We start from the raw sequence: 56,804 nt of genomic DNA on the forward strand, positions 1-56,804 counted from the left end.
GCGGTCCACGCCGCGTCGATTGAGGCCCTCGACAGAGGCGAATTTCGGCTGCGCTTCGCTGCGGCGCCGGGCATGCCGACGAGCATGGCGGGCCGCTTCATCCACCTCTTCGACAAGCACCAGCAGGCTCAGATGGCTGCCGCCTGCGCCCCGAGTTCGCCGAGCGGCGACGCGGTGGCGGTGCAGCTGTCGTTCCCGCCGCGGCGCCCGCACAACGAGAACGTCACCCGGGTCCCCCAGCTCCTGCCCGACGTCCTCGCGCTCGCCGAACACCCCACCGGCAATCCGATCCGCCTCGATGACCTGGCCGTCACCGCCGACGCCGACCAGATGTACCTGGTGCAGATCTCCACCGGCCGCCGGGTCATCCCCAACATTCCGCACGCACTCGACACCATCGTGCAAAGTCCCCCGCTGGCACGCTTCCTCGCCGAGGTCGCCGACGCGCGCACCGCGGTGTTTGGCCCGCTCGACGTCGGTGCAGCCCGCACCCTGCCGTACCTGCCGCGCGTCCGGTATCGCCGCACGATTCTCGCTGCCGCACGATGGCTGCTCACTACCAATGACCTGCCGTCCCGAGCCGGTCAGGGTTGGGAGCCCGCGCTGCAGGCGTGGCAGCGGCAGTGGCGTGTCCCGGCCCGTGTCGTGCTCTGTCACGGGGAGTTTCGCCAGCCCTTGAATCTCGACCACCGCCTGGACCGGGCACTGCTGCGTAGGCGTCTGGCCCAGGCCGGACGGGTGGAGCTGCAGGAGGACGCCCAGCCCGAGGACCATGGGTGGATCGGCCGTGCCGCCGAGCTGCTGATTCCGATGCTTGCGACCGCGCCACCGCGCCGGCCGCTTCCTCACCTCGCACCGCCCGGTCGGCTTCAGGTGCCCGGCAACACGGCCGTGGTGCAGGCTCGTCTGGCCGGCAGCCCGGCCCGCTTCGACGACATCATCCGGCACCTCCCGCCGCTCACCGCTTCACTGCGCGGCGAGGTACGCCGGTGGTGGATTCGGCGCCAGCGCGACCTGGTTCGGATGGACGCCGACCAGCACCTCATCCTCGTGCTCCGGCTGACCGAGCCCGAGCACCACGCGGCCGTCACCGCAGCCCTGGCCGCGTTCGCCACCGAGCTCACAGCCCGTGGCTTGCCTAACCAGTTGTCACTCGTGCCGTACCAGGACCATCCCGGCCGCTACGGCTACGACGAGGCGCTCACTGCCGCCGAGGACGTGTTCTGCACCGACACCGCCTGCGTCATCGCCCAGATGGCAACCGCCGACGACCTGGGCATTGCGGCGCAGGCGCTGGCCGCCGCGTCCATGGCCCGGATCGCCGCCGCGTTCGCCACCGACGAAAGCTCGGGAAATCAGGCCCTGCTGCGGTGCCTGCCGCAGCAGCCCGGGGCGTTGGACCGCACGCTGTGCGAGCGAACGCTACAACTGGTCGACCTCTCTATCGACGCGCGGCAGCCACAGCCACGCACCGCTGCGGAGGCGCTCGTCGACGCGTGGCTGGCTCGCGACACCGCCCTACGCCGCTACTTCCGCACCGTCGCCGTTCAACGCGACCCGGTTGGTCTCCTGCCGACCTTGCTGCGCGACCACCATATCCGTGCGCTCGGCGTCGATCCCACCTTCGAGCAGAGCACCAACCGCCTGGCCCGCGCCGCCGCGCTGCGCGCTCTCGCCCGGATCGGCCAGCGATGATCGGGCCACCGATCAGCCGTACAACCAGTGTCGGTGCCGAACCACCGAAGATGGGCGGCCCGGATGCCGTCCGCCAGTCGCTGGCCACCGGCACGGCAGGGATCGCTCTGCTACACCTCGAACGCGCCCTCACCGGTACCGCATCCTGGCCAGACGCGCATGCGCAGACCCGGGCAGCGGCCACCGGGGCGCTCGACGGCGGCCAGCACGCCGGCTTGTACTACGGCACCCCAGCGATCGCATTCCTCCTGCACTGCGCCGCCAAGGCCGACCACCGCTACGAAACAGCCGCAGCGACCCTCGACCAACACGTCACCCGGCTTACCCATCGTCGCCTCACCGCCGCCACCGCCCGAATGCAGCACGGCGGCGCGGCCTCGCTCGCCGAGTACGACCTCTTCTACGGCCTCACCGGCATCGGCGCACTACTGATGCAGCGCATGCCCACCAGCGACACTTTCGCTGATCTGCTGCGATACCTGACTGTGCTGATCCGCCCGCGGAAGCAAGACGGCCTCCTGCTGCCCGGCTGGTGGGCCGCCCACGACCCCGACCCGACCCTGCCCACGCCGGGTGGACACGCCAACCTCGGGATGGCTCACGGAGCAGCGGGCATCCTCGCCCTGCTTGCCCTCGCGATGCGCCACGGCCACGGTGTGGACCACCACGCCGAGGCCATCGACCAGCTCACCCGCTGGTTCGACCGATGGCGCCAGCACGACGCCGACGGCAGCACCTGGTGGCCACAGTGGCTCACCCTCGACGACCTAAGAACCGGTCGCCTAAGCCAGCCCGCACCAGGCCGGCCGTCCTGGTGCTACGGCACCCCGGGTATTGCCCGTGCACTCCAGCTCGCCGCGATCGCCACCGACGACCCGGCCCGCCGCGCCGATGCCGAACACGCCCTCGCCGCCTGCCTCACCGACCGCCACCTCAACCGGCTCACCGACCTCGGCCTCTGCCACGGCCTCGCCGGCCTCTACGCAACCGCACACCAGGCCGCTGCCGACGCCCAGAGCCCAGCCCTCAAACAACAGCTACCCGCCTTGGCCACGGCCATACAGAAGGCCGCCCAGACTAACGACCAGCATGGCAACGCCGGGCTGCTGACCGGCCACGCCGGCATCCACCTGGCAGCCGAGACCGCGCGGCACGGAATCACCCGCACTGGATGGGACACATGCCTCCTGATCACGTGACCACCACACCACTGGCCGCCAGCGTGCTCAACGTGCTCGCCGGCACCCCGCTGGAGACAGTTGCGGCAACGGCGGCCATCGATCCAGCCGACCTCGCCGACGCCGTCACGACCTACCACCTGGCCGGCCGCGCCGCGCTTCAGGAACAAGCCGACGGCCACTGGTACGAGATACGTGCCGAATTTCCCGACTGGGACACCGCAGAGACGACTGCGGTCACCTCGCTCGGTCCCCGGCTCGACCAGCTCACGAACGTGGGCGCATTCGGGGGCTGGTGGTTCCTGCGCAAACATCCCTGCTGGCGCATCCGCTTCGCCCACGCGCAGGTCGACGGCGTGAACCAGGTCCTCAACGAGCTCACCGCAGCCGGTGAACTCAACAGGTGGTGGCCCAACCTGTACGAACCGGAGACCGCCGCCTTCGGCGGCACATCCGGAATCCAAATCGTGCACGACCTGTTCTGCGCCGACAGCCGCGGCGTCCTCAACTATCTCCGCCAACCGCAGCCCGCCCTCGGACGCCGCGAGCTGTCCCTCCTGCTGCTTGGCGGCCTCCTGCAGGCCGCCGGGCTGGACTGGTTCGAACGCGGCGACGTGTTCGCTCGCATCGCCCATATGCGCCCCCTCGACAACATCGCCAACAGCCGACTCGACGCGCTCACAGCCAGCGTGCGCGGGCTGCTCGCTGTAGCGCCCGACACGGACAACTCCCTGTTCGGAGCCAGCGGTGTGGTTCCCTTCGCCGCGCCATGGCACACCGCGTACACGTCCGCCGGCCGCGCACTTGCAGCTGCCGCGACGGCCGGCACCCTCAACCGCGGTCTACGAGCTGTCGTCAGCCACATCGTGGTCTTCCACTGGAACCGGCTCGGGCTGCCCGCCCACAGCCAAGGCATCCTCGCCCGCGCCGCGCTCGAAGCGTTCCTGCCCCGGAGCCGACCATGAACACCGCCGTCAACCCCACCACCATCCGCGTCGCCGTCCGTCGCTTCCCACTCCTCGCCCGGCCCCGACCCGCCTGCCCCGCCCTGACCGACCGTGTCACCGAGGTCGCCGAGATCGCCGCCAACGCAGCCGCACAAGACGACAACGGCATGGCCGACGCGGCACACGCCCTGAACAAAGCCGCGCTGATCGCCAGCGACTGCGGCCTGCCGGACCTGGCCCGCCAATGGTGCTGGCAGCACATCGACATCTACCGGCAACGGAACTCCCTCACCGTCTTGCAGGCCAGCTACCTGCTCGAACCCGTCCTCAACCTCGCCCGCCTGCAGATCCGCGCCCACCACGGTCAGCCCGCACTGCAACTACTCAAGGCGATGAGCCAGGCCGTCACCACAGGCACCAACCTGATCATCGACGGGCACACACTGCCACTGACCAACCTGACCGGCGCCCCAGCCGAACTCGGCAAGCTCCGCCAGTGGACCTGGCTACAACACCTCAGCGAGGGCATCCGCATCCTCGCACTCGCCGGCCGCTGGGACGACGCCGTCGAGCACGCCAACACCCTCAACGGCATCGGACTGCACCTGATGGAAGGCCGACAAGCCACGATCATCGCCCACCTTCTGCACGAGGAAACCGAAGCCGCCCGCGCGATCCTCGACGACAGCACCATCACCAAACCGTGGGAACATCAAGTCGGCTCATGCCTGACCGCCATGTGCGCAGCACCAGGAACGGCCAGCCACCAGATATCCGCCATGGTCGATCAATTCCTCGCGCACGAACCCGTCGACGGATACGCCGTCTATCGAGCCCGTTGGGGCCTCACGGCCGCCACCCTGTCCAGCGGGCACCACGAGGTCGCAGCTCAACACCTTCTCCACCGCCTGGCGACCGAGGTCCTCGAAGCAGCCGACGGATACGCAGCCCGGGAAATCCTCGGCCACCGCACCGCCCTACAGATCAAGGAGCCGCAAGAGCAAGCTCTCGCCCGCATCGTGGCAGCAGCCGGCCTAGGGGCCGGTGCGATACCAGAAGCCACCCTCCGAACGCTCAACGGCGCAGTGGAGATCGCGCGCGACGCCTTGGCCCGCTCCGTCGGGTTGCCTATAGGTCTGGCGACGCCACGGAAGAGGTCGCGGCTGCGGAAACTCGGTGAGCCGGCGCCGTAAATCGCGCCGATGATCGAGCTCCCTGTCGCCGGTGCACGCGCCGCCCTCGCCCGTGGCATTGACCAACTGGGCAACCTCGGTCGGCGGGCGCCTGGAGCGCGTTTCACATATGGATCAGTCGGGTGTGTTGAAGGTGCGGCGCTGTTGCCGGGTGGCGGGTGCACCTCGAGTCAGGCGGCCGAGCATGCCGCCAATGGCGGCCCAGCGGATTATGGCTTTTGAGGTGGTGGGTGGCGGTGAGCACGGTGGCGGCGACGATCGGTCCCACGCCGGTCAACTGCAGCAGGTCCGGTCGCCAAGAGCGGACGATCGTCCGGATCGCCTTCTCGTGTTCGGCGGCTTCGGCTTCGAGGAGACGGACGCGGCGGGCGAGGTTGCGCAACACGCTCAGGCAGGTGAAAACCTCGACGTCGGCGCTGGTGGTGGGGCGTAATCGGGTGGCGGTGGTGACATGATCCGGGTGCTCTGGCCGCGGAACCGGGCCCGCGCCACCTCGGGACTGGTGATCACCAAGGCCGTGCAGCTGCCGCTGGGCGGTGGCGCTGGCCTCGACGGCGGCGCGGCGTGCGGTCAGCCGTGCTTGCAGCGCGGCCCGTTCGGAGCCGGTCTTGGGCTGCGCCAGGCGGGTGCGGGCCAGGGCGTCACGGGCAGCGCGTTCGGCGTCGATCGGGTCGGACTTTGCCCCCCCCGGCACGGCGGGCTGGTCGCACGGGCCGATCCAGCTCGACGACCAGCTCACCACTATCGGCCAGGTGCCGGGCCAGCCGGCGCCGTAGCCACCAGAGCCCTCCAACGCCCACGCCCCAGCCCCGAGCGCTGCTCGGCCAAGGTCATCAGTTCGGCGTAGCCGTCCGGATCGGTGCTCACTGTGGCTCTGGCGAGGACCCCGCCGGTGCGGGTGTCGAGCAGCGCGGCGGTGTGGGTGTCTTTGTGTGTGTCGACGCCGATGACGACCTCGACCAGATCTGCCAGCATGGACATGCGTTCTCTCCTCACCGTGGGGACGCACGGGTCCGGTCCGGTGCGGAGATGGCAGGACTGTGATGAGACACGCCAGCCGCTAACTGGCGGTCAAGCTCCTGATCAGGCCAAACATCTCCCGCCGGCCCGGCGCCGGCAGCAGCAGGCGGACAAGTCCTCTCAAAGGCACAAACGCCAGTCAGGGCATGAGTCACGCCCGCCACCACCAGCTGTCAGCTCACCACTGCTGAACCGACCCCGCCACCCTCACAGTCAGGCGAGCCGACGCCTGACGGCCAGCAGGCGGCGTCCGACGTTGTGCTCCCAGAGCTGGTTGGCCACCTCGTCCGGGGCGCTGCCCATGCCGCCGAGGCACAGACGTTGCTGCAACTGCCCGAACGCCACCACCGCCAGCTCGACGTTCTGGGTCAACTGCCGTGGGGTGATGGTCCAGCCTCCGGCGAGACGACGGCTCAGGATCCCGGTCATCTCCCCGTGGGCAACGGCGGAGTACAGCGAGTAGACCACCTCGTGGCCACCGCTGACCTTGCCGGCCAGCAGCGCCGTGACCCTTTCAGTCTTGCTCGGCAGCGTCTCGCCGGAGACCGAGAGCGGCTTGGGAGCGCGAGCCAGGCCCAGGTCGTCGATTCGAGTGATGAGCGTGCTGAGGTCCGCCTGCGCCTGCGCGATGTTCGGGGGTGCGCCGGCCTTGGCGTTCTTGAGCGCGGTCTTGTTCTCATCCCAGAGCACCAGGTAGGTGCGGGCGACCCGCTGCCGGACGGTGAGCTGCGGGTCCATGAGCCAGAAGGCGAACCCGGCACTTTCCAGGGCTGACCGGCACAGGACTGCCGAACCCAGCTTCGGCGCCGGCGGCGGGAAGGGCGGCTCCAGGAGCTTGCGGATGCCGGTCAGGTAGTCCTCGACCGCGAGCATGCTCAATTGCGCCATCTCGAACGCCATAGTGGGTTCCTGCGGGCCCCAGGGAGCCCCGTGCACATCGACCTCGGTGTTCGCCAGCTCGTCACGGAAGGTCGAGCCTGGCCGGGGCTGCCAGAACGCCGGGTCGAGCCGGCGCACGGCGGCCCGGCTGGTGAGGTCGAGCACCTCCCGCAGCTGACCCAGCAGCCAGTCCCCGTCCGGGCTCGTCGTCTGCGCAGCCGGGAAGCCCGGAGCGAGGGGGAAGGACGTCGTCACCCCCATAGGATGACAGTCAACTCCACACACTGGATCTGCGCGTGGCCTCGGTGACCCGCAGGGTGTGCTGATCGTCGACGACACCGGGTCCTGAAGAAGGGCGTGCGGTCGGTCGGGTGTAACGCCAGTACTCCGGCACCGCCGGCCGGACTGATAACTGCCAAGGTCGGAATGTTCCTCGCCTACCGCTCTGGCAAGGGTCACGCGCTGATCGACCGGCAGATGTACCTGCCCCAGTCCTGGATCGACGACCGGGACCGGTGCCGGGCCGCCAGATCACTAACAGCAGTGTGACTGATTCGGCGCCCCTCAATGGGCATCACGGACTGGAGCAGGTCGCCCGCAGGCAGCAGGTCGACCAGCGAAGCTGTGCCTGGGGCATCGCGGTCAGGATAGGCAAAATCTGGTGCGCCGGTACGACGCGGGCTGTAGAGGCCGATGTCAGCGTCGGTGGCGGCACCGAGCACCTGGCGAAGGTCGGTGCGGCGCTCCCGGCTGGGTCAGCGATGTTCCCCACGTTCGAGTTTGCCCACCCAGCGGTGGTCAACGTAGTGGGCGGTGAGGCTACGCCCGGGGTAAAGGCGGTCGAGGGCGACGTTGATGGCGTCGGCTAGCTCGGCCCAGGACATCTGCTGGCCAAGCCGTCGTGGCGAGGTCCGGCGCTGGCGGGCTTGGGCGAGCAGGGTGTTGCGCGTGTTGATGGTGTCGGGATGGCGGGGCATCTACGCCTCCCTCCGTAGGCCGACTCTGGATCCTCAGCCGAAGCTTAGTTGTGGTACGTCGTACAAGTCCGCGTTCGGTAGCCGGCGCATGACCGGCGAATCAATCTCGATGATCAGCATTTCCGTCAGGAATTGGACCGTGGCCTCCAGCAGGTGGCTGGTGTGAGCGGTGGCGCTGTGTTCCTTGAGTCCGGCGGTGATGTGAATGTGAGGGAGGATCCTCTGGGCGGTGTTGTCCCAGGCGATGGTGCCGCCACCGAGTGCTTCCACGTTCGCGAGGTCGACGTGCGTCCATACGGGGGCGTCGGGGTTGTCGAGGCGTTGACATGTGCCGACGACCTTCGCCCTGCTGAGGCCGGCGATGAACATGGGGATATAGCCCTGTGTAATGCCGTGGGCGCGGCAGGCGTCGGCGAGGGCGGTGAAGAAGTCGTCGCCGTGGTCGAAGACCACACCGATCATTCGTCCTGCGGTCAGGTCGTGGCTACGCATGCGGGGTGGCTGTCTCCGTTGGGTCACCGGTCAGGGGTGGTGCCGGCCAAGGCCAGGAGGAAGGGGCATCGAGGTTGCCTGCGACTGCGATCGCTGAAGCGATGTACTGCGGCTCGACTTGGGCGTTGAGAAGCACGCGGAGCAGGATGCGGGCTTTGTAAGGGTGTAGCCAGCCTGCGGGGATGAGCCCGCGGGCGAGGAGGTCCTGCTCGGAACCGGGGAAGCCGTAGGTGCGGGTGAGCGTTGGGCCAGCCGGGGTGCGGGAGGCAAGGACGACGGGGATCCGTGCGGCGAGGGTGGAGAGGGTGTCGACGAGGGGTTCGGGTACGTGGCCGACTCCGAATCCGGCGACGACGAGGCCGTCGCAGTGCCGGCTGATGGCGTCGAGGAGAGTGGGATCCTCGTCGAGGCTGACTGTGTAAAGGCCGACGCGCGCACGTGCGGCCTGAGCGAGGGTAGGGATGGTAAGCCGACATGGCACGCAGGTCAGCAGCCTAAGGGCACCTTCCACGACGGCTCCGATGGGACCGGTGTCCGGCGAGCGGAAGGTATCGCCGTGGGTGGAGTGGGTCTTGGTGACCCAACGAGCGGCGTGAACTTCATCGGCGAGGACGACGAGGCAGCCTTGGGCCCGAGCGGCCGGGGAGGCAGCGGTCTGGATGGCGGCGAGGAGGTTGGCAGGGCCGTCCGCGCCGGCCATGGTGGGATTGCGCATCGCGCCGGTGACGACCACGGGTTCGGCGCGTCGGTGCAACAGGTCGAGCAGGTAGGCGGTCTCCTCGATCGTGTCGGTGCCCTGGGTAACGACCACTCCGGTGGCACCTGCGGCAAGTTCGTCAGTCGCCGCGGTGGCGAGCTCGGTAACATCTTCGAACGTGAGGGACGCCCCGGGGCGGCGGCGGAAGTCCACCACCTCGACGTCGATTCGAGCTGAGGCCAGTCCTGGTACGGCGTCGACCAGGTCGCGTGCGGACAGGATTGGACTGACGCCTTCCCTGGTGCCGCTGGTCATGGCGATCGTGCCGCCAAGGCCGAACACGACCACCTTCGGCGCGGATGTTGTCGGTGTCGAGGGCACGACGGTTCCTCTCGGCGGTCGCCGCTTGTGCGTAGAAGCCTATTACGGCAGGGATCCAATGAAGCGGCATGCCTGGTCGACCCCGTCGAGGGAGAGTAGACGGCTGCGGGGCTCGGCGAGGCCTGCCAGGCTGTACTGGCCGAGGTCGGCGCAGCGGCTTTGTAACCAGTTCCAGTCGAGGTTGAGGTAGTCGGCAAGGTGGAGTAGCCGTCCGCCGGGCGTGTCGCTGGCGGTGATGGAGTGAGCTTGCACGTGGCCAATGGCGTCACGGTAGGCGGCGATGGCGTTGGGGCGGTCGGTGACATCAACGTGCCAGACTTCATCGGCACGGATCCAGGTGGCCATGATCGCTCGCTGCTTGTCCATGACGAGTCCCGGTAGCGTGGTGTATTCCGGATCGTCCGTCACCGCAGTGTGGATCCCGAGGGATTCCATCAAGGCCAGGGCAAGCAGCAGCAGGATTCGTTCAGACGTTGACGAGGCGGCCACCGCGTGCGAAGGGAGGCAAAACATCCTGGTCATCGGCTGGGACGCGCTTCGGTACCGTTCGGCGGTCTCGCGTAGGTACCGCAGCTTGTGGCGGAATAGCAGCCATGTGCTGGCTTCCTCCCCGCGTTGCTCCCGCGTCCAGTAGGTGGGCACGTCGGACAGGAGATGGTAGTGGCGGCGGATGTGGTCGGCGCAGAATGCCGATCCGATCCACAGCCGTGACACCGAATCCAACTCTTCAGCGATATCGCGGCTCGCGGCAGATCTGTTCATGTCCCTGTATGGAGATGCGGCTGCCTGCGCGGTGTCCAACCGGGCGTCGTCGAGCAGTAGCGACGAGTCGAGGTTTGCCACCGCCCACAAGACTCCGGCGGTGATCGCGTCGAGCTGGTATGCGCGAGGGATGAGCAGCCGGGTGTCCCGACCCGCTTCGACCAGGTGCTGGTACGCCCGCCGAGAGTCCAGCGCGAAGACACCGACACGATCCGGCCTATCGACATGCCCAAGGATGAGCCGCCGTTGAAGGGACCGGCGCCATCTCTGTTCCGTGCCGGCATGGGTGATCGTGGCGAGGACGCGGCCGTCGTCGACCGCCGGGTACAACTCGATGTCGATCGCTGTTCCAGGGAAGTGTTGGCCTGTCGGGGCCGAGATCGTTCGGCAGGAAGAGCGGTCACCGTCGGGCAGCAGCTGGCGTCCAGACGTGGGGGCCCCGAGTTGCAGCAGATCGCCGACGGGAAACAGGTCGAGCCTTGGGGCGGAACGATCAACCTGCTTCCGTTCATCGATGTCCGTTCGGAGGTCGCCGGAGCGCCGAGGACTGTAGAGGTCGAGATCGGTGTCGATGGCGGCATCGAGCGCGAGCCGTAGAGCGGCACGGCGTTCCTCGCTGGGCCAGCGGTGCTCCCCGCGTTCCAGTTTGCCCACCCAACGGTGGTCAACGTAGTGAGGGGCGATGTCCCGGCTTGGATAGAGCCGATCCAGGGCGGCGTTCACAGCATCGGCCAGTTCGGTCCGGGACATGCGCTGCCCAGGCCGCCGGGGTGATGGCAGGCTAGCGCGTTTCGCGGTGAGCAGAGCGTTTGGCGTAATCATCGTCTCCGGGTGACGAGGCACCGGCACTCCTCCCCCCTTGGGGCACACTGGACTTTTGCGGTTGGGCTAACACGCCAGCTAGGGCGGTATGAGCTGCCGCCACCCACCGCCGCCATCGTGGCGAGGCGTACACCGACAGTCAAGGAAGCGTCGGGCGTGGCCGCCGAGACGGGAAGGCCAATCTCGGGGTCACGGGTGCTGGACAACGTACGGCCTGAAGTGGTTCATCGGCAGCCTCCAGGGATCACTCAGGCCCGGTCCACGGTCGGTCGGCCGGGGGAGCGGCCAATGTAACCCCGCCCAACCCGGCAGATGATCTTCAGGCGAGTAAGCGGATCGACCTTTTTCCCAGGTCACCCGCTGGTCGGACCGAAAGTCGGTACGTGAAGTCGGACGGAAGGTCGGCATTCCCAGCTCCGCGCGGTTCCGTAATCGTTGATTTGCAGCGAGCTATTCGTCAATTTCCAGAGATGCACGAGGAAGGGTGAATGCGCCGGATGAAGTGGTGCGTGCCGAGGGGAGGACCGGGCAGCGCACCGTCGTTGAAGGAGGTAGCGCCGATGCGGTGCGAGTGGTTCGCTCCCGCCCGCGACGGTGAGCCCTACAGCCCCTTCGGCCTCGACTGTGAAGGCGCGGCCACGCTGTACGGCGACTGCGGCGGCTGCAATTTCGCCGGGCCGGGTCGAGCCGATCAGGGGGCCGAGGATCTCGCCCAGCGCAACCGTGATTTCTGGATGGCGGCCGATCGGGTTACGACTACGACGAAGCCGTCTCCTCGGCGGCGGCTGCTCCCGGTCCGGCCGGAGGGGCGGTCAGCGTGAACTCGACCGCGCCGATCCCGCAGATCGAGCCGGGCGTCCTGCTGACGCTTGACGGTGACGACTGGTCTGAGGGCCGTGACCTGATTCCCGGCGGCCGAGTCGAGGTCGTCGTCACCGGCCTGCACACCGACGGCAGCGACCAGTGGGTGTGGGTGGCCGGTCACCGCCCCGCGTGCTCCTACCCACACGTCGACGAGCATGTGCCGTGCCTGGAGTTGCGTGTTCGGCTGGCCACGCTGCGCCGCTACGGGAGCGTCCGGCATGAGCCGTAACAGCGAAGGTTGCGGGCTCGCGGAGAGGCTTGATTCCGCGCGGATGACTGCCCGGCAGCACGCCGACGGCGGCACCTGTTTCCACTGCAAACCCGACGGCTGCGACCAGAACGCGTGGGCCCAACAGGAGTTCGCCGAGCATACCCGCCGCAACCCGGCGGCAGCCTCCCACCCCGCCGAGAACACCTGACGCAGGAAGGCCCGCCGCCGTGCACGCACACCCCGGTGCCCCCGATGACGCTGCCTGGCCCGTCGACATCCAGCCCGCCGAGCCGCGGCGTCCCGTGCGGGCGGTAGGCACCGTCCCCGCTCGACCGACGCTGCTCGCTGACGAGTTCTGGTTCATGGCCCACGATGACCAGACCGGCCGGCCGCGCCTGTTCGAGTCCGCGCTGAACCACGGCTTGGCCGCCGCGCTACTCGCCGAGCTGTACGGCGAAGGCCGGATTACCTTCAAGCAAGGGCGGATCGATGTACTCCAGCCCTGGCCGCCGAGGGACTGGCTGCAACACGTCGTGCTTGACCGGCTGATCGCACAGCCGCAGCACAGCGACACCCGGACGTGGTTGGCGTTCCTGGCCGCCACCGCCAGCGAGCAGGTCACCACCCGCATGTGGCAGGTCGGGCTGCTGCGACAGCAGCAGGTCGGCCGGCTGTGGCGTCAACGCACCATCCACGTGCCGACCGACATGAACGTCGCTGCGTCGTCGTGGGCGCGGCTGTCGGTCGACCTGCGTTTCACCCGCCGCCTCAACTCCTTCGACGTGGTGCTCGCGGGCCTGGCCTTGCACACCCAGCTGGACAGGGCCCTGCTCGACGGTGCGTCGCTGGCCGTCCGTACCCACTTGCGTCAGGTGGTCGCGCAGACCCCACAACCGGTGCGCGACCTGCTTGCCGACCTTGGCAGCGCGGTCGGCGGATGCGTCCTGAGTCACCGCACCTGAGCGCGGTCAATCCCCACCACCCTTCCTGAGAGAGACCCGATGCGTACATCGAAACCCGACACCGTCTCGGCTGTGCTGGCACGCGGCCGTCTCGGGATCCCGTCCGTGGTGTTCTTCGTCATCGCCGCGGCGGCGCCGCTGACCGTTGTCGCTGGTGGCGCGACCACCGGGTACGCCGTCACCGGCGTCGTCGGCATCCCCGTGTCCTACCTTGTCGTCGCCGCGATCCTGGCGCTGTTCGCCGTCGGCTACGTGGCCATGTCCCGACGCATCGTCAACGCCGGCGCGTTCTACACCTACGTGACGCACGGTCTCGGCAAGCCGGCCGGCGTCGCCACCGCCTTCGTCGCGCTTCTGGCGTACAACGCGATGCAGATCGGCCTCTACGGCGGGTTCGGCGCGGTACTGGCCCAGTTCCTTCAGGACCGCTACGGCTGGAACACCACCTGGTGGCTGTGCGCGCTGGCCGCGTGGGCTGCCGTAACCGTTCTCGGGCTGTTGCGCATCGACCTCAACGGCAAGGTGCTGGCCGTCGTGCTCGTCGCCGAGTGCGCCGTCGCGGTCGTCTTCGACGTCGTCATGGTCAGCAACCCGGCCGCCGGCGGCGTCAGCTTCGACACCCTCGCCCCGTCGCACATCTTCGCCGCCGGAATCGGCGCGGCGCTGGTCACCGCGATCACCGGGTTCGTGGGATTCGAAGGCACCGTCGTGTTCAGCGAGGAGACGAAGGACCCGCAACGCACCGTACCGCGAGCCACATACATCGCGGTGGCGGTCATCGGCCTGCTTTACGGGCTGTCCGCGTGGGCGATGTCCGTCGCCACCGGCCCCGACAAGATCGTCGATGCCGCCCGCGCCGACGGTACTGACCTCATGTTTAACCTGGTGTCCCCGCTCCTCGGCAGCAGTGTCGTCACCGTCGGCCGGGTCCTGTTCATCACCAGCCTGTTCGCCGCGCTGCTGGCGTTTCACCACACCGTCGCCCGGTACCTGTTCGCACTCGGCCGCGAGCGGGTCCTATCCCCGTGGCTGGGCCGCACGAGCCGCCGCACCGGCGCACCGAAGGCCGGCTCGATCGTTCAGAGCGTCATCGCGGTAGTCGTCCTCGCAGGCTACGCGGTGGCCGGCGCCGACCCGATCGTGCACCTGTTCTTCTGGATCACCGTCACCGGCGGCCTCGGCGTCCTGATCCTGATGACCGTCACCTCCGCCGCGGTGGTCGCCTTCTTCGCCCGCACCCCGCACCGCGACGGCCTGTGGCGCACCGCGATCGCACCGCTGGCCGCTGCTGGCGCGCTGGCCGCCATTCTCGTCGTCACCATCCAGGAGTTCGACGTCCTGCTCGGGGTCGCCGCGACGTCGCCGCTGCGCTGGTGGTTCCCCGCCGCCTACGGCATCGCCGCCGTCCTCGGCACCGTATGGGCGGTGATCGTGCGCACCACCCGCCCCGACGTGTTCACCGCGATCGGCCTCGGCGCGGACAGCGCCACCGCGCCAGTACGCACCCCCCACGCCACCCGCCAGCCGGCCTGACCAGGAGCGACCATGCAACCGAACAGCACCCTCACCGTCCGCCGGGCCACACCCGACGACGCCGGCCCGCTCATCACCGTGCTGGTGGAGGCGCTCCTCGACGGGCCAGTCGCCGACTGGCTCGTCCCCGACCTCGACGACCGCCGCACGGTCTACTTCCGCTACTTCAAGCACGTTCTCCACCACGGGCTCCAGTACGGGCGCGTAGACACCACCTCCGACCTGTCGGCCGTCGCGATCTGGTACACCCGCGACGAGGTCCCGCTGCTGGCATCAACTGACCACTACTACGCGGTGGAAAAGGCCACCGGCAAGTACGCGCCGAAGTTCCTGCTGCTCGACGCCATCTTCGAAACACACCACCCACACGCCCCACACGACTACCTCGCCTACATCGCCGTCGACCCACGCCACCAAGGCCAAGGCATCGGCTCGGCCCTGCTCACCACCGCACACCAAACACTGGACGCGACCAACCGGGCGGCATACCTGGAGGCCAGCAACACCCGCAACAGAGACCTGTACCTGCGCCTCGGCTACCGCCAAGGAGCACCGATCCACCTACCAACCCAAGGACCGCTCATCTGGCGAATGTGGCGCGGCCAACCGACCGACGGCACCCCCGCACCGTTCCCGGCGGACCTCCTGCCACGCAGGCGGCCACTGTGAGCGGCCCCGCCCTGGGCACGACCATCCGCCCGGCGACACCCCAGGACGTCGCCGCGATCACGGTCCTGCTGGCCGGCGCACTCGACGGCGACCCCGTCATCCAGTGGCTGGCACCCGACCCCACAGAGCGGGTCACGGTCCTGCACCGCCTGCTCGCCGTTGACGTCGACCACGCGATCGAAACCGGCACCGTCGACGTGACGCTGAACCTCTCGGCGGCGGCAGTGTGGCGGCGACACGACCCGGACGCCCCGCGATGGCCGCTCGGAGACCACCACCTGACCACCTTCGCCGGCACCGCAGCCCACCGCCTAGCCACGCTGAACACCGCCATCGACAGCTACCGGTCCTGGGCACCGCACCACTGGCTGTCGTGGCTCGCCGTGCACCCCTCCTACCAGCGCCAGGGCCTCGCCCGCGAGCTGCTGCGCCGGCATTATCAGGTCGTCGACGGCACCGGATGGCCGGTCTACACCGTGGTCACCACCGAAGCTGCTCGGGACATGCTCCGGAAGCAGGGATACCACGCCGCCCTGCCACTGAACCTTCCTAGCGGACCGAAGCTCTGGCCCCTGAGCCGACGGGCGCGCCCGGCCCACCCGCCAAACGCTTCCCTCCGCCACTGCTGATTGACCCGGCACGCCGAACAGCGCCAGGCCACCCCGATGGTTAGGTGCCGATCCCACCCGTAACGCCACGACCCAGCGAGGAACCACACAACATGCTCATGCCCCGACGAAACGCTCCCACCCGCCTTGTGGTGGGTCTTCTCGGCAGCGTCCTGCTCACCGCCTGCCAGTCAGGCCCGCCGACCGGCCGGTCGACGCCGACACCAGCGTCGCCGTCGCAACCGCAGAAGCCCACCCCCATGCCGCCCCCGGCCGCCACCGGACCGAACCTCACCGCGCAGCAACGCCTGATCGCCCTGGCCGCCAGCGTCGCCGCCACACCGGCCGACGACACCACCGACCGGCCCTACACCTACCTGCACCTGCAGATGTGGAACCGCGCCACGAACGCGATCATCCGCACCGACCTGCGACGCTGGCGACGCGGCGCGGACAACTCCGGACGCGAGATCACCCGCCGGCTACCGGACATGCTCGGCGTCGACCACCGCCCCGACCCCGACGAGCGGGAACTGTTCGCCCGCGCCCCGCAGAAGACCACCCAGTACGGGCGGGACGCGCTGCGCCACTACCTACCCGAGCCGCCGCCCACCGATCCCACCGCGCTGGCCCACGCGCTGGCGCCACCGATACTGGCCAACGAACCCGCGTACCCCCTCCTGCTCGCCTCCGGCATCGTGGGACTCGCCACCAGCCAATACCTCAACCAGGAACAGCGAACCGCCACCCTGCGACTCCTGGCCAGCATCCCCACCATCACCTACCAAGGCGAGACCACCGACATCGCCGACCGCACAGGCCTGACCTTCGCGGTGACCGCCGACGGGTCGACCTGGCAACTCATCATCGACGGACGCACAGGCGAGCTCCTGGCCGCCCACGAACGGGTGACCGGCAAACGGCCCGGCCTGTTCTCGTACGTACTCATCCTCGAACGCGGCCACACCACCACCGAGGCCGAGGAAGTCGCTGAGCCTCCCGCCCCGGTCGAGTAGGAAGGCCCGAAAGTATCGACCGCGTGTAATGGCACGGGCATCAGGGCCAACAGTGGCTCGGGGCCGTCAGCCCGCCGTGACCCCGGGCTGCTGCCTTGCTGAGCCACTCGACCAGCCTGTCGCCCCGTAGGTCTGAGCGACCGGCCAGCCCTCGTCCACGACGAGACGCGCCAGCCGCAGACGTGCGCGCGGGCTCAGAGCAGCATTACGGTGGAGCATGAAGGCCTCCTAGTTGCCGGAGCGGTTCTAGACAGTTCCACTCCACAGCCGGAGGCCTTCACCTACCTACGACATCAGAGCGTGTCGTCACACAACCTCGACCAACCTCCCTGGACAGCACACCTGCGGCGCCGGCCGCCGTGGTGGTGCCCATGTCGGTCAGCCGCCCGGGAACCTGTGGTGTCCAGGCTTCACGGCTCGCAGGAGTCACTGCGGCGGATCGAGTCCACGACGGACGGCTACCGGCCGGCGGTTGGGTTGGTGTCCGACCGTGCCTGCCGGCTAGGGGTTCGTGCGGGTCAGTGCCAGCGTGCCCTGCCGGCCGCGGAAGTTGAAGTAGCGGCCGGTTAGTTCGCCGGACGTGGTGTCGATGACGACTTCGGCGGTGCCGTCGTGGTCGTTCATGTCGGCTTCGGCGACGCCGGGTCGGGTCTGGTTGCGGTAGGTGTAGGTCAGCCTTGCATGGTGGTGACCGTCGACGCCGAGACCTGCGGCGACTGAGTAGGAGGTGGATGAGGTGGGGGGAAGGACGTCGAAGCGGATGGCGATGCGTGTCCAGGTCTGGTCGATGCAGATGCGCACCGGCAGGGTCCTGCCCTGGTAAGAGGAAACCAACTGGCCTTCGTAGATTCCCTCCAGCACTGGCACCTGGATGATGCCGAGGCGCTGTAGTAGTGACCAGCGCCAGGCGATGGTGTCCACCGCGCGGTAGAGCAAGCCGAAGGAAGCGGCGACGGTGGGTGGGCTAAACAGCCAGGGCGGCCCCACCCCGAGAGCTGTGAATGCCGCATTTGCACCGATGGCGAGCAGCACGGCGCAGACCGCGATCGTGCCGAGCGCCGCCGTGCGGCTGTCACTGGTGCTGTATACGTGCATCCCGACTCTTAGAGCAGCTGCCAGAGTTGGTCGAGCACTCGAATGGTGAGGTGGGCGTCGTGATCGCCGGGGTCGTCGACAAACAGATGGTGCACCTCGTCGCAGGCCGTGAACCGGGCGGTCAACTCGGCTGCGGTCTGGGTGTGCAGCCAGGCCAGCACCTTGAGGAGGCGCGTGGAGTCGTCGTGGACGAACAGGTGGTTCGGCACGTTGTAGGTTAGGCACTCGATCAGGTAGCCCGGGGCCGAGCCCTTGGGGATCAGTCCCGCCTCGACCGCGCGACGGCGTAGGCGCTTGAGCTGCCGTACGGTCGGCTTGTACTTCTCGCCGCACAACCCGTTCTTGCGCTGCCCGTTCTTGCGGTGCTCCTTCGGATAGTTGACGATGCGGGGCCCCTGGAGCGGCTGGATTGAGATGCCCTCTATCCAGTCGGGCGAGCCGTAGGCCGGGAACGAGGTGTAGCGCCTGACCTGCTCGGCCGGGACGACATCCGCGTCGACGTAGCCGTCGCGCTTGTCCACCCGCAGGCACTTGTTCTTCGCATGAACCCGGGCCGAGCCGTAGTAGGCGATGAGCGCCTGCTCCACGAGCTTGCGGAACTGGTACGACGTCGTCGTTGCCTGGCCGCCGTACTGCTGCTCACGGGCGACCTCGGCCATACTCAGGAGCCGGGTGTCGGGGTAGTAGGTCGTCGTGGACATGACCACGATGTCGACGTCGGAGTCCCCGCGGGTGTTGGTGGCGTTCGCGTACGAACCCTGCAGAAAGATGTCGACCTTGCCCGCCAGGGCAGGAGACCTGCTGATCGCGGTCTTCACCGAGTCGTACGTGCGTTTGGCCGTGTCCTGCGCGCCTTGCTGAGTCCACTGCCGCCGCTCGGCCTCCGAGGTCACCATGTCCATCACCCTTTCGCGGTCCCGGCCACCAACCTACTTGCGGGGTGTGACACCCTCTCGCTTCCTGACTCGACCCGCTGCAGGTCACCCGCGCCGACATAGACGTGTACCTCGCCGAGCTGCGCGAGCAGACCCGCCGCTGAGCCCTGCCACCCTTAACCGGAGGTGCTCAGCCCCGCCGCCCTGGTCATGCTGATCATCCTCCGTGTTCAGGCCGGCGCAAAGGACCCCGACACCGAAGAGGTGCGGATCGTCCCCGACTACGCCGGGAAGGCGTTCCTCCTCTCCGAGGAGACCCGCACCCGCGGCCTCCGCGAGCTCCAGCACGCCGGACTCATCAGCGTCCGCCGCCGGCAGCTCGTCGCCACCGACAGCTTCGACTTCCGCCGGTTCCGCAAACGTCTACCAACTCAACCTTCCGGCCCTCGGGCAGCCGGCGATGATTCCCGAGCCCTTGAAGGAGGCGCATGATCATCCTGTGCCGTGAGCACGGCACAGGACCTCATCACGGAGTTCCCTGGATCCGCTGCGCCGCCCGGGTGTACAGCAGCCGGGAGACGTGGGAGGGATACCACCTGGCTCCTCCGCCGGGGGTCGGGATCTTCGCGGCGTTCATCGCGGCGCAGATGTCGACCAGCCGGGCGCCGGCCTGCCGCATGGTGACCACCTGGGCGAGCAGGTGCGGAGGGCACGAGGAGGGCCGCCCGCGGTGACGGACGGCGCTCACCGCCGCCGCCGGAAGCTAAACATCGCCAGCAGTTCACGCAGGATGCGGTGCGCGCGGTCGGCCCGCGTCTTGTCCTGCGAGAACAGGGCCACGAAGAGCGTGACCCCCACGAAGAACAGGAAGGTGACGACGACGCCGAAGACGATCCACGCGGCCGGGCCGGTGGTGTCGGCGAGGAGGGGGGTGAGCAGGTCGAGCACGAGACGCTCCCGAGGAAGGGCGGGGAGCGCGCCGTGCGATCAGACGACGCCACCCCGCAGGCCGATGGTTCGTGAAATTCGGCCTGCGAGGTTGGGGCCGCGCAGTTGGCGGCCAGAGGACGTGACAAGGCGTCCCGGGGGCGCCGTCAGCCGGGACTTGTCGCAGCCAGCGGCGATAGGGCCACCGGGACGCGGGAGACGTCCCGCTGACGGTTCCTTCGTCTCCTTGAACAGGAAGAGGTAGGTCTCGATGACATACCGCCAGCGGGACCACGGGAGGATGGTCCACCTGACGACATGCCCACGGAAGGTGCGGAACGGAGCCCTGAAAGACGCCGAGCCGATCGTCTGGAAGACGCTCACGAGCAGGCGCCTCAGCCCGTGAGGGCTGGTCCGTCGCTTCTCGGCGGGCGCCATGCGACAAGGATGCCAAAGCTCTCGGCCGTTCCCGGTAATTCCCTCCCGGGCCCCCTGGCCGGCGCCGACCGGACCGTAGGCGCCGCCGACCGCTTAAGGGCCACAGAGCAGCCCGCACCCTGCGGGGCCGGTCACCGCGGCTCTCCGGCGGTGAACCGCACGACGGAAGCCTGCGCGTTCGCCGAGCAGGAAGCCGCCGGCCGGAGCCAGCGGCAGATCGCAGATCACGGCGAAGGCTGTGCTCGCAGTCGCACGTGTCCAGCGCTGAAGCTGCTCCGCCTGCCGCAGACGATGCTGGCCGAGCTGGAGACCGGGCAGGCCTCGCGCGGCGAGGACCAGGACGGCGAGCGTGCCACGCCGGCCGCCGGCACCGTTCTAACCTTGTCAGTACGAGGGGAGTACTTCCCACGAGCCATACCGGTCAGTACGGCGCGCCCGGGGTGCGCCTCGGGTGGTTGCCCATGAACCGTGGGTGAAGGAGACCTCGAACATGACGTGTTCGAGGAGGATTCATGCCCGAATATGCTGCTGCCGGCCTGGAGTCGGTGAGCACGCCGTCGCTCTGGGCGGTGACAATCGCCGGGGTGATCGCCCTCCTGGTGCTCGACTTCGTGGTGACCCGCCGCCCGCACGAGGTGTCGCTGAAGGAGGCGCTGGGCTGGTCGGCGTTCTACATAGCACTGCCGCTGGGCTTCGGCGCCTGGATTTGGTCCGAGTTCGGCTCGGACCGGGGCTTCGACTACCTCACCGGCTACCTGGTCGAGAAGTCGCTCTCGGTCGACAACCTCTTCGTCTTCATGCTGCTGCTCGCCGCCTTCGCGGTGCCGAGCGTGCTCGTCCAGCGGGTGCTGCTGTTCGGCATCACCGGAGCGTTGGTGCTGCGTGGCGTGTTCATCGCCTTGGGCCACGCGGCGTTGCAGACCCTCGACTTCGCTTTCCTGATCTTCGCGTTGATCCTGTTGTTCACCGCGGCCAAGCTGCTCCGCGACGCGTTCAGCGGGCACGAGCAGACGGTGGACATCGGCGCCATGCGCTCGGTGCGCCTGCTGCGTCGCATCATGCCGGTGGTCAACGACTACCACGGCACGAAGATGATCGTGCGGGTCGACGGCCGACGGGCGCTCACCCCGCTGGCACTGGTGGTGGTGGCGGTGTTCGCCACGGACGTGGTCTTCGCCGTCGACTCGGTGCCGGCCGTCTACGGCATCACCGAGGACCCGTACCTCGTCTTCGCCACCAACGCCTTCGCCCTGCTGGGCCTGCGGGCGCTCTACTTCGTGCTGCACGCCGCGCTCAGCCGGCTGGTCCACCTCACCTACGGCCTGGCCATCATTCTGGCCTTCATCGGCATCAAGCTCGGCCTGCACTGGGCGCACGGAATCTGGAAGGGTGTCCCGGAGATCCCCACCGAGGTCTCGCTCCTGGTCATCGTCGGCGTGCTGGCCATCGTCACCATCACCAGCCTGCGCGCGACCCGCAACGCTGTGCCGGGCTCGAAGGAGGTCGTCACCGAACGGCAGTAGGCCCGTCCGTAGCTTTTAGCCCAAAGCAACGCTAGGGAGTTGATCTAGCGCCAGGGCTGTCGGGCGGCTGTTCAAGAAACGATCGATTTTCGAACAAGATCAAGATGTGTTGCCAGGGCGAGTAGATCGCGTCCGAAAAACCCGTCCGAGAAGTCGGCATGTCCGACAACGCGACGACTGGTTTGTTGGGCACTCTGGGCGGCGTGACCGTCACCCCCATGCCCGCCGAGGGCGACCTGCTCGCCCCAACTCCGCTCGCAGGCGTGCTCGTCGGCTACGGGCGAGTCTCACCCGAGAGCAGAACCTCGCCCGCCAGCAAGCCGCACTGACTGCCGCCGGCTGCGCCAAGTGCTTCTTCGACAAGGCCTCCGGCAAGAACACTGACCGGCCCGAGCTGGCCAAGGTGTTCGAGTACATCCGACCCGGCGACGTGCTCACCATTGTCTCGCTCGACCGGCTCGGCCGCTCGCTGGAAGACCTGATCGGCATCGTCGGCCGCCTCAAGCGCCACGGCGTCGGCTTCCAGCCCCTGCACGAAAAGCTCGACACCACCACCACCACCACCGGCGGCATGTTTGTCTTTCACGTCTTCGCCGCGCTCGCCGAGTTCCTGCGCACCATCATCGTGGCCAACACCAACGAGGGCCTGGCCGCCGCACGTGCCCGTGGGCAACGCCTCGGCCGGCCACCAGCGATGACACCGGAGAAGGTCGCGTACGCGCTGCAACTGCTCGCCGAGCCGAACCGCACGATGACCTCGATCGCCAAGCCTCTCGGCGACTCCCGCAGCACCCTGTATAGCGCGTTGCCTGGCCTCGTTCCGGCCCAGCGCGACGACCAGGCTGCTGCCCTAGAAAAACGGCTTACCCAGCTCCCGCGTGATTGATGTACATACGGAGCGCCGCGAGCGGGCCGGGCCGGGAGTAGGGCCCGGCCCGGTCACCGCAGCATGTCGACCAGGTCGTCTGAGGGGTCGAACAGACGTTGGACGGGCACACAGAGCTGGAACGCTTCCTTGGACAGATCCAGCAGAACCTCCTCGCAGTGCATGATGTCCTGCGGAATCGACGGGCTGTCATAAGTGCGGAGGTGCAGCTGCCGCAACATGCCTTCGCAGGCGCTCCCCGCGCTCTCCAACACCTGCACCGCCTGTTCCCGGGTGACGAGCCGATCCTCAATGGCGCCCGGAAGGCCTTGCAATCTCTCCGCCGAGCGGAGCGCAATCGACATGGCCTCGGCGTACGCGAAATCCTTGATGAGCGCGACCCCGTCCGCCTGGCGGATCCCCATGAGGGCGGCGAGAATCCTGCATGCCACCAAGCGGATCTGCTCAAGGGTGTCGCGCGGGGTTGGGATGTACTGGTGCGTGACCTTGACCTCGTACACCTCGCAGGTGCCGTTGTCCGTCCCGACGAGGTCGACGCCACCGTCGGCGGACGGGACGGAAACCTCGTTTACCCAGTCAACCCAGGATGGCGACGGCGGGCCGACGATCTCCGCCAGACCGGCCTTGACGTCGAACTTGCCCTCCTGGGCTTCGACTGCCCGGTGGTAGTGCTCCGCGAGCAGGATCTCCTGCAGCCCCGCCTTGACGTCCCACGTCTCCTCGAACCGGCGCTGTATCTCATGGAGGCCAGCACGGCCCGCTGCGTCGACGTCCTCGGCGTCCCAGAACTGCATTGGCGGCTTCGGGCCAGTGGCCGCGGGACGGCTGTTCGGCGTTCCCGTGGTCCGGTTGTTCATGATCACTCCCTCGCTCACTGCTTACCCGCGTCCTGCGCCCGCATAATCTCGGCGAGTTTTCGCCTTGCCTTCCACAGGCTGCTTCGCACCGCCTCTGGCTTCATCTTCAGCTCCTTGGCGATCTCGGCCGGCTCGTACTCCTCGGATGCCCACAGCAGCAGCTGGCGCTGGCGTGGCGGGAGTTGCTGCAGAGCTACCCGGAAGTCGTGCAGGGTGTCCGAGGCGGCGCACCCGGAAGCGTCCGCCTTGCGCGGGATCCTGTCCTCGTTGTCCTCTAGCGGGAGCACCTCGTTCTTTGCCAGCCGCTGGACGCACAGCCGGGAGGCGGTCCTCCGCGCCCAGGCCCTGGGGTGCTCGATGGTGGACCACTTTTCGAACGCCAGGCGCATCGTTTCCTGTGCGATGTCGTAGGCGTCAACCTCGGACGCCCAACCGTGCAGGTACAGCCAGGCGCCCAGGCGGGTCATGAACCCCTCGTAGAAGGCGCTGAACTCCTTGCGGATCCGTTCCCGGTCGCGCGCCGTGAGTTCGTCTGTCGGTGCGTTTAGCGTCTGGCCGACCGCCCAGTACACGTTGCCGTGCTGCGCCGGCGGCTCGGCTCGCTCGGTGGTCTTGTCATCCACGAGGGCTCCCGCTGACGGGCGTGGCGGGCACCGTCAGGGTGATGCATGACCCGTCGGCGCGCTGGTCACGCAGCCGGCCACCGGAGGGCAGCGCCTCGGCGATCGCGATGAGCGAGTCACCGCGGGCCTTCTCCTGTCGCACGCGCCACCGGACGCGGATCCACAGTGCCAGCAAACCGGTGAGGCTGGCGACGGCGGTGGCCGCGAGTCCGATCCAGCTGAGCACGTCCACTGAACCTCGCTTCACTCGTCGGGCCGCGCTGGTGCGCGGCGCTGATAGGTAGAGGGCGAAACGAGGGCCAGCGTGAACCGCCGAGTTCAAGATTTTTAGGCGGCAGCGCCCGGCGGGAAGGGACGGATCGACTTCGGCACGGTACGTAGAGACCGCAGCCAGGGGATCGCCGAGGAACAGGGGGCCCACACCGAGCCGTTCGGCCCCGAGGTTCTGGCAGCCGCCGAGCGGGCGGGGATTCGGTTAGCTGGCGGTGTGGAGGATGAGTGCCTACGCGCGGCGGTGATGGCTGCTCGGGCGTTTCCCCATTTTGACCCGCGATGCTGTGGTGGCGGCGAAGCCCGGCATCGACGCAGCCGGGCAGGTGTCTGCGGCGAAAGCCGTGGAGGCGCGCCTCGACTCGCCCAGCCGGTAGACGCTGCCGCTCACGTCGGGCACGTTAGACCGGTGGCAAGCCGAACCGGCCCGCAGCGCCGGCCGGGGCGCCTGGCCCCGTCAGCCGGCTAGCTCCCGCTGCAGCTGCCTGGCATGCTCCCGGCCATGAGTGAGTTGCTGTCACACTCCTCCGTCGCCGCAATCGCATCCCTTGGTGGCGGGTCCGTGACCTTCAAGGACGTTGCCACCGCCGCCGAGGCGGTCGGTCTCCGGGTCGTAGCCGACCACGGCAGCGTCAGCCGGCAGGTGGTTCGTTTCCCCTCGACCAAGGAGACGGTGCGACTGACGGTCCGTGCCGCCGATCTGACTGACCCCGCCGACGTGGCGCGTGTGCTTCGGTTCGCTGCTCGTATCGCCGAGGTGTACGAGGCTGGCCGCGAACCCCGGCGCGACCGGCTGGTTCGATTGCGGAACTCTCTCGCCGACGACGGCTACAGCCTCGAAGCTCCAGGCGATCCGCTCGCTGTGATTACCGGCCTTGCCGCTGTGGCTGCCGCCGCCCTGCCCGACGTGACTGCCATCCGCCAAGAGTTGGTGCGCCTGGAACGGGCTTTGCCCGACGACACGGGCGCGCTGATCGGCCGAGCGAAGAATTTGATCGAGGCCACCGCGAAGGCGGTCCTCGCCCTACGCGGCCAGCCCGTTGACGACGGCGACGACGTGCCAGCGCTGGTCTCGAAGGCCAGCCACGCCCTCGGCGTCCACGTCACTCAGGCCGCAGGTCCGCAGCTCGAGCAGGTGAAGCGGGTCCTCGGCCGGCTTCTGCGGTGGGCCGGCTCGCCGCCCGATCGGCGATCGCCTGGTGCGCGTTCATGCTGGAGGTGGCGATGGGCGGGCAGTCTGCCGCGCGCTGAGGGCGAGCCGGCACCGGCTGCCTAGGTGTGGTGGTTGCGCGCCCGCGTGTCGCCGCCACCACCGCGCTCCCGGCGCTTGGCCCAGCGGCGGCCTGCAGCGGTATCGCCGGGGCCCGCAGTCTGATCCGCCGGTGGACCTGCGCCGAGCACACTGGTGCCGATCGCGGCCCAGTTGCTTTCCCGCCACCAGTTGAAGAGTTCGAGGGCGCTCAGCACGGTCACCGCTAGGGTGGCGACGAACTTCGGCCGGGCGCACACAGCGCTCGCGCTCCTCGCGAAGCGGACTCCTGACCTTGATGCATTCGGCCAGCTGCTCGCCAACGCGGGCAGCGACGTCAGTGACCCCGTCGCAGTCGCGGGCCGGCGCCCCGCCACCCGGGCCGGCACGGCCGACGAGGCGGCCCAGCTGCTCTGCATGGCCGTCACCCTGAGCATCGGCGCTGGCAGAAAGATCGTCGGACGAAAGCGGGGCATCGTCACCGACACCCCTCGGCCTGCTCCTAGCCGTCACCGACGAAACCGCCCCAACCTGGCGAGACGACTAGAATCAGCATCACTCGCAAAACGCGTGAATCAGACGCCTCTGAGAAACGCCAGCCGAATTTGCTCGTAGATCAGTCGTGTCGACGACGCCCTGTGTGGCGGTGCGGCCAAACATCTATCATCAATCCCATGAGTTTCGACGAGAGGGCGTTCCGTGAAGGGCGTATCAGGGAGGTTCGGCAGGAGAAGTTCCTTCGCGCCTTCCAGCTCTTCGTGGAAGCGTTCCCGGCGGCGGTCCTGCACCGGAGGGCCCTTCAGCTACTTGGCTCCGACATCGTTGATATCCGGCGCTGGGACGGCGCGGGGGACCGAGGAGCTTGGACCGCTCTCGTCCGGTTCGGCCAGGTCATGGAAGGCGCGTTGGGCCTGCATCGCGAGGTCATGGCACTCTACACCCAGGATAAGGAATTTCAGTTTCGAGACTTCCAAAAACTGAAACTATTTCGCGAGCGGCAGCCCCGAGAGCCGAGCCAGGACCTTTACCTTGTTTATGCCAACGATCCGAAGCTGCCCGCAAAGCTGCGCGACTGGACAGTAAGAGAGCCAATTAATGCGGTAGCCATGCCGCGCGGCGAGGCAGGGCCGTCCGAGCCCTCTGCACGCGGCGCAGAGTACGGGGCCGCCCAGGCGCTCTTACGTGACCTGACAAACAGTATCGCTAGTCAGAACCTGTACGAGGAGACCCTGCCGGTCACCGGCCGTGCCTTCTTCGGTCGCCGTGACCTCTTGCAGGAGTTGGCCTCGCAACTACGCAGCGGCAAGGTTTGCGGGATTTTTGGGCTACGGAAAACCGGGAAGACCTCGCTCGTCAAGGAACTCGGCCGACAGTTGGTGATTGCCTCGCCCACACAGCGAATCTTCGTGCTGCGCGACATGGAAGACCTGCCGAAAGACCCCAACGAACACAGCGCAGCGCTACAAATGGACCTGACGGCCAGCCTGCTACCGAAGCTCCGCGAGCTAAAGCTTCGCACTCACGAACTTACACAGTTGACCAAGGAATCTAGTCTTAGCGAGTTCCGACGCGCAATGCAGGCAATGTTGGGTCATGAGAGCTCCCGAGACATTCAGATGGTGGTGGCCCTGGACGAGATCGAATCATTGATCGGGAAGGATCCGCGGCGCTCACTCGACCGTCCGTACGTGCCCGAGTTCCTCGGCATCATGCGCAGCCTGGTGCAGGAGAACCCGAACTTCAATGTGGTTATCGCTGGCCTGACCAGCGCCGTCCTCGAGGCCGGCGTCCTTTATGGGCGGGAGAATCCGCTGTTTGCTTGGGCAAAGCCTTACTATATGCCACCGTTTGACCGGGGGGCAGCCGACGATCTGGTGCGGGACATAGGTGCGCGGATGGCAGTACGCTGGAGTGACGACGCGCTGGATAAGGTATTCGCCCTGTCCGGCGGGCACGTCTTCCTCCACCGATCGCTGTGCGCACGGATTGCCGACAATCTGCCGCTTGACCTCAGCTCCCGGGAAGTGACTCCGCAACGCGTGGACTCCGTTCAGCGGTCCTGGCGGCGTGGGATTGCTGAACAGTTACAGGAAATGCTGTCCAGTCTCGACCGGTTCTATCCCGATGCCGCCGACGTCCTCCGGCTACTCTCCGGGACCGATATCGACCCGGAGGAGGTCGACCGTGCCTATCCGTCGCAGATCGAACACCTACTCAAGCTTGGCCTCATCGACGAAGCGGCGTATGGCTACGAATTGACCGCTTTTAGCCGTATGGCGTTGCGGACGTGAGCGAACACGGCGAATGGTACTCCGACATCGCCGAGGCCATGACCGGACGAATGTTGGCATACCTCCAAGCGGGCGCGCTGTCCAGGTCAGCGCGCTTCGAAGACGACCTCCGCGGTGCACTTGAGAATCGGGGCTTTGTGGTGCACCGGGTCGACTGGGCAACCGCGGCGCGGGACGGCTGGGAACGTGCCCTTCCACCTGCCGCTGACCTCGGGCCGGGAAACGTTGTGCTCCTCTGGCATCCGGAAACGGTCGCCAACCTGCGCGACTTCGAGGACATCCTGCGACAGAGTCGTCCGAAAGGCCAGGCGGCGATAGCCTCCGGGGCGCGCCTGATCGTCGTGTCGACACGTCCGAAGCGGTTCTTCCCGGAGCCGGACGGATCCTCAATAGTCGCGGATTGCAGTCGGCTCCGGCCAATCTCGATCGACGCCAGCCGCCTCCGGTCCATGCACGCCGACCTAGAGCCTGCGGCGGCGGAGCGGATCATTAGCTTCGCCAGCGGCACGGTCGCGCTCACCGAGTACTATCTGCAGCTCGAATTCGCCGATCTTTCTGGCAACGAGAAGCGGCGCCAGGCTGGCCAGTTTCTGCGTACGACCCTGTTGCAGGCAGTCGACGAGCTCGGCACGGGCATCCTCGCTCTGCTCAATCACTTGGTGCTCGAGTGCGACGTGCTGGACATGCCCCAGGAAGACCTCGCCGAACACCAGATTGCCGCGCTCGAGTCGGCCTGCCTGCTGCGGGTGAACGACTTCGACGGCACTGCGCACCTTTTCGCCGAGCCATGGCGGGCTGAGGTCAAGGACTGTCTCGGGACTGTGTTGCGGTCCGTCGTCTCTCCTCCAGCAGAGTGGGAAGTACTGGCCCGGAAGATGTTCACCTTCGAGCGGACGGTTCGCAAGATGGTGATGGAGATACTGCTGGAGGTGCATGGTGAGGACTGGCGCAAGGTGCTAGGCGAGCGAGGGGCGAAGGCGTTCGGTTTGGCCCGCAATGACACAAATGTGTCAGCGGCGTCCCTCGACGAAATGTACACCCCTCTAGACTGGTTTTTGCTGGAGGATCTGCTCGACCTCGCCGCCGAACTCGCTACGGCACACGGCTCGGTTCGAGGCGTGCGAGCAGGTGAGTGGGCCCGGCTGAAGGTGCAGGTGGTCCCGATCCGCAACCGGGTTGCGCACGTGCGGTTACCCCTGGAAACCGACGCAGCCACTGTGCGATCGGCGCTGCTAAACCTCGACGCTCGGATGCGGGCGTTCGAGCGCGACCGCCTGAGAGATCCGGCCAACGTCGAAGCCACCCCTGAAAGCGTTGGTCCCGGCGCGACGGGGATCGGCTGATTCTGCTCGTGAAGTTGAGCCTGCCGCAGCAGCGGCTCTGTCTGCACGGCTCCTCACCAGACTGGCCACATTCCCGGGCGTAAGACGGGGCCGGCTACTCGGGCTAGCGGGACAGAGGTCCAGAATGAGGCCTATTCATCGTGATGGTCCTGGTCACGGTGGGTGCGGGAAAGGGTCTGTCGGCATAGGAGGAGGTTCCGAACTATCTGGTCGACCTCATCCGCGCCGAACGCATCCGGTGTCAAGGCCGGTGGCGCCTCGACACCGGCCAGCAGGCCATACTTGCCCTGCCCATCTGCGTAACGGGGACATTATCGCCCGTCTGGCCTGCGGCTTCGCGGTAAGCGTAACGACGGCCTGGCGGTACGTCCGGGAAGCCATCGACCTGCTCGCCGCTCATGCCGAGGACCTGAACGCGGCCATACGGCGTATCGCCCGGCTCACGTACGCGATCCTCGACGGCACCCTGATCCCGATCGACCGGGTCGCGGACCAGAGGCCGTACTACTCCGGGAAGCACACGCGGCATGGAGTCAACGTTCAGTTCACTGCGGACTGCAAGGGATGCCCTCATCTGGGCCTCGCTCGCCCTGCCGGGCGCCGTTCACGACCTGACCGCCGGCCGCACCCACGGCTTGATCGACGCGCTGGTCAACGCGAATGTGATGACCTTCGCCGACAAGGCATGCCAAGGCGCCGGCGGCAGCATCGGCACGCCCTTCAAGCGCCGCCGTCACCGGCCGCGACTGTCCCGCCGGCAGGAGACCGTCAACCGGCACCACGCCAAGATCCTGGCCGTCGGCGAGCGTGCCGTCGCCACCCTCAAGGGCTGAAGATCCTGGCGAAGCTCCGCTGCTGCCCCCGACGCACCACCGAGATCGTCCAGGCCATCCTCGCTCTACATTATGGTCCGACCAGCCAAAACCCACGATGAAAAACGGGAACGCGTGAAACCGGCCCCTCCCGAGGCAGGAGGGGCCGGTTTCGTATCGATCTCCGTGTCGGGCTGCTGCGGCGTCGTTGGAGCCCTGCCGAGCGGATGCGGGGGTGGTTCAGGCAGCGCGCTTGTCGCGGGGGATGAGGTCGGCGACGGCGTCGGCGCTGCCGCGTTCCAGTTCGAGGATGACAGTGGTGTAGGTGTCGGAGGTCAGCCCGATGGTGGAGTGTCCGAGGGTTTCCTGGACCTCTTTCATGTCGGCGCCGCCGTGGCGGAGGTAGGTGGCGGCGCAGTGGCGTAGGTCGTGCAACCGCACCGGCGGCAGGCTGGCCTTCGTGACGAGGCGGTCGAAGCGGTCGCTGATCGTCTGGGGATGCCACGCGTTGCCGTCAGGGCGGACAAAGAACCTGCCGGTGTAGGGCCACTGGTTGCCGTTGACGTGTTGCCAGCGGCGGCGTATATCGAGGTAGGCGCGTAGGGCGGTGATGGTTTTCGGGCCGAGGGGGACGGTCCGGTCGCCGGCGTCGCTTTTGACGGGCCGGACGATGGGGGTGTAGCCGACGGTGGTGATCTGCTCGACGACGGTGAGGTAGCCGGCGTCGAGGTCGACGTCGTGGTCACGCAGCCCGCACGCTTCACCGCGGCGTAACCCTCGGTGCAGGATCAGCAGGAACATCGCGTAGAGGGCGATGTCGTGGCGCTCGGCGTGGTCGAGGAACCGTCCGGCCTGCTCCGGCATCCACACCATGACCGGACTCGGGCGGTTCCCGGTGACCTGCCAGTGCTGAACCGCCTTCGCGGTCCACACCCGTGCCCTGGGTCGTTTCCCGGAGGGCAGTTCGACGCCGAGAGCGGGGTTGCTGGGAATCAGCTTCGACCGGATGACGGCGTCGTTGAGTGCCTTGCGGACTGTGGCGTACAACCGTTGCATGCTCGAGGCACCCATCGGTCGTACCCCTTTGACCATCGCGCGGATGTGGGGGTCGGTGCTGGCGCGGGCGGCGCGGATCTCGTCCTGCTTGAGTGCGATGGCGGTGAACATGGCCTCGATGTGGCTGGTGCGCAGGCTTTGGATCGGGATTGTGCCGAGGTGGGGGATCAGGTACTGGCGGATGTGGTCGGAGTAGCCGCGTACCGTTTTCTCTGCCAGGCCCCGACGTCCGGCAAGCCAGGCGGTGAGGTATTCCCCGGTGGTGGTGGGCACGCTGGCGGGCACACCGGCGCGGACGCGGGCGGCGACCGCGTCGCGGTCGGGTAGTGGGGTGCCGGGCCGGCAGGCGTGCAGCAGGTCGCCGATCTGCGCGGCGAGGTCGGTGTCGCCGTCGGCGAGTTCGAGCAGGCTGCGGGCGTGACGCAGTTCGCTGGTGGCGGTGTCGCGGCTGTCGAAGCCGCTGCGGCGTAGCTGCCGGCGGGTCTGTCGGGGTCGGACGGGTAGTTCGATTTGGTAGCCCCACACGCCGTGGGTGGGGTGCCAGCCGCCGCCGGGGCGGCGTAGTTTCGGGCATCGCCCGCCTAGCCTTTTGCCGGTGTCGGGGTCGGTGCAGGTGCAGCGTTTGGTGATGGCGCCTTCGGGGCTGCTCGGGCGGGTCACGGTTCCTTCTTTCCAACGCCGCCGTTGGTGTCCGGCGGGGTGATGCTTCTGATTGCGTCGTGGTGATCGACGCTTCGCTTCGCGTCCGGCGTCAAGTCGCCGGTGGCGGGCGGCAGCCCGAGGGCGGTGAGGATTCCGGCGACGGGCACCTTGTAACGGAAGCCGACCCGCAGGACCGGCACCGGGAAGTCGCCGGTGCGGGCGAGTTCGTAGGACAGGGCGCGGCCGAGGCCGAAGACCCGGCCCGCGGTGGGCAGGTCGGTGATCGCGCCGAGCGCGCGGATGCGCTCCTCGGTCCACACCTCACCGCGGTGCTCGCCACTGCTCGGGTTGGTGGGGTTGGTGCTCACGGTGGCACTCCGATCGCAGAGAGAACGAAGAAGTCAGGTCGAGTTGGTGGTAGGCGGCAGGGCCGGGGCGTCCAGACATGCGGACGCTCCGGCCCTCGCAGACGTGGTAGGGGTGGATCTGGTGGGCGAGCAGAGGGCAGGCTGGCATGGCGTGCGCTGCCGACCGGTCGTGTTGTCCGCGCCGGAGTCACCGGCAACCCAGCGGCCGATGCCGTAGCCGTGCGCACCCCTGGGATCGGTGGCGAGGTGGTGACCGTGTCGACAGCGCGCCGTCGGACAGGGCAAGAGAACCGGCTGCGAGTCTGTCGAGGTAGAAGAGGCTGTTCCGGCCGGGTGGTACTCGTATCCGGCTAACGGTGTGGTGGGGAGGCCGATGCTTACGAGGGCATCTCCCAACGGTGGGGGCACAGCAGCAGCCGCAACGCGACGGCTGCCTGTTGGGGGACGACGCCGTTGCCGAGGACCCGCAGCGCGCCGGTGCGCGGTAACGCGAGCGTCGGGTCGGTGACGTGGCCGGTGTCCAGGCCCATGAGCCATTCCACGAACGGCGGTGCGAGGACCGGTTTGCCGTGTCGTCCCGGTTGGGTCGGCTCCGGCACTGGACGGCCGAGCAGTAGCTCCCAGCGTGCCACCGCCGCGGCGTAGACGCCCCACCGGTCGGCGTCGGGGTGGCCCAGCCCGGCCACGGTGGTGCGCAGGTCCGCGCCGCCGTCGCCGTGACGGCCGGGTCCGCGGGCGTCGGAGGCGCGGGGGGTGGGCAGGGTCCGGGCCGGTACCCGCACGGCCGCCGACGGCAGGGTGAGGTCCCCGTGCGACCCGCGCTGCCCGGGGCAGCCCTTGGTGCCGTCGCTGGCCCTCGGCGTGGGCAATAGCACCTGCGACAGCGGCGGTCGCCACCCGGATCCGGCTCGCCGGCCCGGGGTGCCGGTGTCACTGGCCCTGGGCGTCGGCAGCAGCCGGGCCCCGTCGGTCAGGGTGCGGTCCACGTGTCCGGTGGGTGTGGCGCGTGCGGCGGTGGCATTCGCGGAGGAGCGGCTGTCCGCCGCCGTCAGTGTCGGCGGCAGCCGGGTGGCGATGCCGGCGAGGCGTGGCCGGCGGGCCGCCCCGGCCGATGGGGACACGTTCGACCCGTAGGCCACCGTGGTCGGGGTTGGTAGTAGGCCGTGGCGGGTTCCGGTCGGCTCGATGAGGTCGGGCAACCCGTACTGGTGGCCGGGGCCCTTGCCGTCACGGGCGCACGGTGTCGGCAAGGTCCGCACCTCCCTCGAGTGACTCGACGGGAGTGGCCAGCAGGAACAGCCGGTCGCGGCGGTGGGCGGCGCCGACGTCGGATGCGCGTAGGCATAGCCAGCTCGTGTCGTACCCGATCGCGGCCAGATCACGGTGGACGACGTCGAGCCCTCGCCGAAGGAGAGCGGCGACGTTCTCCACGAAGAGCAGCTGCGGTCGAAGGACGCGAACGGCTTCGGCGACGTGGTTCCAGACGCTGGAGTGCTCACCGGTGATGCCGACACGTCTGCCGGCGTTGGAGATGTCCTGACAAGGGAATCCAGCGGTGACGATGTCGACGGGCGCGACTGTCGTCCAGTCGACGGTGCGGATGTCGCCGAGGTTGGCGACGTGTGGCCAGTGGTGAGCGCAGACGGTGGCGGCGTGCCGGTCGATTTCGGCGTACCAGACGAGCCGGCCGCCGAGCACCAGCTCGACGGCCATGTCGAGCCCGCCGTATCCGCTGCAGAGGGATCCGATGCGGGGGGCGGTGGTGTGCGCGATGCTCACGCCACCTCCCCGCGCCCGGCGCCGGCTGTCACCGGCTCGTCGTGAGGGCAGGTCCACGGCCCACAACCAGGCGCATCCTGCGCCCGGGGTCGGGGGCGGAGGACCACCTCGTCGAGCGGCACCCGCTGCCGGTGCAGGAAGAACTGCCCGCGCAGCGGGTGACCGTCGGCGTTGGCCCGGGCCGAGCCGTGGCGGATGGCGCGGTCGAAGGCGACCGCGTCGGTCCACTCCTGTGGGCTGTGCTCGCGTAGGGCGAGCCAGAAGCCGTCGTCGTGGAACGGGCAGCCCACGCACGACGACTTTGGGGTGTCTGCGAGACCGTGCTCGGCCAGGAAGCGTAGGCAGTCGCTGCGCCGCCAGCCCAGGTCCAGCAGCGGGTGCACGTTGCGCATGTAGCCGACGTCGGAGTCCCGTGCCCGACCAATCTCGTCGACGCTGATTCCGATCGCCATCTGCGCCCAGACCCCGGCCGGTACCCGCGTCGGATGGGGGTAGCCCAGCCGGCGCCGCACCTCAGCCTTGATGGGTTTGATCTTGTACTCGCCGGTGCATTGCCGCCGTGCCATGCCCCGCTCACCGTTCGGGCGAGGGTGAACAGGGGCATGGAGGCGAAGCGGTGCTCCGGGTCGAGCGCGTCGGCCCGGATGTCACCGGTACCGACGCGCATGACCTCGATGCCGGCCCGCTGCGCGATGCCACTCAGTCGGTCCAGATGCCGGTAGACCGCTGCCGGTTCCCAGGAGGTGTCGGCGAAGATCGCCGCGTCGAACCCAGGGATCTTGCCGTGGGCGGCGAGCAGCAGGAGCGTGGAGCTCTGCACGCCGGCACCCAGTGAGAGGTAGCGGTGGGTGGGTGCGCTCACGCGATCACCCCGGTTCCGTCCTGCGGCGGCAGCGCGAATATGAGGACGTCCTCGTGTGCGATGAGGTGCATCGGCACCCCGCCGGCCCTGGCCTTGCGGACCTGCTGGAGTTGGAAGAACGACGGGCGGGCGACGAGCTGCCCGTCGCGGACGGCGGCGAGCAGGGCCACGCACCGCTCGGTCGGGACGAGGCCGGCGCGCAGGCCGGCGGCGATGACGGCGCTGGGCAGGTCGACCAGTTCGCCGCGCTTGCGCCACGGCCTGGCGGTGACCACGACGACGCCGCCGGGTCGCAGCAGGGTGGCGCAGCCGCGCAGGATCTGGGCGAAGCCGTCGGCGAGGCCGGTCAGGTCGCGATAGGCGAGGTTGCCCTTGTCCTCGCCGTACCGGTCGTCGGACTTGACGACGCCGTCCGCGCCGGGGCGGACGAGGCCGTGCACGGTCGGCCCGTACGGCGGCGAGGTGACCACGAGCGCCACCTCCCCGGTGAGGGCCTTCGGGACCAGGGACATCAGTCGGGTCGCGTCGCCGCGGATCACTGATGCGCGTCCGGTGGCGCCCTGGTCGTGGGCGTGGCGGATGTTGGCGTCGGCGATGTTCGACCATTGCGGCTCGTACTCGATACCGAAGGCGTCGCGGCCGGCGTGGACGGCCTCGACCAGGGTGGTGCCGATGCCGCACATCGGGTCCAGGACCAGATCACCGGGCTGGGTGTAGGCGCCGATGGCGTGGGCGGCGATCGCGGGAAGCATCCGGGCGGGATGCTTGACAGATTCCGGCACGTACCGGCCGCGTCGCTGGACAGGGCCGGTCGACTGGGCGGTGGCCCAGACGGACAGGCCGTCGGCCTCGGCGCGGTGGAGGCCTTCGTACTCGCGGTGCCGGCCCTGGTAGTCCTCGCCGGCGGCGAGGCCGTTGATGTCCAGCTCGTCCGGGGCGGGGTGCGCGGGGGTGGTGTGCTCAGGCACGGCGCTCACCGCCCGCACGGATGCCACGCCGCCTCGACGTGGGCGTCGGGGTGGCCTGCTGGGGGGTGAAGACCAGCAGGTCGGCGTGCACCCGCAGGTGAGCGAGCTGCCACTGCTCGCCGTTGGCGTGGGCCAGGGTGAGCAGTTCCTCGTCCGTGGCGGCGACGTGGTAGACGAACTGGTCGCCGTCGGTGTCGGCCTCGACGGCGACGATGTGCTGCAGGTAGCCCAGTCCCGCCGCGGAGGCGGCGGCCACGAGCGGGCTGAAGTCCTCCGGGGCGGGCTGCGTACCGGCGGGCACGCCGACGACAAGGACGAGGCAGCCGCCGGGGCGCAGCAGCCGCGCGCACGCGGCCAGCAGCCAGACGAGGCGGACCTGGGCGGTCGTGTCGGCCTCGTGCAGCGGCCAGGTGGCGACCACCAGGCTGGTGGCCGCGTCCAGCGGGCCGTCGTCGGACGGCCGGACGACCGTGGTGTCGGTGCCGGGCAGGTCAGGGTCGGTGAGGTCGTTGCCGAACCAGTCGATCAGCTCCGGCGGGTCCTCCACGTCGCCGGCCTCGACCTCGCCGGACGTGCTGGGCGGGTTGGTCTCGGCCGTAGGTACCGGCTGGCCGGTCGTGGCGGGTCCGATGAGCAGGCTGGAGTTGTCGGTGAACCAGGCGCGGTGGTGCTGGCGACCGCCCTGGGCGCAGATCGGGGCCAGGGTGTGGTCGGTGGTGAGGTCGACGACCGCCTCCCCAGGCCGGCTGTAGGCGGCGACGAGGCGGTAGGCCAGACGGGTGGGCAGGCTGGCCTGGTTTTCGGCGTCGGTACGGGCCGTGCGCCAGACCGTGATCGGTACCGGCGGGTCGCCGGCGATCAGGTCGATGAGTGCGGGGTCGGCCGGCTCGATGGGCTCGGCCTGCTGGTGCGGGTGCGGCGTGTGCTCGCTCATGTGTGGTCGGCTCCGCGCCGCGCCGTGAAGCGCTGACACCCCCAAACCGGGTTTTGTGAGCCCTGGCGAACACGTGCCGAACCAACAGCCACTCACAACGCCGGACCAGAGCGCGAATCAACCCGATTGGTGACGCTTTTCCGGCTCTCGTAAGGGGACATCGATCAGCTGGCGCGACGGGCCATCCACGCAGGACGTGTCATCCCAGCCGCCTCTGTCAGTCACGATGCGTCACTGACAGGGAGGTGCCGTCACGTGCCGGAGTCCGTGACGGGCGGCACTGGGGTGCCGGCAGAGACCGGTGCTTGGCCTGCACTGTGAGACCTGTCCGGGCCACCGTGTCCACGGCGATGCCATCGGCCACGGCGCGGCATGTCACAGGCGAGGAATGTCAGCGGTGACAGGGTGTCCGTCACCGTCACAGGGGCACGGCGAACCGGCGCACATCCTTTCGGCAGAGGACTGTGACAGCTGCGCTGTGAGACGACCGGGATGTCACAGGTGCTCTCACAGGAGCGCTGTCAATGCCGGCGGGGCCTGTCACAAGGCGCGGCGCCGAGGGCGTGCCATCGACGCCGAAACACGTCCTCGCGGGCTCTGTCAGAGTGTCACAGGGCAGGTCAAGGCAGCTTTGACAGACTCTCCGTCATCTATCACAGTCGATGAGCTGCCAGGAGGGGCAGCTCCTGTCAGAGACGGGGCGGCAGAGAGCTATCGGTGGCCTGAGCAGCTCTGTCAGGGCGGCGTGAGGTCCCTGTGGCGCAATCGATGCCACCACTCGCCGCGACAGCACCGGCGGCGGCACCAAACCTCTTCCCTGTCATAGGAGTTGTGACATGAGCGTGTCCGACGCTAAGGACTGGCCCTCCTCCGCCCTTGACGCGGCGGCGACCGCCTTCGCCGCGCTGACGTGCGAGCCCGCGCCGCTGGCTCTCGACTGTGCGGCGCTCGGCGCCGACACCGGTCTGCCGCAGCAGGTGATGTCGCTGCCCGCGCTGCGCGACTGGCTGTTGCGTCGCCCCCGCGCCTACAGCGCGCGCGACGAGGTGTGGCGGGAACTGATCCGCCGTGCCCGCCTCGACGGGCCGCACTGGGTCGTCGCCGCGGTCGGCATGGCGATGCCGGCGTTGCAGCAGCACGCGGCCCGATTGTGTGAGGGATACGACGGCGACCCGGCGGACGTGGACGCCGAGATCCTGACCGGCTTCCTCGCCGCCCTGCGCGACCAGGTGGACCTGGCCAAGGACGCCCCGTACGCGAGCCTGTGCAAGGCGGCGTGGCGGGCCGGGCGGGACCTGCGGCTGCAGCAGCACGAGTACCTGCCGGTGGAGGACATCGAGCACCTCGCCCCCGGTCCCCGCACTCCCCGGGTGCCCTACGGGCACCCGGACCTCCTGGTCCGCCGGGCGGTGACATTGGGGATCCTCGACGACGAAGACGAGCAGGCATACATCGATGTCCGGCTCGGGCATCGGGCGATCGAGCCCATCGCCGCCGCCAACGGCATCAGTGTCGACGCGCTGCGCATGCGGCTGTCACGCATCGACGACCGCATCGCCGAGGCCCTCACCGACGGCCTGCTCAGCGGCGCCGCGTCGCCAGAAACCCTGGCGCACCTGCACGCACAGGCGCAGCAGCGTGCCCGGTGCCGGGCAGGCCGTGCCGCAGCCGCCCGCCGCGCAGCCACCCACGCGCCGATCGCGGCGGCTGCCTGACACCTTCCGACCTCGGTTAGGGCGTGTGTCGAAGTCGGTGCCAGGGCTTGGACTGGCTTGAGGATCTTCGCGTGTCGGAGTTTGTGATGTAGCGAGGTCTTCGGTAGTTGGTTCAGCGACCAAGCAGAACCTGAAACCGGAGACCTCGTGGATACCCTAGCGGTGACGGGGCGGTTCGACCTGACCGACGTGCAGTGGGCGGTGCTTGAGCCATTACTGCCGGCGCCGAAACGGCCAGGTCGGCCGTCGTCATGGAGTAGGCGGCAGTTGATCGATGGGATCCGGTGGCGGATCCGGGTGGGTGCCCCGTGGCGGGACGTGCCGCCGCAGTACGGGTCCTGGTCGGCGGTGTATGCCTTGTTCCGGCGCTGGCAGCGTGACGGGACGTGGAAGGAGGTGCTGACCGCGTTGCAGGTCCTGGCTGACGTGGCCGGTCGGGTCACCTGGGACGTCAGTGTCGACTCCACCAGCGCTCGGGCTCATCAGCATGCGGCCGGGGCGAGGAAAAGGGGGATCTACAGGTCGAACCGCCTGGTGGAGTCAGTGTCGAGCCGGCTGATCATGCACTCGGACGCTCCCGCGGCGGATTGACCACGAAGCTGCACCTGGGCTGCGAGCAAGGCCAGAAACCCCTCGCCATCGTGCTCACCGCGGGGCAGCGCGGTGACAGTCCGCAGTTCATCCCGGTCCTGACCGCCATCCGTGTTCCCCGCCTGGGCGCCGGCCGGCCGAGGACCCGACCGGACCGGGTCCTGGCCGACAAGGCGTACACGTCGAAAGCGAATCGGGCCTACCTACGTCGGCGTGGGATCGCCGCGACGATTCCGAGCAAGGCCGACCAGGACGCCCACCGCCGGGCCAAGGGGTTCAAAGGTGGCCGGCCGCCAGCCTTTGACCCTCACCTGTACCAGCAGCGACACGCTGTGGAGTGCGGGATCAACCGACTGAAACGCAACCGGGCCGTAGCTACCCGTTTCGACAAACTCGCGGTCCGCTACGAAGCCACCATTCATCTCGCCGCTATCAACGAGTGGCTGTGATTGGACCCCGCACCATACGGGGCGGAGGCTCGCACGCTCGCTGCCAGGGGCTGCCCTGAAGAGCGAGGGGATAACTTGTCCGTCGGATCCGCTGGTCGGCTGTCTGCACCGAGAAGTTGACGAACAGCGGCTCTGTCGTGAACGCAGTTGCGCACTCGAGCGTGACCTCGACGTCGATCCAGGCCGTTCCGCCCGGCCGGACCAGCCAGGACTGGCCTGTGCCGCGTACCAGGACGCCTGGTCTCCGTGCCCCCTCTACCTGCACTATGACGGGCGCCGGGCCGGCGTTAACCAACACCAGTTGCGCGTCGAGTCGCACCGTCCCAACGCCGTTCAAGCCCTCCCAGCTGTTGGACGAGCCTGGCAAGGCCACCAGTGTGACGGCACGGGCCTCGGTCTGCTCCTCGCGATAGCTCCGCACTTCGGCGCCGCCGACGCCACCGAGCGCCAAGCCGACTACCAAGGCAACGACCAGGTAGGCAGCGCCCCTCCGCCCGGGCCTAACTCCGGCGGAGCGGTCCCCGTCCGAGTCACCAAGCTCAGGGCCAGGAATATCCAGATCGATGACTCCATGGCTCGCCGTCATGGCGACAGACTAGGGGTTGGTCTTGCCGAGTTTGGCCCGCGAGGCCGGAATGCCTTGATCAAGCCCTCGCCGACTTCGATACAGGCCCTAGTAGCGGCTGTGGCCCGACGTGCACCACGTCGGGCCACAGCCGTTCCCGCTTCTGAACCGCCGGATGGCTATGACGGACGAGATGGGCTCCACCGGGACGGCCATAAACTGGCCCCACCCACGGGCTGACTGTCGCTGTTCCCAGCTACCGAAGGTAGTCGGCGCTGGCGCTTAACGAACGGCGATTGGCGCCGACCCGCGCGTTGTCTGCGGCAGATGAGCGTCTTGCACTTGAGCGGATTATCGAACGTCAGGCACCCGAGCGCCTGGCAGTGTAGAAGGCATACAGCGCGTTGAGCTGTCCAATCCAGAAGGCCTGCTTCGCCATTGCTGACGACCGGCGCGGCAGCATCCCCAGCTCGACTGCTAACGTATAGAAGCCGGGACCGGCATCGTTGGTATTCAAATACTGAACTAGGGCCGATATCGGCAGGTTTGTCGTTGGACGATTGCGTTCCACGATCAAACCGAGCAAGTGGCCCATCGCGGCACGTTCACTGTCCTGATCGAAGTCGAATCCACGTAAGGCGGTCCGCCGACGTAGGGTAGCGTCGAGTTCCGTATATGTCGTGGTCTTCTCAAGGCGTGCCCGTTCGACGAGGAACGCCAAGCCGACGGAGGCCAACTGGTCCCACTCCTCGTCGCTGCGTCCGTAGCCAGCCATCGTTGTCTCCATACGATCGTGTCGAGTTTGCTTCTTTAGGCAGAAGCATCGGCGCCGATGCGGTCCACCACCTTAATTAGGGCCAGGCGCGCCATCGCCGAATCAGACGTTACGTTCAGCGAACGCGGGCCGCTCGGCCGACAGCCGCAGGGTGCGGACATGCCCCAAGCGGAGACGGCGCGGCCGTACGCCTGCTGTTTGTTCAGCTAGGGCACGGCTTGGTGTGCCACAGCACGTCCTGCCACCAGTGGACGTTGTCGCCGGGCTGAATCTCTTGCTTACAGTGCGGGCATACGGGCGGCTCCGGGTTCTCGGCCAACCACGGTTTCACGTACTCGAAGCTACTGGGCGCCATTGCTCTCTCCACGGTGTCCACGACCGCCAAAATCAGCGAGTTTCTTTGGTGCGGCCAATTGCTAGTCGCCTAGGCCGTCCGTGTTTAGCAAGTGAAGGTTATCCCTTAGGAATCTTCGTGTTCGATCATCGTCCGCGACGGTGCCAGTGTCGTAGTGGCTGTCGGCCCACGAGGTTTTGCCGACCGACCGAACGTGCAACTCGCCATTCACGATCTCATAGTAATTATTGTACGAACTATTTTTGCTCGTAAAAGATGTCGTCCGCTTGAATCCTTCGTTTTGGTTAAGTAGTTGATGGATTACTTGCTTCGTTAGACGCATAGGACGCACCCCTTCGGCAGTCGTGTCACTGACTGTTAACGATGAGTGACTCGGGAGGGCCGGCCAGTGGTCGGAAGTTTATACGCCGGGCCATCAGTTCGAAGGCGTAAAACGCCCGTCGTGCACCCTGCGGGCACCTCGGCTGTCCAGAGCCCCGCCTATATCGGGGCAGAATGTTTTTAAACGACAATGCGGAAGTCAAGGTGCCGGGCCGAGCCGGGAACGCACTCAACTCGACAGATCCGCGCACTGCCGCGCAGCAGCACCAGCAGTCTTGTCCCTCACGCACCGTTACTTGACTTCTGGCGAGACCGGCCCGTGGGTGGGGCCAGTGATGGCCGTCCCGGTGGAGCCCATCTCGTCCGTCATAGCCAGCCCGGACCCATACGCTGCCCCGGCGTTGCCCATTCGGCTGTGAGCCCTTGCGACGCTCACACACCCTCACCGACCGGTCGTTGTTCCCGGGCCCGCGAGCTGCCGTCCGTTAGTGCGCTGCTGGCAGTTAGATACGCCCTGACCTGCGCTGTGAGCCGTCCGGCCTCGCTTGTGAGGTTGCGGTGAGTACCGCGAGTGTTCGCCAGGGCTCACAAATCCCGGTTTGGGGGTGTGGGACTTTTGGCGAGCCGTAGCGCTCGGCTGGTCCCGCCCGCCGCCGGGCGACACGAGGGACCGCAATCCGCGCGCCTCGGGTGCCGCGCCACTTGATGCGCTGACACCACATTGATGACCGCACACCACCCATGAGGGAGGACGAGCTCCTCCCGGGGCTCACGCGGTTCGCTGCCTCACCTTCGCCCGGCGGCGGTCCCATCCCACCGTTTCGAGCAATCGCCGCGCCTCGGCCATGCTTTTCGGCGTCCGGGGCGCGGCGGGAGGTGACCGCAATGTCTCGCACCCCACATCACACTTTCCGAACCCCGCGAGCCGTTCGTTCCGCACTCCGTGTGGCCGTACCGCTGACCGGAGTTGGCCTGACCCTCGCACTCCCGGCCGCCGCTCACGCCGACGCCGGCGGCACCGTCCACCTGGCGGCGAACACGCTGCCGGTGGTGATCGCCAACCTGCAGGCATGGATCATGGGGATCCTCGCCGCGATCGCCACCCTCTACCTGGTCTTGGCCGGCGTGTACTGGGCCACCGCCGGTGGTGACCCGTCACAGGTGGAGAAGGCCAAGCTCGCCCTGCGTAACGCGCTGATCGGCTACGGCTTGGCTGTTCTCGCGCCGATCCTGCTGGCGGTCATCAAGGGCATCGTCGGGACTCCCTGACATGGGTTTGTTCCTCGACCAGGTCCTCGACTGGCTGACCGAGGCGATCCTGGACTGCCTCACCACGATCTTCGACCTGATCACCAGCATCCTGCTCACCACACCGAACGTGACCGCGCTGCCGCAGGTGCAGGCGCTCACCGGCCGGTCGGTGTGGATCGTGGACACCGTCTTCGTGTTGGCGTTCGTCGCCGCCGGCGTGCTCGTCATGGCCGCCGGCGGCGGCGAGCAGTCCCGGTACACCGTCAAGGACCTCCTGCCGAGACTGGTCGTCGGGTTCACCGCCGCACACTTCTCCCAGTTGGCCTGCGCTCAGCTCATCGACCTCGCCAATGCCCTGACAGGCGCGGTCAGCGAAGGCGGCTACGACGACGACGGCGCCTTCACCGCGATCCAGACCCACCTCAGGGCGGCACAAGACCACACCGTTCCGCTGCTGTTCCTGGTCCTGATCCTCATCATCACCGTGCTGATCGTGACCACCGCGGTCCAGCTGATCGGCCGGTTCGTGGCGCTGCTGGTGATGACGAGCATCGCGCCGCTGGCGTTGGCCTGCCACGCCCTGCCGCAGACCGACGGCCTCGCCCGGCTGTGGTGGCGCGCCTACACCGGATGCCTGGCGATACCCGTCGCCCAGGCGTTCCTCCTCACCGCGGGGGAGCAGACGCTGCTCAACCCGGCGACCATGCTGCCCGTGTTCGGCCTGCCCGCCGACCCGGGCGGCACGCTGAACCTCCTCATCGTCGTGGTGCTGCTGTGGACCACCGTCAAGATCCCCAGCCTGATGGCCCGCTGGGCGGGCCAGAGCACACGCGGCACGACCAACATGCTCGGCGCGGCGGTGCGCGTCGTCGTGATGCAGCAACTCACCCGCACCGTTCCCGGCCTGAGCACCCTTCGGAGGACCCTCACATGACCCGACCCGAGTCCGAGGCGCCGACCAGGGCGCGGATGCCCGCCGACGTCGACACACCCGACAAGGTCGCCTACGGCCTGACGTTCCACCAGCTGGCGATCGTCGCCGTCGGCGCGCTCCTCTTCTACGGCGCGTGGCGCACCCTGCACCACGTCGTGCCGACACCGGTCCTCGCCGGGGCTGGTGTCGTGCTCGGCGGTCTGGTCATCGGCCTGGCGCTCGGCCGCCGAGACGGCCTGTCCATGGACGTGTGGCTGCTGCACGCCGTGCGCCACACACGTACCCCCCGCTCACTGTCCACCGCCACCTCCGCCGACGACGGCGCAACCCCGGACTGGATCGAGACCCCCAAGAGCGGTCGGGTGCCGCTGCCGGCGCCGTTGCGGCTGCCCGCCGACGCCATCGACGACGACGGCGAGATCAGCCTCGGTGGGGCCCGGGCGGCGATCGTCGGCACCACCACGGTGAACCTCGCACTGCGCACCCCCGACGAGCAGGCGGCGCTTATCGACGGGTGGGGCCGGTGGCTCAACAGCCTGTCGTCGCCGACGCAGATCGTCGTCTCCGCGCAGCCGGTCGACCTGGCCTCCCACAGCCGGGCCCTCGCCGCCGCCGCGGACGCCCAGCCGCATCCGCAGTTGCGGGCGGCGTGCGCCGACCACGCCGAGTTCCTCGGCGACCTCGCCGCCCGCCGTGACCCGCTGCGCAGGCAGGTCCTGGTCGTCTCGCGCACCGCTGCGGGCGAGCGCGGCCACCACGGCGCGCGGCGCCGTGCCGACGACACCGTCCGCGCGTTGTCCGGCCTCGGGGTGACGCCACGGGTGCTGGACGGCCCGGCGGTCACCGCCGCCCTGGCCTGCGCCGCCGACCCCTACCGGCCGCCGCGTCCTGGCGGCCTGGCCGCACCCGACGCCGTCATCACCGCCGCCCCCACCCGCACCCGCACCCGCAAGGAGAAGAGGAGGAGCTCATGATCAGGAAGAGACGGTCCGGCGACGACGGCGGGCAGCCGCAGCCGGCCTCGCTGGCGTCGGCGGTCGCGCCGGCCACCGTCGAGGTCACACCCCGGTGGCTGCGCGTCGGCGACGGCTTCGCCGCCACCCTGGTGGTGACGGGCTACCCGGCCGAGGTCGGCCCGGCCTGGCTGGAGCCGCTGCTGTCCTGGCCGGGCCGCCTCGACCTCGCGTTGCACATCGAGCCGCTGCCGGCGCCGATCGCCGCGTCCCGGCTGCGCAAGCAACGGGCCCGGCTGGAGTCGTCCCGGCGGGCCGACTCCGAGCGCGGCAAGCTGGCCGACCCCCACGTCGACGCCGCCGCCCACGACGCCGGTGACCTCGCCGAACGACTGGCCAGGGGCGCGGCGAAACTGTTCCGCGTTGGCTTGTACCTGACCGTGCACGCCCGCACCGAAGCCGAACTCGTTGAGGCCTGCGCCCAGGTGCGCGCCGCCGCCGCGTCCACTCTCATCGAGGTGCAACCCGCGACCTGGCGGCAGCTTCCCGGCTGGACCACCACCCTGCCCCTCGCTTCGGACGGGCTGCGGATGCTGCGCACCATGGACACCCAGGCCCTCGCGGCCGCCTTTCCCCTGTCGAGCCCGGACCTGCCCGCTCCGCTGCCCGGCGACCCGCCGGCCACCGGCGGTGTCCTCTACGGCGTCAACCCGGCCAGCGCCGGCATCGTCTGGTGGGACCGCTGGACGCAGGAGAACCACAACTCGATCGTCCTGGCCCGCTCGGGAGCCGGGAAGTCGTACTTCGTCAAGCTGGAGATCCTGCGCAACCTCTACCAGGGTGTGCAGGTCGCGGTGGTCGACCCCGAGGACGAGTACCTGCGACTCGCCGACGCGGTCGGCGGCAGCACCGTGCGCCTCGGCCTGCCCGGCGTGAAGATCAACCCCTTGGACCTGCCCGTCGGCGACCGGCGTCCCGACACGCTGACCCGCCGCGGGCTGTTCCTGCACACGCTCATCAGCGTGCTGCTCGGGCATCAGCCGCCACCGGCGGAGCGGGCCGCCCTCGACAGGGCCATCCTCGCCGTCTACCGGGCCGCAGGCATCACCGCTGACCCGGCCACGCACCACCGGCCCGCGCCGCTGCTGCGCGACCTGGCCGAAACGCTGCGCGTCGACGACGACGAGGCGGCGGCGAATCTGGCTGCCCGGCTCGCGCCGTGGGTGCAGGGCAGCTTCGCCGACCTGTTCGACGGGCCGACCACCCAGGCACCGGTCGGACACCTGGTCGTGTGGTCGCTACGGCACCTGCCCGACGAACTGCGCACCGTCGGCACCCTGCTCGCACTGGACGCGATCTGGCGCACGGTCGACGCGCCGCAACGCCCATCGCAGCGGCGGCTCGTGGTGGTCGACGAGGCGTGGCTGCTGATGCGCGACGGCGAAGGCGCCCGCTTCCTGTTCCGCATGTCGAAGGCGGCACGCAAGCGCAACGCCGGACTGACCGTGGTCACCCAGGACGCCGCCGACGTGCTGAGCACCGACCTCGGCCAGGCCGTGGTGTCCAACGCCTCCACCCAGGTGCTGCTACGGCAGGCGCCGCAGGCCATCGACGCCGTCGGCGAGGCATTCGGGCTCACCGACGGCGAGCGGCGACTGCTGTTGTCGGCCCACCTCGGCCAGGGGCTGCTGATCTCCGGGGTGAACAGGACCAGCTTCGAGGCGATCTCCTCGGACGCGGAGCACGCCCTGTGCACCACTGACCCGGCCGAGCTGGCCGACCTCGACGAGGAAGAAGACGACCTGTGACACCACCGACCGTAGCCCTCAAATCAGCGCTCATGTCACCGCCACCGGCGCCCCGCCCCACCATCGGGCCGGGCGCCGGTCCCGTCCCGCCCCCCACCGGACCTGGGGCTGCGCTGGTCGACGCCGCCGTGTGGGCCACACAGCGGCCGTGGTTGGCGGCTGTCGCCGCCGGCCTGCTGATCGTGTGGATCGCGGCCCGCAACCTGGTCGAGATCTGGCGGCACCGCCACCACGCCCGCGGCGCGCGGCTGGTCACGATCGCGCCGCCGCCCGAGGTCGACCCGCACAGCGCTGGCGCGCTGTGGGCGAATCTGGCCGGCGTGCTGACCCCGTCGCGGCGGCGGGGCCTGCTCTACGGCGCCCCGCACGTCGTGTGGCAGTACACCTGGTCCGGCCGGCAGTTACTCATCTCGATCTGGGTGCCCGGCACCGTTCCCCCGGGTGCGGTCGAGGCGGCGGTGCGGGCGGCGTGGCCCGGCTCGGCCACCACCACAGACGAGAGCCCGCCGCCGCCGATTCCGCTGGACGCGCGTCCCGCGGCCGGTGGGCACCTGCTTCCCGTGTACGTGGAGTGGCTGCCGCTGGCTACCGACCACGACACCGACCCGCTGCGCCCGCTGATGTCGGCCGGCGCCCAGCTCAAACCCCGCGAGTACGCCTGCGTGCAGATCCTCGCCCGCCCGGCCACACCCCGGCGGGCGGCACGGGCCCGCCGCGCGGCCGGGCGGCTACGTGCCGGCAAGACCGCCGTACCGGCGATCAACCCGGCCGCGCCTGTGCTGTGGCTGCTGGACGCGTTCCTGCCCGGCAGCGGCAACACCGGCCGCGCTACGGCGCCCGCGTCCCGTCGGGATCCCACCGTCGAGCGGGACGTCCGGGCGATCCTGGACAAGACGGCGCACCCGCTGTGGCAGACCGGCATCCGGTACGCGGTCGCCACCACCAGCCGGCGCACCGGCGCCGACCCGCAGGGCCGGCTGCGGGGCATCGCCGACACCCTCGCCTCGGCCTTCGCCATCCACACCGGCCGCAACCGGCTCACCCACCGCGCCCGGATGCCGGCACCGGTGGCCGTCCTCGCCGCCCGCCGGCTCGGCCCCGGATTCCTCACCTCCGCCCCGGAACTCGCCGCCCTCGCGGCCCTGCCGCGCGACCTCGCCGTGCCCGGCCTCGATCGGGCGCGGGCGGCGTCCATGCCGGCGCCGGTCGCCGTTCCCGGCGGCGGGCGTGGGGTGAAGATGCTCGGCGATGCCGAGATCGGTGGGCACAGTGTGGGGCTGTCGGTGCCGGACGCGAGGTATCACATGCATGTGATCGGTTCGACGGGCTCCGGCAAGACCACACTGCTGGTCAACATGGCCCTCGACGACATCAAGGCCGGCCGCGGCACCGTCGTCATCGACCCGCACGGCGACCTCGTCCTGGACATCCTCGACCGGCTCCCCGCCACCGTCGCCGACCGCGTCGTGCTCTTCGACCCGGACCAAGTGAATCCACCGACGCTGAATCCTCTTCAGGGCGACGACCCCGACCTGGTGGTCGACAATCTCGTGTCGATCTTCGGCAACATCTTCGCCAAGGCGTGGGGTCCACGCATGGACGACGTCATGCGGGTGGCGTGCCTGACCCTGCTGCGCCACCACAATGTGACCTTGCAGCACATCCCCCCGCTGCTCAACAGCCCTCAGTTCCGCTCTGCGATGACGGTGGACCTGGACGACCCGGCCGGGCTCAGCGGCTTCTGGCAGTGGTACGACAGCCTCAACGACAGCCTGCGCTCGCAGGTCATCGGACCGGTCCTCGCCAGGTTGCGGGCGTTCCTGCTGCGCGACTTCGTCAAGCGCACCATGCGCTACCCCAGGTCGAGCTTCGATATGGGCAAGGTTCTCGACGGCGGGGTGCTGCTCGTTCGGATCCCCAAGGGTGTGCTCGGCGAGGACACCAGCCGGCTGCTCGGCTCCCTCGTCCTCGCGCAGGTGTGGCAGGCCGCCACCGCCCGCGCCGGCGTCGAACCCGACCGGCGCCGCGACGCGACTCTCATCATCGACGAGGCACAAAACTTCCTGACCCTGGCCAACTCCCTCGACACGATGCTCGCCGAGGCCCGCAAGTACCGGCTGTCACTCGTGCTCGCCCACCAGGACCTGGCCCAGTTCCCCCGCGACCTGCTCGCCGCGGCGTCAGCCAACGCCCGCAACAAGATCTACTTCACCGTGGCGCCGGAGGACGCGAAGGTCCTGTCCCGGCACACCGTGCCTGAGCTGGGTGAGCACGACCTCGCCCACCTGGACGCGTACACCGCCGCCGCACGGCTGGTCGTCAACGGTCGTCAGACACCCGCGTTCACCATGCGGACCCGGCCGCCAAAGCCGGTCGTCGGCGAGGCGACCGCCATCCGCCAGGCAGCCGCCGCGGCGGTACCGAGCCAGGACACCAGCGCCGTCGACGACCTCGTCGAACGCCTCAGCCGCAAGCCCGACCAACGTCGGTCCCGTCCGAAAAGCGACCGGAGCTGAGGAGTCCTGTCAGCCGGTGGCGTCGCCCGGGTCGCGCACCGGCTCGTCACCGGGATCGTCACCGGTGACCGCCGGACACCCGCAACGCAATGCTGACCTGGCCTGTCAGTGCCGCACACGCCCCTGACAGACCCTCCGCACCGACCTCTCCCTCTCCAGACACCCCTCCCGATCGGGAGGGGACCCCATCCTGCCCAGGAGCAAACGTCGTGTACTCCCGTGTTCCCCCCGCCTCCGGCAAGCCAGATCCGCTCGCGGTCTTCGGTCGCATCGTCCCCCGCGACCACGCCCTCCTGACCCTGCTCGCCGAGCACTACCTGCTGTCCACCGACCAGATCACCAGCGCCTTCTTCGACAACCAGCGCACCGCCCAACGCCGGCTGACCATCCTGCACCGCCTCGACGTGCTGCACCGCTTCGGCCGCAGCGGCGCCCACGGCCGGTACGGGTCACTGCTCTACACCCTCGGCCCCGTCGGACTGCAACTGCACCCGACCGTCTACCACGACCCAACCGGCACCGGCGGCAAGCCGCCGCGCAGCTCCCTGGAACGCGCCAAGCGGATCGCCGCCAGCGGCCAGGTCAACCACCTGCTCGGCGTCAACCAGTTCTTCACCGACCTCATCGCCACCGCCCGCCACACACCCGACGCCCTACTGTCGCGCTGGTGGTCCGAGCAGCACGCCACCACCGTCTACGCCCAGGCCGGCATCCGCCCCGACGGGCACGGCGTGTGGACCGTCGGCGACACCTCGACCGGCTTCTTCCTCGAGCACGACAACGACACCGAGAACCTCGCCCGGGTCGTGGCCAAACTTCGCGGCTACGAACGCCTCACCACGTTCGGGCCCGCCTACCCCGTGCTGTTCTGGGTGCCCACCCGGCGCCGCGAGGCCAGCCTGCTGCGCGTGCTCGCCGGGCTGCGCACCGCGAGCCCGATCGCCACCGCCGTGCACGGCCCGGACCCCGCAGGTCGCGTCTGGACTCTCGTCTCGGACCCCACCCATCGGCGGTACCTGCACGAGCTGCCCTGCGATCATGGCCCCGACACGGTCACCAACCCCCAGCGCTTCGACGACCTGTGAGGCTCACATCGCAGGTCACCGGCGCTCAAACGGGGCTAGACCGAGTACCTCGGCGCAGGCCGACTACCGTCCGCGCCTGTCACGAGCAAGATCATTTGTGAGAGTCGCGAAGTCTCACAGCGCCCGAGTCGACGACGGCTCGCCGCGTGCCGGAATGTCTCACAGTGCAGGTCAACCCCACTTTTCGGCGATCAACTCGCCGGACTGGCCTGACAGAGCAGGCCGCTACCGTTCACGGCACTAACAGCACCTCATATATCTCCACCCCGGTTCGGTCCCACCTCGGAACCACCGCCGCCCTACCCGGTGCGTCACGCCCACCCGCCCCATCCGGGCCGGTCGGCACCGCGCCGCGCGGCGACCCCAGGTCGCACCCAACCACCGCGCACCACACACACCTTTCCCGCAACCGACCCACGTACCCAGTGGGCCGGTCATTTCCGCGCGCCCTGACGCGCCCACCCGAAGGAGGACACCTATGGGCAAGAGCCCTCGCAAGGTCACTCACACTCCGGCCGTCACGCCGAAGGCCACGATCCGCGCCATGATCCTCTGCATCCCGGATGAGCTGCCCCGCGAGGCGCTGACCGCGCACCAGCTCGACCGCAACTTCGGTGTCCAGGGCACCCTGTCGGCCCAGTTCTGGGCCGTGCCCGCCCTGCGCCTCTGGCAGCACCGGCAGATGATCAGCCTGCGCAAGGGCCGCCCAGCCTCCTGCGCCGGCGGACCAGCGAAACTGCTCGACCTCGACGGCATGCGCCAAGCCGCTGGTATGGGGGCGGGCATCCGCCACCAGCTGTTCAGCCGGGTCGTGCACGGCACCCGCAACGCCACCGCGTGGCACGTCTACGAGGCCCGCCACCTGGCGGACCCGCAGGAGTACCCGTGGGACAAGGCCGTGGCGGACTTCAACAACCAGCCCCGGGTCAACGCGATCCGGATGCACAACGCCGCCACGTACGGCTCCGGGCAGATATCCCTCGCCGAGCTGGAGATGTACCAGGCCGGTTTCGTGGCCTACCAGCACCACAGCGCACTGACCGCGATCGCGGGCGACGCGCTGATCACCGCCGAGGGCGCCAAGCTGGCCCCGGCCAGCGACGCCATGGCCGACCGGGTGACCTACCTCGAACAGGCCAACCGCCTGCTCGCCGCCATCGACCCCGACCAGCGTCTGCTCGCGGTCGCGCTCTGATCGATCCGAAACGGGAAGGAGACCGGCTCATGGGCCGTGTCATGTTCCTGCTCGACGAGGTCGAGCAGCTCGCCGACGCCTGCATTCGCGCCCAGCGCCGCAACGCGGCGATCCGTGTGGCACCTCAGCCGGTACCACCGGCGCTGCGGGTGATGCACGACGAGTTTCACCAGATCTACCTGTCCGGCACCAGCACCTACGCGGGCGACAACCACCGCCTGCGACCCGTCACCTACAGCTATCAAGGCTGGCACGAGACACCGGTGCTCGCCGGCGAGCTCACCGGCAAGCGCTACCGACGGCTGCACCCGGGCCGTCTCGGCGACATCCCGCTGTACGGGCCGGAGCACAACCTGCTCCACCTCATCCAGTCGGGCGTCGACGCCGGCTGGAGCACCTTCGTCGTCGACTACGTCGATGACACCGTCATCCCCGGTGTTGGCCGCGGGCGCTTTCACGCCCTGTACTGACACCTGCCGGAATCGATCGGGGCCAGCAGCCGCCATCCCTGTACCCGAAGGATGCGCGCTGCTGCCCGGTCGGCTCCGCCAACCACCCTCACGCCTGCCCACCCCCGGCAGGGATCGCCCAGCATGCACTCGGTCTTGCGGTGCGAGCGCACCGATCTCCTGCAGCTCGCCGGGCACCTCGGTCGCGGTGAGCCGGCGACGACCTGCTGACCGCTCTCCCGTTACCCGGCCAGGCGCGCACCTCATCGCGCAGCTCCGCGCCGCAGCACGCACTGGCCGCAACGCCCTGATCGTCATCCTCGCGACCGCCTCATGTGCCAGCCACTCACCTGGCCGAGGCGCCGCATCTCGCCTCAGCCTGCCGGCCGCCCCAGGCAGGGGCGCCAACTGCGCTACCGGCCGGCGAGACGGCCGCCCTTTCCCTCTTCCGCGACCAGCACGGCCTCGAATCCGGCGAGCGCCGGTCACCCAACCCTGTCGCACCCCACGAAGCCGTCGGCGACCAACCCCTGGTCGCCGTCATCACCCCGCCTGAAGGGACACCGCACCATGATCCAACTTCCGATCTGCCCCGTCTGCAACGAGCCGGTGGCAGACCAGCCCGCCACGGACTGGACCAGCGCCTACCGCGGCGGCGGCGCCCCGTGGTGGCACCTCGCGGACAACAGCCCCATCTGCGCGGCTACCGACGGCAGCTACTCCCGGGTCGCCTTCGTCGAGGACGGGCTCCCGGTAGATAGCGAGACCCGCAGCTGGCTCGACGCGATGAGCCACCTGTTCGCGGCCAACGGCCCCAGCGATCCCGCTCGGCTGGGCAGCGCCATCACCGCCGCCGAGCACCTCAGCCGATGGCTGCACACGACCACCGGGCCGTTCAGTGCACAGCTGGCCCTACCGACGCCCTCCGACGCCGCGTCCCTGATCGGGCACCTGCACCGCACCAACCGGCTGCTCGCCCGGGTGCACGTACAGACCGGGTCCCATCTCCTCGACCAGGCCCGCCAGGCACACCTCACCGGCCTCGACGACGACAGCGAGGTGCGCAGCGAGGTCATCGACGCCGCCGACGACATCCACACCTGGTTGCAGGACGCCGCCGACTGGTCTGCCCAGTCGGCGCAGGCGTCAGGCGTCGCCTGGTCCAGCGCCCGCAAGGTCGCCGCCCTGACCATAGCCACGTCGACCGGGCCGACTGACCTGGCGGAATCCCCCGAGGTCCACGCCACCGGCAGGCCCAGAATCGTGGCGTTCCTGGGCGGCCTTGCCCGCCGGCTGCGGCTGTGGGCGATACCCGCGAAGACCGCGCGTCGCGGGACGACGAGCCCGGACGTCTCGCAGGAGCCGCGCGAGCTGTCTCCCGCGCACCTGGCCGAGCTGATCGGGTCGGCCTTCGACGACGAGGCCGCCTTCAGCCCGGAGCTGACCCACACCGCCGCGCGGATCACCGGAACCCTCGCCACCTACCTGTCGAACTGCCTCGGCCCGGCCCGCCCTGTCGCCATCCCCACCCCGCAGGACCTCGCCAACCTCGTCACCTCCCTGACGTACCTCACCCACACCCTGATCAGCGGACTGCGACACCTCGCCGACAGCCCACGCGGCAGCGAGAGCGACGGCCTCGACGAGACCGACGTGGCCCTGACGAGGTCATCGCTGCGGGACGCGATCGACGCCCTGCGCGTCGCCGCGAGCCACCTCGCCGCCGTCTCCTACACCGCCGCCGGCACCGACCACCAGGAGAACCAGCAGTGACCAGCGGCAGCGCCCACCCCGGCGGAGGCGACGCCACACCGCAAGGAACGACGGTGGTCGACCGCAGCTTCGGCGCGCACAGCGCAGGCTACGACCTCAGCGAGATCCGCCGAACCGACGACGGCCACCGACTGCGGGTCCGCATCCGCCGCGACTCCTACCAACGCCAGAGCTACGCCCTCGTCGAAGTGCTCACCCCCGGGCTGACCTGGACGAATCTCGCGGACGAGCCAGCCTCGGCCTGGCACCCGGCCACGCCGTACCGCAGCCCCACCCCGACGCCGCTGGAAAGCTTCGCCGAGCGGCTCTTCCAACGGGCCGTCGTGATTCTTCACGCCGAGTAGGTCGGCCCCACAGCAGGAGCACCCCGCCCACAAGGCGCCCACGCTCCCGCGTCGATCGGTGCCGCTGAGCGCTCCATCCGCTCGCGGACATCCCGCACCACGCCACTACGGCCGACGCCCGGCCGAACACGCGCGATCACCGCGCACCCGGGCACAGCCGAGCGGCGTGCCCGGGGCGATCACCGAAAGGACCCGCTGATGGTCTACCCCGCACCCAACGCCGAACAGCTCGTCGAGTTGCTCAGCGACATCATCCGCCGCCACAGCGGCAACCCTGCCGTGCGCGACCGCGTCCTGATCGACATCGGCGGCGAGCGTGTCCCCATCGACTTCGTCGACCTGTGGGACATCACCGAAGAGTGCGAGCGGAGGAATTGCCGCTGCGCCTACGGCCAAGAGGACCCGCCCGAGGACGCCCCCGATGAGGGCGTGCACTTCGCAGTCGTCATCGGCGGTGACTTTCCCTGACTACGCCAGGAGCGCCAGCACACGGCTGCTTCCGGTCCTGCGCTTCCTACCCGCCGCACTGCACCGCTGCCCCGCGCCATGCCCGAGTCGGGGCATGCGTCCTTACCTCATGAAGGGAACCCTCCTGATGGCAACGACGACAATCCCAGTGGCAATCGACGCTGAAGACCTGCGGTACCCCGGCCGATCCCAACCGCAGAATGTCCGGTTCAACCTGGCCGGGTACTCGGTGGCGGTGGTCGATGCCCACTCCTGACTACGCGCCGCCTCGGGGCAGCACGGCCGTGTTCTCCGGCCAGTGGCTGCGCTACGAACCGGTTCCCGGCTTCCGCCGCTACTACGAGGGCTACCTCGCGACAGTGATCGGTTGGTGGAACGGCAGCGTCGAGCTCGCCGTCGACCACGAGGCCGTGACCGCCCTCGCCCAGACGTTCGCCGCGATGGCCACCTACGTCGGCGGTGACTGGCGCACCGTCGACTTCGACGGGCACGCCCTCACCGTCGCCCGCCCGGTGTCCCTCGGCGGCGGCGTCCACCTCGTAGAGCCCACCGGTGGGCGGTACCGGATCGGCTGGGGCCTGCCCTGGCTACCGGTCGACCCGAGCCGCTGCGACCGCGTCTTCGGCCGGCCGTAGCCGCCCCGCCCACTAGCACGGGGGTCCGAAGAACCCCGCGAGCGTCGACGGCGTCGGCGAGATCCGGTCACCGCACTTGATCACGAGGCGCCGTCGAAGCGTTCATCAGTGCACGCCACATCCAGGCAAATCCAACAGCAGCCACAGGAGGACAGATGGACAACACCACCGACCAGACCGCGGCGCCCAGCGCCCTCGACAAGGTCGCCGCCGCTCTGGCAGAACTCGGCCAGGAAACGGCCGCCGCCATCGCGCAGCGCGCCGGCGTCGGCTACTCGACAGCCACCAAGCGACTTCGCACCCTGGAGGAAACCGGCCAGGCCGAACCCTTCCGCGCCGACGACGGCCGCACGCTCTGGCGGCACCTCACGAACGCGGCGACCAGCACCGACAGCGACAACCCGCCGGCCACCACGACCGACGCCAGCAGCGACCCGCCCCCCGCACCCACACCGACCCCCGACGCGAACGAGGCTCAACGGTCGGACGAGGCACCCGCACCCGCAGAGGAGATGGGCGCCGTGGCGGCGGGACCGGACGACAAGTCAACCAGTGTCCCGCCGGACGCTCGCCGGCCAACGCCGGACAGCGACGCGGCCGAGTCACCCTCACAGAACCCGCCACCCCAGGCGGTGAGCACCACCAGCGAACCGACCGCCTCCGAAGCCGAGGGTGACGCGTCCACCCCGGCCGACGCCGAAGCCCCGGTCGCCGTGGACACGACTGGTGAGGCAGCGCCCGCACTCCGCCCGGACCCGGCAGGCAGCGACCACTCCACTGTGCCCAGCAACCCCGCCGAGGATCCGAGCGCATCCCGTGGTGAAAAGCCACGCCGGCCCAAGGGCAGCCTGCGCGGGGCCATCCGCGACGTCCTCGAAGCCCACCCCGAGCAGCCGTTCAAGACCAGCCAATTGTGCAAGGCCATCGACCAGGCCAACGAAGGCAGCGGCTCGGCCAAGGCCAGCGCGGGCGCCGTCTTCAACGCCGTGCACAAGCTCATCGCCGATGGTGTCGCCGTCCAGGTCGTAGAGAAGCCGGCCGCCTTCCAACTCGCCCCGGAAACCAACTGACCCGTTCATCCGGTAGCCCGGGGCGGGCGTCGAACTTGGCGGCTCACGCCCACCCCGGTGCTCCTTCACGCAAAGGAGCGACATCCAGTGTCTCACCTGAACTCCTACCTCACCGCGGTCGGCGGAGTCCTCGCCGGTCTCGCCGCCGCGGCGGCACTACTCGTGCGGCAGCGGCAGATCATCCACCACCAGCGACAGGCGCTGGCCGCCCGCGACCGCGACCGGTCCCACTGGCACCACCTGGCCACGCACAACGACACGACCGGCCTGCCGAACCGGCGGGCCCTGCGGACCCATCTCGAGGCCACGTTCTCCCTCGGGGAACCACTCGGGCTCGTCCTCATCGACCTCGACCGGTTCAAGCAGGTCAACGACACCCACGGCCACGAACACGGCAACGACCTGCTGCACGAGGTCGGACTGCGTCTGAGCGCCCTCGGGCCGTCGGTAGCCCTGGCCGCGCACCTGGCCGGCGACGAGTTCGCCCTCGTCGTGCACGGCGACACCACCGAGGTCGAGACCGCCGCCCAGGCGGCCCACCGGCGCATCTCAAAGCTGCCCTACGAGATCGCCGGCCAGCAGGTAACCGTCACCGCCAGCGTCGGCTACGCCATCGCCGCACCGGGCATGCTGGCCCGCGACCTCCTGCACGCCGCCGACCAGGCCATGTACGTGGCCAAACGCAAGCGCTGCGGCGTACGGGCCCACGACCCGAACCACGCCACACCCCCAGGACCCGCCACCCGCTTCCGGGACCTGCGGTAACACGCCCAGCACCAATCCTTCGTACTCGAACTGGAGCCCCGCAGGCCGCCCGGCCTGCGGGGCTTCGCGTACCTCCAAGGAGC

Annotated in this window: 58 protein-coding genes and 2 pseudogenes (1 of these 60 cut by a window edge); 37 read left to right on the plus strand and 23 right to left on the minus strand. The window is 69.0% G+C overall.

The genetic code is table 11. The annotated features are described in order from the left end of the window. The 4 genes in view from DER29_RS12775 to DER29_RS12790 are tightly spaced (at most 50 nt apart) and all read left to right on the plus strand, a layout consistent with a single transcriptional unit that may run on beyond the window. Positions 1-1,695, plus strand: the 3' portion of a protein-coding gene (locus DER29_RS12775) for a lantibiotic dehydratase (protein WP_233600050.1). The gene continues 1,341 nt to the left of window position 1, outside the view; the window shows 1,695 of its 3,036 coding nt (coding positions 1,342-3,036); its start codon lies off the left edge, out of view; the stop codon is at positions 1,693-1,695. 50 nt (positions 1,696-1,745) lie between these two features. After that, entirely contained in the window at positions 1,746-2,894 is a 1,149-nt protein-coding gene (locus DER29_RS12780; protein ID WP_121397550.1) for a lanthionine synthetase C family protein, read from the plus strand. Next, complete coding sequence (locus DER29_RS12785) at positions 2,891-3,838, plus strand: thiopeptide-type bacteriocin biosynthesis protein (protein WP_233599737.1); 948 nt, start codon at positions 2,891-2,893, stop codon at positions 3,836-3,838. Before DER29_RS12780 ends, DER29_RS12785 begins: the two co-directional genes overlap by 4 nt. Further along, entirely contained in the window at positions 3,835-5,013 is a 1,179-nt protein-coding gene (locus tag DER29_RS12790) for a hypothetical protein (RefSeq protein ID WP_121397552.1), read from the plus strand. Before DER29_RS12785 ends, DER29_RS12790 begins: the two co-directional genes overlap by 4 nt. A 103-nt stretch (positions 5,014-5,116) precedes the next feature. Here the strand turns inward: DER29_RS12790 and DER29_RS34510 are convergent, their stop codons facing one another. The 3 genes from DER29_RS34510 to DER29_RS12800 all read right to left on the minus strand — a co-directional run bounded on the left by DER29_RS34510 (position 5,117) and on the right by DER29_RS12800 (position 7,167). Next, a complete protein-coding gene (locus tag DER29_RS34510; protein ID WP_199729241.1) occupies positions 5,117-5,755 on the minus strand; it encodes a hypothetical protein in 639 nt (212 codons plus the stop codon). Beyond that, positions 5,755-5,994, minus strand: a complete 240-nt coding sequence (locus DER29_RS34515) for a hypothetical protein (RefSeq protein WP_199729243.1) — start codon at positions 5,992-5,994, stop codon at positions 5,755-5,757. The genes DER29_RS34510 and DER29_RS34515 overlap by 1 nt, the downstream gene beginning before the upstream one ends. A 252-nt stretch (positions 5,995-6,246) precedes the next feature. Beyond that, on the minus strand, positions 6,247-7,167 hold the full coding sequence (locus tag DER29_RS12800; RefSeq protein WP_148710016.1) for a hypothetical protein: 921 nt from the start codon (positions 7,165-7,167) through the stop codon (positions 6,247-6,249). Positions 7,168-7,213: 46 nt separating this feature from the next. Here DER29_RS12800 and DER29_RS12805 point away from each other — a divergent pair. Further along, positions 7,214-7,440 (plus strand): annotated as a pseudogene (locus tag DER29_RS12805) (transposase); the annotation flags it as partial. A 227-nt stretch (positions 7,441-7,667) separates the two neighbouring features. Here the strand turns inward: DER29_RS12805 and DER29_RS33870 are convergent. From DER29_RS33870 to DER29_RS12825, 4 genes are read right to left on the minus strand one after another with little or no spacing between them, the layout of a single operon-like run. Beyond that, a complete protein-coding gene (locus tag DER29_RS33870; protein WP_148710017.1) occupies positions 7,668-7,889 on the minus strand; it encodes a hypothetical protein in 222 nt (73 codons plus the stop codon). Between the two features lie 33 nt (positions 7,890-7,922). Then, complete coding sequence (locus DER29_RS12815) at positions 7,923-8,381, minus strand: PPC domain-containing DNA-binding protein (RefSeq protein WP_121397555.1); 459 nt, start codon at positions 8,379-8,381, stop codon at positions 7,923-7,925. Beyond that, positions 8,374-9,459 (minus strand): asparaginase, encoded by a 1,086-nt coding sequence (locus DER29_RS12820; protein WP_255421031.1) that lies wholly within the window; start codon positions 9,457-9,459, stop codon positions 8,374-8,376. Before DER29_RS12820 ends, DER29_RS12815 begins: the two co-directional genes overlap by 8 nt. Before the next feature lie 42 nt (positions 9,460-9,501). Continuing rightward, a complete protein-coding gene (locus DER29_RS12825) occupies positions 9,502-10,971 on the minus strand; it encodes an XRE family transcriptional regulator (protein ID WP_148710018.1) in 1,470 nt (489 codons plus the stop codon). An 889-nt stretch (positions 10,972-11,860) separates the two neighbouring features. Between DER29_RS12825 and DER29_RS12835 the strand changes: the two genes are divergently transcribed. From DER29_RS12835 to DER29_RS12860, 7 genes are all read left to right on the plus strand, one after another. Beyond that, positions 11,861-12,136 (plus strand): hypothetical protein, encoded by a 276-nt coding sequence (locus tag DER29_RS12835; protein ID WP_121397558.1) that lies wholly within the window; start codon positions 11,861-11,863, stop codon positions 12,134-12,136. A 43-nt stretch (positions 12,137-12,179) separates the two neighbouring features. Further along, the gene (locus tag DER29_RS34125) at positions 12,180-12,326 is read left to right on the plus strand and encodes a hypothetical protein (protein ID WP_158619004.1); all 147 of its coding nucleotides are present in this window, start codon (positions 12,180-12,182) and stop codon (positions 12,324-12,326) included. 19 nt (positions 12,327-12,345) lie between these two features. Continuing rightward, entirely contained in the window at positions 12,346-13,080 is a 735-nt protein-coding gene (locus tag DER29_RS12840; protein ID WP_233599738.1) for a GPP34 family phosphoprotein, read from the plus strand. Between the two features lie 39 nt (positions 13,081-13,119). Continuing rightward, positions 13,120-14,613: an APC family permease gene (locus tag DER29_RS12845; RefSeq protein ID WP_121397559.1), complete on the plus strand. Its 1,494-nt coding sequence runs from the start codon at positions 13,120-13,122 to the stop codon at positions 14,611-14,613. Positions 14,614-14,625: 12 nt separating this feature from the next. Further along, positions 14,626-15,282, plus strand: coding sequence for a GNAT family N-acetyltransferase (locus DER29_RS12850; RefSeq protein WP_121397560.1), 657 nt, complete (start codon positions 14,626-14,628; stop codon positions 15,280-15,282). Beyond that, a complete protein-coding gene (locus DER29_RS12855) occupies positions 15,279-15,911 on the plus strand; it encodes a GNAT family N-acetyltransferase (protein ID WP_158619005.1) in 633 nt (210 codons plus the stop codon). The genes DER29_RS12850 and DER29_RS12855 overlap by 4 nt, the downstream gene beginning before the upstream one ends. Positions 15,912-16,150: 239 nt before the next feature. Then, positions 16,151-16,906, plus strand: a complete 756-nt coding sequence (locus DER29_RS12860) for a hypothetical protein (protein WP_233599739.1) — start codon at positions 16,151-16,153, stop codon at positions 16,904-16,906. A gap of 501 nt (positions 16,907-17,407) precedes the next feature. Here the strand turns inward: DER29_RS12860 and DER29_RS12865 are convergent. Further along, positions 17,408-18,001, minus strand: coding sequence for a hypothetical protein (locus DER29_RS12865; protein WP_121397562.1), 594 nt, complete (start codon positions 17,999-18,001; stop codon positions 17,408-17,410). Positions 18,002-18,009: 8 nt separating this feature from the next. Next, entirely contained in the window at positions 18,010-18,897 is an 888-nt protein-coding gene (locus DER29_RS12870; RefSeq protein WP_158619007.1) for a nucleotidyltransferase, read from the minus strand. Positions 18,898-19,062: 165 nt separating this feature from the next. Between DER29_RS12870 and DER29_RS12875 the strand changes: the two genes are divergently transcribed. Further along, entirely contained in the window at positions 19,063-19,368 is a 306-nt protein-coding gene (locus tag DER29_RS12875; RefSeq protein ID WP_121397564.1) for a hypothetical protein, read from the plus strand. Positions 19,369-19,402: 34 nt separating this feature from the next. Here the strand turns inward: DER29_RS12875 and DER29_RS12880 are convergent, their stop codons facing one another. Next, positions 19,403-19,624: a recombinase family protein gene (locus tag DER29_RS12880; protein ID WP_121397565.1), complete on the minus strand. Its 222-nt coding sequence runs from the start codon at positions 19,622-19,624 to the stop codon at positions 19,403-19,405. Then, positions 19,621-19,824 carry a hypothetical protein gene (locus DER29_RS12885; protein ID WP_121397566.1) on the minus strand — a complete coding sequence of 68 codons (204 nt, stop codon included), beginning with the start codon at positions 19,822-19,824 and terminating at the stop codon, positions 19,621-19,623. Before DER29_RS12885 ends, DER29_RS12880 begins: the two co-directional genes overlap by 4 nt. A 929-nt stretch (positions 19,825-20,753) precedes the next feature. Here DER29_RS12885 and DER29_RS12890 point away from each other — a divergent pair. The 3 genes from DER29_RS12890 (at position 20,754) to DER29_RS12895 (ending at position 22,650) form a co-directional block, all read left to right on the plus strand. Beyond that, positions 20,754-21,764 carry a TerC/Alx family metal homeostasis membrane protein gene (locus DER29_RS12890; protein WP_121397567.1) on the plus strand — a complete coding sequence of 337 codons (1,011 nt, stop codon included), beginning with the start codon at positions 20,754-20,756 and terminating at the stop codon, positions 21,762-21,764. Positions 21,765-21,922: 158 nt separating this feature from the next. Then, positions 21,923-22,093 (plus strand): hypothetical protein, encoded by a 171-nt coding sequence (locus DER29_RS35200; RefSeq protein WP_233600088.1) that lies wholly within the window; start codon positions 21,923-21,925, stop codon positions 22,091-22,093. Continuing rightward, positions 22,090-22,650 (plus strand): recombinase family protein, encoded by a 561-nt coding sequence (locus DER29_RS12895; protein ID WP_233600051.1) that lies wholly within the window; start codon positions 22,090-22,092, stop codon positions 22,648-22,650. Before DER29_RS35200 ends, DER29_RS12895 begins: the two co-directional genes overlap by 4 nt. 53 nt (positions 22,651-22,703) lie before the next feature. Here the strand turns inward: DER29_RS12895 and DER29_RS12900 are convergent, their stop codons facing one another. The 3 genes from DER29_RS12900 to DER29_RS12910 are packed head-to-tail and all read right to left on the minus strand — an operon-like array spanning position 22,704 to position 24,356. Continuing rightward, positions 22,704-23,507, minus strand: coding sequence for a hypothetical protein (locus tag DER29_RS12900; protein WP_148710020.1), 804 nt, complete (start codon positions 23,505-23,507; stop codon positions 22,704-22,706). 14 nt (positions 23,508-23,521) lie between these two features. Further along, complete coding sequence (locus tag DER29_RS12905) at positions 23,522-24,130, minus strand: RNA polymerase sigma factor (RefSeq protein ID WP_121397569.1); 609 nt, start codon at positions 24,128-24,130, stop codon at positions 23,522-23,524. Further along, the gene (locus DER29_RS12910; protein ID WP_148710021.1) at positions 24,123-24,356 is read right to left on the minus strand and encodes a hypothetical protein; all 234 of its coding nucleotides are present in this window, start codon (positions 24,354-24,356) and stop codon (positions 24,123-24,125) included. The genes DER29_RS12905 and DER29_RS12910 overlap by 8 nt, the downstream gene beginning before the upstream one ends. Positions 24,357-24,902: 546 nt before the next feature. On the opposite strand from DER29_RS12910, the gene DER29_RS12915 reads away from it, so the two are divergent. Continuing rightward, positions 24,903-25,676: a hypothetical protein gene (locus DER29_RS12915; RefSeq protein ID WP_148710022.1), complete on the plus strand. Its 774-nt coding sequence runs from the start codon at positions 24,903-24,905 to the stop codon at positions 25,674-25,676. Here the strand turns inward: DER29_RS12915 and DER29_RS12920 are convergent. Further along, positions 25,673-25,873 carry a hypothetical protein gene (locus tag DER29_RS12920; protein ID WP_148710023.1) on the minus strand — a complete coding sequence of 67 codons (201 nt, stop codon included), beginning with the start codon at positions 25,871-25,873 and terminating at the stop codon, positions 25,673-25,675. The genes DER29_RS12915 and DER29_RS12920 overlap by 4 nt on opposite strands. Before the next feature lie 450 nt (positions 25,874-26,323). Here DER29_RS12920 and DER29_RS12925 point away from each other — a divergent pair, with 450 nt between their 5' ends. The 3 genes and pseudogenes from DER29_RS12925 (at position 26,324) to DER29_RS12935 (ending at position 30,217) form a co-directional block, all read left to right on the plus strand. Beyond that, the gene (locus tag DER29_RS12925) at positions 26,324-27,940 is read left to right on the plus strand and encodes an ATP-binding protein (protein WP_121397573.1); all 1,617 of its coding nucleotides are present in this window, start codon (positions 26,324-26,326) and stop codon (positions 27,938-27,940) included. Continuing rightward, complete coding sequence (locus DER29_RS12930) at positions 27,937-29,283, plus strand: hypothetical protein (protein ID WP_121397574.1); 1,347 nt, start codon at positions 27,937-27,939, stop codon at positions 29,281-29,283. Before DER29_RS12925 ends, DER29_RS12930 begins: the two co-directional genes overlap by 4 nt. Positions 29,284-29,489: 206 nt before the next feature. Continuing rightward, a pseudogene (locus tag DER29_RS12935) lies at positions 29,490-30,217 on the plus strand (transposase family protein). A gap of 118 nt (positions 30,218-30,335) precedes the next feature. Here the strand turns inward: DER29_RS12935 and DER29_RS12940 are convergent. From DER29_RS12940 to DER29_RS12960, 5 genes are all read right to left on the minus strand, one after another. Then, positions 30,336-31,676 (minus strand): tyrosine-type recombinase/integrase, encoded by a 1,341-nt coding sequence (locus DER29_RS12940; RefSeq protein ID WP_370040065.1) that lies wholly within the window; start codon positions 31,674-31,676, stop codon positions 30,336-30,338. Between the two features lie 131 nt (positions 31,677-31,807). Then, a complete protein-coding gene (locus tag DER29_RS12945; protein ID WP_233599740.1) occupies positions 31,808-32,161 on the minus strand; it encodes a hypothetical protein in 354 nt (117 codons plus the stop codon). Positions 32,162-32,538: 377 nt separating this feature from the next. Continuing rightward, positions 32,539-33,420: a hypothetical protein gene (locus tag DER29_RS12950; protein WP_370040066.1), complete on the minus strand. Its 882-nt coding sequence runs from the start codon at positions 33,418-33,420 to the stop codon at positions 32,539-32,541. Next, entirely contained in the window at positions 33,389-33,940 is a 552-nt protein-coding gene (locus tag DER29_RS12955; RefSeq protein ID WP_121397576.1) for a DNA cytosine methyltransferase, read from the minus strand. Before DER29_RS12955 ends, DER29_RS12950 begins: the two co-directional genes overlap by 32 nt. Continuing rightward, a complete protein-coding gene (locus DER29_RS12960; protein ID WP_233599741.1) occupies positions 33,937-34,506 on the minus strand; it encodes a hypothetical protein in 570 nt (189 codons plus the stop codon). Before DER29_RS12960 ends, DER29_RS12955 begins: the two co-directional genes overlap by 4 nt. A 50-nt stretch (positions 34,507-34,556) precedes the next feature. On the opposite strand from DER29_RS12960, the gene DER29_RS35205 reads away from it, so the two are divergent. After that, complete coding sequence (locus DER29_RS35205) at positions 34,557-34,775, plus strand: hypothetical protein (protein WP_233599742.1); 219 nt, start codon at positions 34,557-34,559, stop codon at positions 34,773-34,775. Positions 34,776-34,798: 23 nt separating this feature from the next. Here DER29_RS35205 and DER29_RS12965 read toward each other — a convergent pair whose 3' ends face one another. Next, positions 34,799-35,779: a DNA methyltransferase gene (locus DER29_RS12965; RefSeq protein WP_121399184.1), complete on the minus strand. Its 981-nt coding sequence runs from the start codon at positions 35,777-35,779 to the stop codon at positions 34,799-34,801. Further along, positions 35,763-36,704: a hypothetical protein gene (locus DER29_RS12970; RefSeq protein WP_121397577.1), complete on the minus strand. Its 942-nt coding sequence runs from the start codon at positions 36,702-36,704 to the stop codon at positions 35,763-35,765. The genes DER29_RS12965 and DER29_RS12970 overlap by 17 nt, the downstream gene beginning before the upstream one ends. Before the next feature lie 836 nt (positions 36,705-37,540). Here DER29_RS12970 and DER29_RS12975 point away from each other — a divergent pair. Next, positions 37,541-38,419 carry a hypothetical protein gene (locus DER29_RS12975; protein ID WP_121397578.1) on the plus strand — a complete coding sequence of 293 codons (879 nt, stop codon included), beginning with the start codon at positions 37,541-37,543 and terminating at the stop codon, positions 38,417-38,419. A 147-nt stretch (positions 38,420-38,566) separates the two neighbouring features. Further along, a protein-coding gene (locus DER29_RS12980) for an IS5 family transposase (protein WP_370040067.1) occupies positions 38,567-39,459 on the plus strand; the annotation gives its coding sequence in 2 pieces (ribosomal slippage) (positions 38,567-38,933 and positions 38,933-39,459; 894 coding nt in all). 926 nt (positions 39,460-40,385) lie between these two features. Here the strand turns inward: DER29_RS12980 and DER29_RS12985 are convergent. Further along, on the minus strand, positions 40,386-40,799 hold the full coding sequence (locus DER29_RS12985; RefSeq protein ID WP_121399185.1) for a hypothetical protein: 414 nt from the start codon (positions 40,797-40,799) through the stop codon (positions 40,386-40,388). 1,561 nt (positions 40,800-42,360) lie between these two features. Between DER29_RS12985 and DER29_RS12990 the strand changes: the two genes are divergently transcribed. The 14 genes from DER29_RS12990 to DER29_RS13055 all read left to right on the plus strand — a co-directional run bounded on the left by DER29_RS12990 (position 42,361) and on the right by DER29_RS13055 (position 56,721). Continuing rightward, a complete protein-coding gene (locus tag DER29_RS12990) occupies positions 42,361-42,744 on the plus strand; it encodes a pilin (protein WP_121397579.1) in 384 nt (127 codons plus the stop codon). A gap of 1 nt (position 42,745) precedes the next feature. Further along, positions 42,746-43,660: a conjugal transfer protein TrbL family protein gene (locus DER29_RS12995; protein WP_121397580.1), complete on the plus strand. Its 915-nt coding sequence runs from the start codon at positions 42,746-42,748 to the stop codon at positions 43,658-43,660. A gap of 35 nt (positions 43,661-43,695) precedes the next feature. Continuing rightward, positions 43,696-44,634, plus strand: coding sequence for a PrgI family protein (locus DER29_RS13000; protein WP_121399186.1), 939 nt, complete (start codon positions 43,696-43,698; stop codon positions 44,632-44,634). Further along, positions 44,631-46,421, plus strand: coding sequence for a VirB4 family type IV secretion system protein (locus DER29_RS13005; protein ID WP_121397581.1), 1,791 nt, complete (start codon positions 44,631-44,633; stop codon positions 46,419-46,421). The genes DER29_RS13000 and DER29_RS13005 overlap by 4 nt, the downstream gene beginning before the upstream one ends. A 32-nt stretch (positions 46,422-46,453) precedes the next feature. Beyond that, on the plus strand, positions 46,454-48,937 hold the full coding sequence (locus tag DER29_RS13010; RefSeq protein ID WP_121397582.1) for an ATP-binding protein: 2,484 nt from the start codon (positions 46,454-46,456) through the stop codon (positions 48,935-48,937). Between the two features lie 209 nt (positions 48,938-49,146). Continuing rightward, positions 49,147-50,022, plus strand: coding sequence for a replication-relaxation family protein (locus DER29_RS13015; RefSeq protein WP_121397583.1), 876 nt, complete (start codon positions 49,147-49,149; stop codon positions 50,020-50,022). A gap of 478 nt (positions 50,023-50,500) precedes the next feature. After that, positions 50,501-51,217 (plus strand): hypothetical protein, encoded by a 717-nt coding sequence (locus DER29_RS13020; RefSeq protein ID WP_121397584.1) that lies wholly within the window; start codon positions 50,501-50,503, stop codon positions 51,215-51,217. A 41-nt stretch (positions 51,218-51,258) separates the two neighbouring features. Beyond that, positions 51,259-51,687: a hypothetical protein gene (locus DER29_RS13025; protein WP_233599744.1), complete on the plus strand. Its 429-nt coding sequence runs from the start codon at positions 51,259-51,261 to the stop codon at positions 51,685-51,687. 549 nt (positions 51,688-52,236) lie between these two features. Next, complete coding sequence (locus DER29_RS13030) at positions 52,237-53,439, plus strand: hypothetical protein (RefSeq protein WP_148710024.1); 1,203 nt, start codon at positions 52,237-52,239, stop codon at positions 53,437-53,439. Then, complete coding sequence (locus DER29_RS13035) at positions 53,436-53,783, plus strand: hypothetical protein (RefSeq protein WP_148710025.1); 348 nt, start codon at positions 53,436-53,438, stop codon at positions 53,781-53,783. Before DER29_RS13030 ends, DER29_RS13035 begins: the two co-directional genes overlap by 4 nt. Positions 53,784-53,981: 198 nt before the next feature. Next, positions 53,982-54,251 (plus strand): hypothetical protein, encoded by a 270-nt coding sequence (locus tag DER29_RS13040; protein ID WP_121397588.1) that lies wholly within the window; start codon positions 53,982-53,984, stop codon positions 54,249-54,251. Positions 54,252-54,493: 242 nt separating this feature from the next. After that, entirely contained in the window at positions 54,494-54,886 is a 393-nt protein-coding gene (locus tag DER29_RS13045) for a hypothetical protein (RefSeq protein WP_121397589.1), read from the plus strand. A gap of 155 nt (positions 54,887-55,041) precedes the next feature. Continuing rightward, positions 55,042-55,956, plus strand: coding sequence for a hypothetical protein (locus DER29_RS13050; RefSeq protein ID WP_121397590.1), 915 nt, complete (start codon positions 55,042-55,044; stop codon positions 55,954-55,956). Between the two features lie 87 nt (positions 55,957-56,043). Beyond that, positions 56,044-56,721, plus strand: coding sequence for a GGDEF domain-containing protein (locus DER29_RS13055; RefSeq protein ID WP_121397591.1), 678 nt, complete (start codon positions 56,044-56,046; stop codon positions 56,719-56,721). Positions 56,722-56,804 lie beyond the last annotated feature (83 nt).

Origin of the sequence: Micromonospora sp. M71_S20 (assembly GCF_003664255.1) — a bacterium.
Lineage (GTDB): Bacteria > Actinomycetota > Actinomycetes > Mycobacteriales > Micromonosporaceae > Micromonospora.

Bases quoted from the DNA above. Each gene is read 5' to 3' on its own strand.
- DER29_RS12780 (WP_121397550.1), top strand. From the start codon at position 1,746: ATGGGCGGCCCGGATGCCGTCCGCCAGTCGCTGGCCACCGGCACGGCA.
- DER29_RS12790 (WP_121397552.1), top strand. From the start codon at position 3,835: ATGAACACCGCCGTCAACCCCACCACCATCCGCGTCGCCGTCCGTCGC.
- DER29_RS34515 (WP_199729243.1), bottom strand. From the start codon at position 5,994: ATGTCCATGCTGGCAGATCTGGTCGAGGTCGTCATCGGCGTCGACACA.
- DER29_RS33870 (WP_148710017.1), bottom strand. From the start codon at position 7,889: ATGCCCCGCCATCCCGACACCATCAACACGCGCAACACCCTGCTCGCC.
- DER29_RS12815 (WP_121397555.1), bottom strand. From the start codon at position 8,381: ATGCGTAGCCACGACCTGACCGCAGGACGAATGATCGGTGTGGTCTTC.
- DER29_RS12825 (WP_148710018.1), bottom strand. From the start codon at position 10,971: ATGTCCCGGACCGAACTGGCCGATGCTGTGAACGCCGCCCTGGATCGG.
- DER29_RS34125 (WP_158619004.1), top strand. From the start codon at position 12,180: ATGACTGCCCGGCAGCACGCCGACGGCGGCACCTGTTTCCACTGCAAA.
- DER29_RS12845 (WP_121397559.1), top strand. From the start codon at position 13,120: ATGCGTACATCGAAACCCGACACCGTCTCGGCTGTGCTGGCACGCGGC.
- DER29_RS12850 (WP_121397560.1), top strand. From the start codon at position 14,626: ATGCAACCGAACAGCACCCTCACCGTCCGCCGGGCCACACCCGACGAC.
- DER29_RS12860 (WP_233599739.1), top strand. From the start codon at position 16,151: ATGCCGCCCCCGGCCGCCACCGGACCGAACCTCACCGCGCAGCAACGC.
- DER29_RS12865 (WP_121397562.1), bottom strand. From the start codon at position 18,001: ATGCACGTATACAGCACCAGTGACAGCCGCACGGCGGCGCTCGGCACG.
- DER29_RS12870 (WP_158619007.1), bottom strand. From the start codon at position 18,897: ATGGTGACCTCGGAGGCCGAGCGGCGGCAGTGGACTCAGCAAGGCGCG.
- DER29_RS12890 (WP_121397567.1), top strand. From the start codon at position 20,754: ATGCCCGAATATGCTGCTGCCGGCCTGGAGTCGGTGAGCACGCCGTCG.
- DER29_RS35200 (WP_233600088.1), top strand. From the start codon at position 21,923: ATGTCCGACAACGCGACGACTGGTTTGTTGGGCACTCTGGGCGGCGTG.
- DER29_RS12900 (WP_148710020.1), bottom strand. From the start codon at position 23,507: ATGAACAACCGGACCACGGGAACGCCGAACAGCCGTCCCGCGGCCACT.
- DER29_RS12915 (WP_148710022.1), top strand. From the start codon at position 24,903: ATGAGTGAGTTGCTGTCACACTCCTCCGTCGCCGCAATCGCATCCCTT.
- DER29_RS12925 (WP_121397573.1), top strand. From the start codon at position 26,324: ATGAGTTTCGACGAGAGGGCGTTCCGTGAAGGGCGTATCAGGGAGGTT.
- DER29_RS12960 (WP_233599741.1), bottom strand. From the start codon at position 34,506: ATGGCACGGCGGCAATGCACCGGCGAGTACAAGATCAAACCCATCAAG.
- DER29_RS12970 (WP_121397577.1), bottom strand. From the start codon at position 36,704: ATGAGCGAGCACACGCCGCACCCGCACCAGCAGGCCGAGCCCATCGAG.
- DER29_RS12975 (WP_121397578.1), top strand. From the start codon at position 37,541: ATGAGCGTGTCCGACGCTAAGGACTGGCCCTCCTCCGCCCTTGACGCG.
- DER29_RS12985 (WP_121399185.1), bottom strand. From the start codon at position 40,799: ATGGCTGGCTACGGACGCAGCGACGAGGAGTGGGACCAGTTGGCCTCC.
- DER29_RS12990 (WP_121397579.1), top strand. From the start codon at position 42,361: ATGTCTCGCACCCCACATCACACTTTCCGAACCCCGCGAGCCGTTCGT.
- DER29_RS12995 (WP_121397580.1), top strand. From the start codon at position 42,746: ATGGGTTTGTTCCTCGACCAGGTCCTCGACTGGCTGACCGAGGCGATC.
- DER29_RS13000 (WP_121399186.1), top strand. From the start codon at position 43,696: ATGCCCGCCGACGTCGACACACCCGACAAGGTCGCCTACGGCCTGACG.
- DER29_RS13005 (WP_121397581.1), top strand. From the start codon at position 44,631: ATGATCAGGAAGAGACGGTCCGGCGACGACGGCGGGCAGCCGCAGCCG.
- DER29_RS13010 (WP_121397582.1), top strand. From the start codon at position 46,454: ATGTCACCGCCACCGGCGCCCCGCCCCACCATCGGGCCGGGCGCCGGT.
- DER29_RS13020 (WP_121397584.1), top strand. From the start codon at position 50,501: ATGGGCAAGAGCCCTCGCAAGGTCACTCACACTCCGGCCGTCACGCCG.
- DER29_RS13025 (WP_233599744.1), top strand. From the start codon at position 51,259: ATGTTCCTGCTCGACGAGGTCGAGCAGCTCGCCGACGCCTGCATTCGC.
- DER29_RS13030 (WP_148710024.1), top strand. From the start codon at position 52,237: ATGATCCAACTTCCGATCTGCCCCGTCTGCAACGAGCCGGTGGCAGAC.
- DER29_RS13040 (WP_121397588.1), top strand. From the start codon at position 53,982: ATGGTCTACCCCGCACCCAACGCCGAACAGCTCGTCGAGTTGCTCAGC.
- DER29_RS13045 (WP_121397589.1), top strand. From the start codon at position 54,494: ATGCCCACTCCTGACTACGCGCCGCCTCGGGGCAGCACGGCCGTGTTC.
- DER29_RS13050 (WP_121397590.1), top strand. From the start codon at position 55,042: ATGGACAACACCACCGACCAGACCGCGGCGCCCAGCGCCCTCGACAAG.